General features: G+C 65.1%; 47 protein-coding genes and 1 riboswitch (1 of these 48 running past the window's edge). Of the genes, 23 read left to right on the forward strand and 24 right to left on the reverse strand.

Going from position 1 to position 57,671, the window contains the following annotated elements; translation table 11 throughout:
• Positions 1-69: 69 nt before the first annotated feature.
• Positions 70-1,545, reverse strand: a complete 1,476-nt coding sequence (locus BLIN9172_RS08740; RefSeq protein WP_101554721.1) for an NAD(P)/FAD-dependent oxidoreductase — start codon at positions 1,543-1,545, stop codon at positions 70-72.
• A 178-nt stretch (positions 1,546-1,723) separates the two neighbouring features.
• Here BLIN9172_RS08740 and BLIN9172_RS08745 point away from each other — a divergent pair, with 178 nt between their 5' ends.
• The 3 genes from BLIN9172_RS08745 to BLIN9172_RS08755 all read left to right on the forward strand — a co-directional run bounded on the left by BLIN9172_RS08745 (position 1,724) and on the right by BLIN9172_RS08755 (position 4,180).
• Positions 1,724-2,146 carry a cupin domain-containing protein gene (locus BLIN9172_RS08745; protein ID WP_101554722.1) on the forward strand — a complete coding sequence of 141 codons (423 nt, stop codon included), beginning with the start codon at positions 1,724-1,726 and terminating at the stop codon, positions 2,144-2,146.
• A 113-nt stretch (positions 2,147-2,259) separates the two neighbouring features.
• Complete coding sequence (locus BLIN9172_RS08750; RefSeq protein WP_101554723.1) at positions 2,260-2,817, forward strand: DUF1129 domain-containing protein; 558 nt, start codon at positions 2,260-2,262, stop codon at positions 2,815-2,817.
• A 169-nt stretch (positions 2,818-2,986) separates the two neighbouring features.
• Entirely contained in the window at positions 2,987-4,180 is a 1,194-nt protein-coding gene (locus tag BLIN9172_RS08755; protein ID WP_101554724.1) for a pyridoxal phosphate-dependent aminotransferase, read from the forward strand.
• 89 nt (positions 4,181-4,269) lie between these two features.
• Here the strand turns inward: BLIN9172_RS08755 and BLIN9172_RS08760 are convergent, their stop codons facing one another.
• The 3 genes from BLIN9172_RS08760 to BLIN9172_RS08770 all read right to left on the reverse strand — a co-directional run bounded on the left by BLIN9172_RS08760 (position 4,270) and on the right by BLIN9172_RS08770 (position 8,251).
• On the reverse strand, positions 4,270-4,812 hold the full coding sequence (locus tag BLIN9172_RS08760; RefSeq protein ID WP_101554725.1) for an acyl-CoA thioesterase: 543 nt from the start codon (positions 4,810-4,812) through the stop codon (positions 4,270-4,272).
• Positions 4,813-5,045: 233 nt separating this feature from the next.
• Positions 5,046-5,972: a prolipoprotein diacylglyceryl transferase gene (lgt, locus tag BLIN9172_RS08765; protein ID WP_101554726.1), complete on the reverse strand. Its 927-nt coding sequence runs from the start codon at positions 5,970-5,972 to the stop codon at positions 5,046-5,048.
• Between the two features lie 131 nt (positions 5,973-6,103).
• Positions 6,104-8,251: an HNH endonuclease signature motif containing protein gene (locus BLIN9172_RS08770; RefSeq protein ID WP_101554727.1), complete on the reverse strand. Its 2,148-nt coding sequence runs from the start codon at positions 8,249-8,251 to the stop codon at positions 6,104-6,106.
• 314 nt (positions 8,252-8,565) lie between these two features.
• Here BLIN9172_RS08770 and BLIN9172_RS08775 point away from each other — a divergent pair, with 314 nt between their 5' ends.
• The 7 genes from BLIN9172_RS08775 (at position 8,566) to BLIN9172_RS08800 (ending at position 16,760) form a co-directional block, all read left to right on the forward strand.
• Positions 8,566-9,498 (forward strand): LysR family transcriptional regulator, encoded by a 933-nt coding sequence (locus BLIN9172_RS08775; protein WP_101554728.1) that lies wholly within the window; start codon positions 8,566-8,568, stop codon positions 9,496-9,498.
• An 84-nt stretch (positions 9,499-9,582) separates the two neighbouring features.
• Positions 9,583-10,956, forward strand: a complete 1,374-nt coding sequence (locus BLIN9172_RS08780; protein WP_240812236.1) for an MFS transporter — start codon at positions 9,583-9,585, stop codon at positions 10,954-10,956.
• Between the two features lie 100 nt (positions 10,957-11,056).
• The gene (locus BLIN9172_RS08785) at positions 11,057-12,364 is read left to right on the forward strand and encodes a M20 family metallo-hydrolase (protein WP_101554729.1); all 1,308 of its coding nucleotides are present in this window, start codon (positions 11,057-11,059) and stop codon (positions 12,362-12,364) included.
• Positions 12,365-12,434: 70 nt separating this feature from the next.
• A complete protein-coding gene (locus BLIN9172_RS08790; RefSeq protein WP_101554730.1) occupies positions 12,435-14,015 on the forward strand; it encodes an amidase in 1,581 nt (526 codons plus the stop codon).
• A gap of 43 nt (positions 14,016-14,058) precedes the next feature.
• The gene (locus BLIN9172_RS18290) at positions 14,059-14,250 is read left to right on the forward strand and encodes a hypothetical protein (protein ID WP_205751034.1); all 192 of its coding nucleotides are present in this window, start codon (positions 14,059-14,061) and stop codon (positions 14,248-14,250) included.
• 9 nt (positions 14,251-14,259) lie between these two features.
• The gene (locus tag BLIN9172_RS08795) at positions 14,260-15,393 is read left to right on the forward strand and encodes an MFS transporter (protein ID WP_205751035.1); all 1,134 of its coding nucleotides are present in this window, start codon (positions 14,260-14,262) and stop codon (positions 15,391-15,393) included.
• A gap of 14 nt (positions 15,394-15,407) precedes the next feature.
• Positions 15,408-16,760, forward strand: a complete 1,353-nt coding sequence (locus tag BLIN9172_RS08800) for an amidase (protein WP_101554731.1) — start codon at positions 15,408-15,410, stop codon at positions 16,758-16,760.
• A gap of 157 nt (positions 16,761-16,917) precedes the next feature.
• Here BLIN9172_RS08800 and BLIN9172_RS08805 read toward each other — a convergent pair whose 3' ends face one another.
• From BLIN9172_RS08805 to BLIN9172_RS08835, 7 genes are all read right to left on the reverse strand, one after another.
• Positions 16,918-17,310: a lipase family protein gene (locus tag BLIN9172_RS08805; RefSeq protein WP_170286871.1), complete on the reverse strand. Its 393-nt coding sequence runs from the start codon at positions 17,308-17,310 to the stop codon at positions 16,918-16,920.
• The gene (locus BLIN9172_RS08810) at positions 17,235-18,377 is read right to left on the reverse strand and encodes a lipase family protein (protein ID WP_101554733.1); all 1,143 of its coding nucleotides are present in this window, start codon (positions 18,375-18,377) and stop codon (positions 17,235-17,237) included. Before BLIN9172_RS08810 ends, BLIN9172_RS08805 begins: the two co-directional genes overlap by 76 nt.
• 358 nt (positions 18,378-18,735) lie before the next feature.
• Positions 18,736-20,166 (reverse strand): purine-cytosine permease family protein, encoded by a 1,431-nt coding sequence (locus tag BLIN9172_RS08815; RefSeq protein WP_101554734.1) that lies wholly within the window; start codon positions 20,164-20,166, stop codon positions 18,736-18,738.
• A 225-nt stretch (positions 20,167-20,391) separates the two neighbouring features.
• Complete coding sequence (locus BLIN9172_RS08820; RefSeq protein WP_101554735.1) at positions 20,392-21,528, reverse strand: acyl-CoA dehydrogenase family protein; 1,137 nt, start codon at positions 21,526-21,528, stop codon at positions 20,392-20,394.
• A gap of 93 nt (positions 21,529-21,621) precedes the next feature.
• Positions 21,622-22,818, reverse strand: coding sequence for a CaiB/BaiF CoA transferase family protein (locus tag BLIN9172_RS08825; protein ID WP_180956958.1), 1,197 nt, complete (start codon positions 22,816-22,818; stop codon positions 21,622-21,624).
• Between the two features lie 213 nt (positions 22,819-23,031).
• Positions 23,032-24,255: an acetyl-CoA C-acetyltransferase gene (locus BLIN9172_RS08830; RefSeq protein ID WP_240812001.1), complete on the reverse strand. Its 1,224-nt coding sequence runs from the start codon at positions 24,253-24,255 to the stop codon at positions 23,032-23,034.
• Positions 24,256-24,522: 267 nt separating this feature from the next.
• Positions 24,523-25,416, reverse strand: coding sequence for a LysR family transcriptional regulator (locus BLIN9172_RS08835; protein ID WP_101554737.1), 894 nt, complete (start codon positions 25,414-25,416; stop codon positions 24,523-24,525).
• Positions 25,417-25,717: 301 nt separating this feature from the next.
• On the opposite strand from BLIN9172_RS08835, the gene hutU reads away from it, so the two are divergent.
• The 6 genes from hutU to BLIN9172_RS08865 all read left to right on the forward strand — a co-directional run bounded on the left by hutU (position 25,718) and on the right by BLIN9172_RS08865 (position 34,622).
• Positions 25,718-27,439, forward strand: a complete 1,722-nt coding sequence (gene hutU / locus BLIN9172_RS08840) for a urocanate hydratase (RefSeq protein ID WP_101554738.1) — start codon at positions 25,718-25,720, stop codon at positions 27,437-27,439.
• A gap of 497 nt (positions 27,440-27,936) precedes the next feature.
• Positions 27,937-29,208, forward strand: coding sequence for an imidazolonepropionase (gene hutI / locus BLIN9172_RS08845; RefSeq protein ID WP_101554739.1), 1,272 nt, complete (start codon positions 27,937-27,939; stop codon positions 29,206-29,208).
• Positions 29,209-29,243: 35 nt separating this feature from the next.
• Positions 29,244-30,920, forward strand: a complete 1,677-nt coding sequence (gene hutH / locus BLIN9172_RS08850) for a histidine ammonia-lyase (RefSeq protein ID WP_101554740.1) — start codon at positions 29,244-29,246, stop codon at positions 30,918-30,920.
• Between the two features lie 120 nt (positions 30,921-31,040).
• Positions 31,041-32,309, forward strand: a complete 1,269-nt coding sequence (locus tag BLIN9172_RS08855; RefSeq protein WP_101554741.1) for an allantoate amidohydrolase — start codon at positions 31,041-31,043, stop codon at positions 32,307-32,309.
• Positions 32,306-33,754 carry an amidohydrolase family protein gene (locus BLIN9172_RS08860; RefSeq protein ID WP_101554742.1) on the forward strand — a complete coding sequence of 483 codons (1,449 nt, stop codon included), beginning with the start codon at positions 32,306-32,308 and terminating at the stop codon, positions 33,752-33,754. The genes BLIN9172_RS08855 and BLIN9172_RS08860 overlap by 4 nt, the downstream gene beginning before the upstream one ends.
• A gap of 61 nt (positions 33,755-33,815) precedes the next feature.
• Entirely contained in the window at positions 33,816-34,622 is an 807-nt protein-coding gene (locus BLIN9172_RS08865) for an IclR family transcriptional regulator (protein WP_101554827.1), read from the forward strand.
• Between the two features lie 125 nt (positions 34,623-34,747).
• On the opposite strand, the gene BLIN9172_RS08870 is transcribed toward BLIN9172_RS08865, so the two are convergent.
• The 5 genes from BLIN9172_RS08870 to BLIN9172_RS08890 all read right to left on the reverse strand — a co-directional run bounded on the left by BLIN9172_RS08870 (position 34,748) and on the right by BLIN9172_RS08890 (position 38,730).
• Positions 34,748-35,980 (reverse strand): methyltransferase domain-containing protein, encoded by a 1,233-nt coding sequence (locus BLIN9172_RS08870; RefSeq protein ID WP_101554743.1) that lies wholly within the window; start codon positions 35,978-35,980, stop codon positions 34,748-34,750.
• 180 nt (positions 35,981-36,160) lie between these two features.
• Entirely contained in the window at positions 36,161-36,673 is a 513-nt protein-coding gene (locus BLIN9172_RS08875; RefSeq protein ID WP_101554744.1) for a hypothetical protein, read from the reverse strand.
• Positions 36,674-36,761: 88 nt separating this feature from the next.
• Entirely contained in the window at positions 36,762-37,577 is an 816-nt protein-coding gene (locus BLIN9172_RS08880) for a class I SAM-dependent methyltransferase (protein WP_101554745.1), read from the reverse strand.
• 168 nt (positions 37,578-37,745) lie between these two features.
• Entirely contained in the window at positions 37,746-38,102 is a 357-nt protein-coding gene (locus BLIN9172_RS08885) for a DoxX family protein (protein ID WP_101554746.1), read from the reverse strand.
• 10 nt (positions 38,103-38,112) lie between these two features.
• Positions 38,113-38,730 (reverse strand): TetR/AcrR family transcriptional regulator, encoded by a 618-nt coding sequence (locus tag BLIN9172_RS08890; RefSeq protein ID WP_101554747.1) that lies wholly within the window; start codon positions 38,728-38,730, stop codon positions 38,113-38,115.
• Between the two features lie 70 nt (positions 38,731-38,800).
• On the opposite strand from BLIN9172_RS08890, the gene BLIN9172_RS08895 reads away from it, so the two are divergent.
• Complete coding sequence (locus BLIN9172_RS08895; protein ID WP_101554748.1) at positions 38,801-40,087, forward strand: Nramp family divalent metal transporter; 1,287 nt, start codon at positions 38,801-38,803, stop codon at positions 40,085-40,087.
• 104 nt (positions 40,088-40,191) lie between these two features.
• On the opposite strand, the gene BLIN9172_RS08900 is transcribed toward BLIN9172_RS08895, so the two are convergent.
• The 5 genes from BLIN9172_RS08900 to BLIN9172_RS08920 form a co-directional block, all read right to left on the reverse strand.
• Positions 40,192-41,724: a lipase maturation factor family protein gene (locus tag BLIN9172_RS08900; RefSeq protein WP_101554749.1), complete on the reverse strand. Its 1,533-nt coding sequence runs from the start codon at positions 41,722-41,724 to the stop codon at positions 40,192-40,194.
• A 3-nt stretch (positions 41,725-41,727) separates the two neighbouring features.
• Positions 41,728-42,843 (reverse strand): hypothetical protein, encoded by a 1,116-nt coding sequence (locus BLIN9172_RS08905; protein WP_145997941.1) that lies wholly within the window; start codon positions 42,841-42,843, stop codon positions 41,728-41,730.
• A gap of 97 nt (positions 42,844-42,940) precedes the next feature.
• Positions 42,941-44,062 carry a hypothetical protein gene (locus BLIN9172_RS08910; RefSeq protein WP_101554751.1) on the reverse strand — a complete coding sequence of 374 codons (1,122 nt, stop codon included), beginning with the start codon at positions 44,060-44,062 and terminating at the stop codon, positions 42,941-42,943.
• A gap of 201 nt (positions 44,063-44,263) precedes the next feature.
• The gene (gene betT / locus BLIN9172_RS08915; protein WP_101554752.1) at positions 44,264-46,522 is read right to left on the reverse strand and encodes a choline BCCT transporter BetT; all 2,259 of its coding nucleotides are present in this window, start codon (positions 46,520-46,522) and stop codon (positions 44,264-44,266) included.
• A gap of 183 nt (positions 46,523-46,705) precedes the next feature.
• Positions 46,706-47,254: a hypothetical protein gene (locus BLIN9172_RS08920; protein WP_101554753.1), complete on the reverse strand. Its 549-nt coding sequence runs from the start codon at positions 47,252-47,254 to the stop codon at positions 46,706-46,708.
• A gap of 131 nt (positions 47,255-47,385) precedes the next feature.
• Between BLIN9172_RS08920 and BLIN9172_RS08925 the strand changes: the two genes are divergently transcribed.
• Entirely contained in the window at positions 47,386-48,054 is a 669-nt protein-coding gene (locus BLIN9172_RS08925; protein WP_101554754.1) for a metal-dependent transcriptional regulator, read from the forward strand.
• A 36-nt stretch (positions 48,055-48,090) separates the two neighbouring features.
• Here the strand turns inward: BLIN9172_RS08925 and BLIN9172_RS08930 are convergent, their stop codons facing one another.
• From BLIN9172_RS08930 to BLIN9172_RS08940, 3 genes are all read right to left on the reverse strand, one after another.
• The gene (locus tag BLIN9172_RS08930; RefSeq protein ID WP_101554755.1) at positions 48,091-48,603 is read right to left on the reverse strand and encodes a hypothetical protein; all 513 of its coding nucleotides are present in this window, start codon (positions 48,601-48,603) and stop codon (positions 48,091-48,093) included.
• Positions 48,604-48,646: 43 nt separating this feature from the next.
• Positions 48,647-48,757: riboswitch (SAM riboswitch) on the reverse strand.
• A 130-nt stretch (positions 48,758-48,887) separates the two neighbouring features.
• Complete coding sequence (locus tag BLIN9172_RS08935) at positions 48,888-49,961, reverse strand: TM2 domain-containing protein (protein WP_101554756.1); 1,074 nt, start codon at positions 49,959-49,961, stop codon at positions 48,888-48,890.
• A 158-nt stretch (positions 49,962-50,119) separates the two neighbouring features.
• Positions 50,120-50,647 (reverse strand): hypothetical protein, encoded by a 528-nt coding sequence (locus BLIN9172_RS08940; RefSeq protein ID WP_101554757.1) that lies wholly within the window; start codon positions 50,645-50,647, stop codon positions 50,120-50,122.
• A gap of 201 nt (positions 50,648-50,848) precedes the next feature.
• Here BLIN9172_RS08940 and BLIN9172_RS08945 point away from each other — a divergent pair, with 201 nt between their 5' ends.
• The 5 genes from BLIN9172_RS08945 to BLIN9172_RS08965 form a co-directional block, all read left to right on the forward strand.
• Positions 50,849-52,789 carry a helix-turn-helix domain-containing protein gene (locus tag BLIN9172_RS08945; RefSeq protein ID WP_145997942.1) on the forward strand — a complete coding sequence of 647 codons (1,941 nt, stop codon included), beginning with the start codon at positions 50,849-50,851 and terminating at the stop codon, positions 52,787-52,789.
• Between the two features lies 1 nt (position 52,790).
• A complete protein-coding gene (locus BLIN9172_RS08950) occupies positions 52,791-54,389 on the forward strand; it encodes a class I SAM-dependent DNA methyltransferase (RefSeq protein ID WP_101554759.1) in 1,599 nt (532 codons plus the stop codon).
• Entirely contained in the window at positions 54,386-55,513 is a 1,128-nt protein-coding gene (locus BLIN9172_RS08955) for a restriction endonuclease subunit S (RefSeq protein WP_101554760.1), read from the forward strand. Before BLIN9172_RS08950 ends, BLIN9172_RS08955 begins: the two co-directional genes overlap by 4 nt.
• 96 nt (positions 55,514-55,609) lie before the next feature.
• The gene (locus tag BLIN9172_RS08960; RefSeq protein ID WP_205751036.1) at positions 55,610-57,403 is read left to right on the forward strand and encodes an ATP-binding protein; all 1,794 of its coding nucleotides are present in this window, start codon (positions 55,610-55,612) and stop codon (positions 57,401-57,403) included.
• Positions 57,400-57,671, forward strand: the start of a protein-coding gene (locus BLIN9172_RS08965) for a type I restriction endonuclease subunit R (RefSeq protein ID WP_101554761.1). 2,950 nt of this gene lie beyond the right edge of the window; 272 of the gene's 3,222 nt are visible here — the first part of the coding sequence; the start codon lies at positions 57,400-57,402; its stop codon lies off the right edge, out of view. The genes BLIN9172_RS08960 and BLIN9172_RS08965 overlap by 4 nt, the downstream gene beginning before the upstream one ends.

The following is a 57,671-nucleotide window of genomic DNA, read 5'->3' on the forward strand; positions in this document are numbered from 1 at the left end:
GTCAGCCATCGTGGGATGCCTTTCGTGAGGTTCTTGGCGGAACTACTAGCGGGATCCCACGATGGTTCTTCACATTTTTGGGGGTGAAGTCCCTGGTGGGAATGCCACCACTCTATGGGACTCACCCGCGAGCAGGCTCGTCTTCTTCGCCCCGGTCACCGACTCCCACGAGTCGGCGAGGCCGAAGATCTTGTACATCGACCGGATGCCCAACCACCGAATCGGTTCGGGCTCCCACTGCCCGGAGAAGTGATCGTTCCACGGCAGCGCGGTCAAGGGCGTTGATGCTCCGGCAGCCCGATCGAGCAGTGTCTTCGCCGCCAGATGAGTCGCCGTCACCCCGTGTCCGGCATAGCCGCGGGCCACTCCGATGCGCTGTGTGGGATCGAAGAAGATGCCGGCGCACCAGTCTCTGGTCACTCCGAGCGCACCGCGCCAGGCATGAGCAACCTCGAACTCGAGGTCCGGGAAGAGCGAGGACAGGCGCCCGGCCAACAGGTCGACCACCTCGGCGGGGACCTCACCGTCACCGGGCAGACCCGACCGGAAAGCATAGGGCGCCCCACGGCCGCCGAGCGCGATCCGGCCATCGGCCGTGCGCTGGGCATAGATGAACGTGTGCGCCGTGTCGCCGAGGCATTCGCGCCCCTCCCAGCCGATCGACGCCCACGCCTCGTCCGCCAGCGGCTCGGTTGCGATCATCGACGAGAACACCGGGATGACCTGACGTCCGGCCAGGCCCGGCAGGTCGCCGCCGACCGTGTCCGAATACCCCTCGAGACACACGAAGATCGTGTCCGCGCGCACCGGCCCGCGGTCCGTGGCGACCGAATTCTTTCGGATATGCCTCGCCGAGGTGGCTTCGCAGATGGTCACGCCCGATTCCCTGAGGACGTGACTGAGTCCGCGGGTGAGCAGTGCAGGATCGATGGCGGCGGTACCGGGGAAGTAGAGGCTGCCGAGCGCTCCGTCGACGTTGATGCGGGCAAGAGTCGCCTCGGCGTCGAGGAACTGCATGTCCTCGGGCCCATATCCGAATTGCTCATTGCCGGCCTCAAGGTCGCGCAGCCGGGACAGGCCGGCCTCCGTTTGAGCAATGTCGATATGGCCGCCGCGGATTTGGTGGGCATCGATGCTTTCAGCTTTGCAGACGGCGAGGACCTCGTCGATGGAGTCGAAGAGCGCGGACTGGAAGGCGCTGACGCTGGCCACACCGTCGAGCCCTGCCGAGCCGACCGGTCCGGAGGGATTGTTCTTCCGGGCACGGTCGACCGCCTCGGCGAACTTGGCGCGGTTGCCCGGCATCAGGGTCGACAGCCACCCACCGTTGCGACCGGAAGCGCCGTAGCCGATGTGGCGGGCCTCGATGATGGTGATCGCCCAATCGGGGTGGGCCTGCCTGGCGTAATAAGCCGACCACAGGCCGGTCAGTCCGCCGCCGACGATGACGAGATCCTGCTTCTCGCGTGGCAGCGGTGCGGGGTCGACGTCGTCGGCGGGGGAGGCCGCCAGCCAGTGCGAGGCTTCACCATTGAAGTAGGACACGGATCAACTCCTGAACTCGAGGCAGAACAGACGGTCGCCTACGGAATCAGTTCTATCCCACGACCGACGGGAAGTAAATAGTTGCGTCGGTTCAGATCAGATGCTGAAACGAGCTCGGCACCCTACTGATTTCTTCGCCTTGCGGAGAGTGGGCGGGCTGTCTGCCTACACTGGTCGCATGAGCGCAATGGAGCCGATCAACACCCACGATTTCCCACTCAGCCACGAACCCGTCGAGGAATGGCAGAATGTTTCGGCCGCCTCGGCGGGAGAAGCCGACACGGTCGAGTCGCTCGAGTCGGAAGGATCGGCCGCCTCGGCGAAGGAGTCGGTGACGACGGGATTCGCCGAACTCGGCACCATCGGGGGAGCCGACTTCGGCCTGTGGGAGATGAGCGCGGGATCGATGCGCGATATCGAAGGTCACGAGGTCTTCCTCGTCATCTCCGGGACCGGACGCGTCGAATTCGACGAACCCCTTCGTGACCCCATCGAACTGGTGCCGGGGTCGCTGGTCCGCCTCGATGCCGGGATGAAGACCCGCTGGTACATCGATGGGGCGCCGCTGCGGAAGCTGTTCATCGCGCCCAGCGAAGGGTGAACTTCTGGTGAGCAGGGTGCGCAGGGCTGAGGTAGTCGGGAAAACGTCAGGGGCGCGGGTCATCCTCGTTGAGTATTGTCGAAGACAGCCCGATCGGACGAAAGGGATCGACGATGATCGACTTGGCCCACCCGCGCGACCTCGTCATGATCGGCGCGATCTTCGGACTTGCTGCGTTCATCTGGTCGGGCTGGGCACAGGAAGCGCCGCCCAAAGCACTGGTCTGGCGACTCGTGCTCGCCGGGCTTGGAGTCGCGGGACTCGCCCTCGCCGTACCGAGCATTCTCACCGCCATCGGCAATTGGGCGGAACCCAGTGCCTTCAGCGCCGGGACGTCCGCGTTCACGCTCTACCTCATCGTATTCTGGGCGGAGATCATCATCGGGGCGGTGGCGAGCTTCTACCTCATTCGCGTAGGTCAGGCCGAGAACGTCGCCCCGCTCATCCTCGCGATCGTCGGAGTCCACTTCTTCACGCTCGCCGTTGTGTTCGGGCAGCCCGTCCTCCATCTGGCGGGGCTGCTGCTGACGGTCATCGCAGTCGTGGCATTCGTCCTGCCGCGCGAGACTGCCGCGCCGAGCTTCTGGTGCGGCATCCTCGGTGCTCCGGTCTTCCTCGGCATCGGCCTGTGGTGTCTGCTGGCTGGTCGCAGCGCGCTCAGCGCCGGATGAAACTCGGACACCGCTGACAACCCCTGGTCAGGTGCTCTATCGTGAGTGAACCGGTGCACACCGTGCCCTGGGACGGTTCCGTCCTACGGCGCGCAGCACCCACGGACACCCCAGCACGGATACCTCAGTATTGCCCTCGAAGAGATGGACCACGAAGAAGGAGCCGACGATGAAGACTGCTCGCCGCTTGGACAACCTCGGCACCGAGACCGCGTTCCGCGTGGCCCAAGCCGCGGCCGACTGGAAGGCTCGCGGCAATGAGGTGTTCCCGTTCCACCTCGGCGATCTCAATTTCCCGCTGGCTGGCCACATCGTCGAAGCCCTCGACCAGGCGATCGCCGACGGCAGGACCGGCTACTGCCCTGGACCGGGAATCCCGGAACTGCGGGAGGCGCTCGCCGATGACATCGGCTCGCGGCGCGGAATGACGATCGACCCCGCCGAGGTGGTCGTGACCACCGGGGGCAAGCCCGTGATCACGAAATTCCTCCAAGCGGTGATGAACCCCGGCGAAGGTGTGCTCTACCCGAATCCCGGGTTCCCCATCTACGAGTCCCAGATCGAATACCTCGGCGGCACGGCGCTTCCCTACCGGTACGTCCCGACCTCCGACGGGTTCGCCATCGACCTCGACCACCTGCGGGCATCGATCGATGAGAACACCACGGCCATCATCTACAACGACCTGCAGAATCCGATCTCCGCGGAATCCACCCCGGGTGAGCGTGAGGCCATCGCCGCGATCGCGCAGGAATTCGACCTGTGGGTGCTCTCCGATGAGGCGTACTTCGAGATGCGCTATCGCGGGAAGTCGCAGTCGATCGCCGCGCTGCCGGGCATGCGCGAGCGCACCGTCATCCTCTACACGTTCTCGAAGAAGTACGCGATGACCGGGTCACGGCTCGGCTGTGCGGTGGCGCCGAAGGGAGTCGCCGAGGCGATCTCGCTGATGAACACCAACGACGAATCGTGCACGAACCAGTACGTGCAGTGGGCGGGCATCGCTGCCCTGCGCGGACCGCAGGGGCCGGTGGGGCAGATGTTGGAGGTGCTGCGCAAACGGCGCGATGCCACCTGTCGACTCATCAATGAGATCCCCGGCATGAGTGTGGCGACCCCGGGGTCGACGTTCTACGTCTTCCCCGATGTCACCGAGGCGATGGAGGCGAAGGGAATCGCGACTCTGGCCGACTTCTCCACCGAGGCGCTGCATGCCACGGGAGTGTCATTCTGCACTCGCGAGCATTTCGGCTCACCACAGCCCGGTGAGGACCGGTCGTATATCCGTCTGGCCTATTCGGGTATCGATGAAACCGCGATCACTCGCGGCCTGGGCCGCCTCAAGGAGTGGATCGAATCCTGAACCGGCCGGGGCCGGCCGTGCGGTGGGGCGGCCGGCAATGGCGATTCGGGTGCAGCCGAGAGTGCAAGCCACGCACGACGGCGGCTCGGCTAGTTCCAGCTGCTCCGGGCAGGCCGCCGAGTGCTCGGCAGTGCATTGTCGCGGCGCCACTCGTGGAGCCAGTCGGGCAGTTCAGGTGCATTCTCCGGCACCCCGAACGCCTCGATGAGGTCGTCCCTGGTGAGCGGGCCACTGTCTGAGATCACGCGTGTGGCGACATAGGCGCGGGTGTAGATCTCTCCGTCGACGACCAGACGGTGTTCGAAGAACACGGTGCGCTCATCGATGCCGCAGATCTTGGTCTCGAGGCTGTAGCGCTGCCAGAGTTTCAGCGACTTGCGGAAGCTGATGGTCTCGGCACTGACGACACCGGTCCAGCCGCGGTCACGCATCGCCTGCCATGCTCCGCTGCGCACCATCATGTCGAGTCGACCGAGGTCCATGATCGAGAAGTATTTGCCGTTGTTGAGATGCATGAAGATGTCGATCTCGCCCAGGTGAACGCGCATGGGCAGGGAGTACGTGTCCCAGATATCGCGCGCAGTGCGTCGATGGGACCTGAGCAGGTGCAGAATCATGCGGAAGAAGTGCATACGATCTATGTTACTTCAGGGTATCTTTCTGCGTGGGGCCCTCTGCTTCGTCAGATAGGCGGCACCGCATTCTGCTGGGTGGGCGTCACTGCGGAGGGGAACGTCACCACGGATCAGGCGTTACCAGGGGCGGGGGCGCGGCCCCGGGCTTGGAGATCCGCCTCGGGTGAGGCGTCACCACGGATGGGAAACGCTGCCATGGACCTGAGGACCCGCCTCGGCGAGGGTTTCCGTCAGTCCTTCGCAGGCTGGGGTTCGTGCCCGGGGATGAACGGTGATTCTTCGGGTTCGGGGTGGCGTTTCCACTGGACGAGCATGATGATGACGCCGAGTGCGACGGCGCCGATCGCGCCCCAGACATTCGTCCGCAGGCCGAGGATGACGAAGCTCGGGTCGAGGCGGATGGATTCCCAGACGATGCGGCCGGCGCCGTACCACATGAGGTAGACGGCGAAGAGGCGTCCCCACTGGAAGAAGATGTGGCGGGACAGGTAGAGCAGGACGAGCGCGCCGAGGCTGTTCCAGATGACCTCGTAGAGGAACGTCGGGTGGAAGAGCGTGCCGGGGGGAGTGCCCAGCGGAATGGCCGGGTTGCCGGGATCGATCTCGAGACCCCAGGGCAGGGTGGTCGGCAGGCCGAAGAGCTCCTGGTTGAACCAGTTGCCGAAGCGTCCGCAGGCTTGGGCGAGGATGAGGCCCGGGGCCAGGGCATCGAGCAGGGTGGTGAGTTTGAGGCCGAGCCTGCGGCACATGATCCACGCGCCCAAGGTGCCGCCGATGAGCGAGCCGAAGATGGCGATGCCGCCCTCCCAGATCGCCCAGACCGAGCCGGGTTCGAACGGATTCCAGGGATTGCGGCCGGGTCCGAAGTAGTCCGTGTAGTGCGTGATGACGTGGTAGATGCGGGCGAAGACGATGGCCATCGGGACGGCCAGAGTCGCGATGTCGAGGACCTGCCAGTCCTCGACGCCGCGCTTGGTCAGGCGACGGTTGGTCAGCACGATGGCGATGATGATGCCCACGAGGATGCACAGCGCATAGAAGTGGATCGTCAGCGGTCCGAGTTGGAAGCTCGAGATGGACGGGCTGGGGATCGCTGCCGAGATGTCGTGCGGAAGGGGGGTCTCGGCGAGGAGTGCGCTCGTGGGAACTGCAGGCATGAGCCCAGTCTATTTGTGGTGGCTGGGAATCGCGCATTCGCTGGAACTGAGCGTGCGGCAGGCAGTGGCCGGTGGTGCGGGCCGACGGGTGCGTGTTGGCACAGCGGTGCCCTTGAAGCAGTCCTGCGCAGCTACGTGCCGAAGAGGCCGTCGATGATGTCGTCGGTGATGAACCTCGAGTGGAGGATCGGCGTGCGAGCGGGGTCGATGCTTTCGGGCGGTCGCCATGCCGGTCGCCCGTCGGTGAGCATGAAGACTTCCCAGTCGGAGCGATCCATGAGGTGGTGGTGGAAGGAGCAAAGACAACACATGTTGTTGATGTCGGTCTTGCCGCCCCTGGCGTGCGGCACAACATGGTTCACATCGCACCATCCAGGGGGCGCGTCACATCCAGGGAACACGCATCCGCGGTCTCGAGCGGTGATGATCGCGGTCTGCTTCTTGTTGGCGAAGCGCTGATCTGTGCAGACTTCCACCGTGCGAGCCTTTTCGTCCATCAGATGGAAGAAGACAGTGCCGTTGAGACCACGTCGAGTGATGTCGTCCATAGGGAAACGGTCGCCGGAGCCTGTGGTGGCTTCGCCGGTGCCGTTGGCGATGTCGGACGCTTTTGCTGTGACGACCAGAGCGTAGGGCGAGCCCTTGGCGGCTTCTTTCATGCTGATGCGCGAGATGAGAGTGGCGAAACGCTCGTAGATCCAGGCCTTCGCATTAGGCTGCTCGCTCATGAGATCGACGGACGCTCCATCGGGGCGGACACCGTGGCCGGCAGGAACGGACCGATTGGCAGAGGAGTCTTCGGATTCGCCGGCGGCCTCGATGACGGCCCACGGTGGAGCATCGAAGCGATCTCCGGTGAGGACGGCGTCGAGAGGCTCGAACTTTTCCTCGGCGCTCGAGGATCCAGCTGTGCTTGTTGTGTTGTCTGTCGCTGTGGCGTCTTTCGCGGATTGGATTCTTGAGGTCAGCAGTCCGTGCAGTTCGGATCCCGCTACAGGGTCGAGGACGCCCTCCAGCCTCCAGTCTCCGTTGCGCTTGGGCCGGGCAGTGATGAAATAGGCGGAACGGTCGCTGGGGTCGAGCGGCTCGGCGCCGTCGGGGTCGATGACAGCGAGCATCTGACGGAAGATGTCGCGGAGCTCGCTGACAGTCACCGACTTCCCGTACTTGACGAGGTCGGTTTCCACGCGGGACCTCGTCTCGTGGTCCACCCAGGCGGGCAGCGCCTTGAGGCAGTCTTCGATGACAGTGAGATGTTCCGTGGGCAGGGTGCCGAGGTGGAGCTGTTCGGCGACGAGCGGGTGTTCGGGCTCAAGCGGTTGGCCGTCGAGAGCGACTCGTCCGCCGAGATTCTCCGCGAGCTTTGCCCGACGGTTCGCTTCTCGACCCGAGAGGTTGAGGCGTTCCTGGATGAGCGCCTTGGTCGACTTGGCGCCGCTGTCTTTGGGGGTGCCGACGCGTTCGTAGACGGCAAGTGCCAGTGTGGACAGGGATTCACTCAGCCGACGCAGCGCCTCAGCCCCATCGATGACCTGCAGGGCTTCGCCGGGCCCCATCGGCCGGTCGAATGCCCGAAGCCCTGCGACCAGTCCGGTCAGGGAGGCGATCGAGTCGGTGATCTCGGGAGTGCTCGCGGCAAGATCGTTCCAAGCGGAGTCGGTGAGGACTGGGTGAAGCGAGGTCGGTCGCTGAGTATCGTCTCCAGTCTCGAGCTGAGCGGCGGCGGGGGTGCTTGTGGTGGCCGGGGCGGCGGAATCAGTGGATGCAGGCTGCGTGGTTGAGCGGTTTTGCTCACTTGTTTCGAACAGTGCGGTCGGGTTCGGCTGTGAAAGCGAGTCCGTCGGAGCGTTCGGCTCGACCTCGGTGGATGATGCTGAAGCGTCGGCTGCATTCGGGTGTTCGGTGTCGGCAGTCGACGCAGCTTCGTTCTGCTCTTCGCCGTCGTTCGAGACGGGGCCAGTCGCTACGGGGTCGGTCGCTACGGGGTCGGTCGCCACGGGGTCAAGGGCCTCGAAGACCTCGGCGAAGTGGTGGCCGCTGAGGTCGAGCCCGGCTGCCTTGAGCTGCTCAGCCAGAGATTCAGGGCGTGGTGACTCGCTTTCGGGGTGCGCGGGGGCGTTGTCCGCGGCGTCACGAGCGGCACGAGAGGGGACGTTGGTGGGATCTGTGGGGACCGAGGCGTTCGGTGGCCGTCGACTCGCCCCGCCGCGTGAGTCAGCGGCAGCGCGGCGGTCGCGCTTTCCTGACTTGCGTCGCTTGCGGTCGGGGGTGAATGTCATCGCTGTCGAGTTCCGTTCGCCGTTGAAGGTCTCTTACTGAAATTATAGGCAGTCGTGATGGAGAAAACAATAGAAACTTCGAAAAACATTCGATTAGAATTGTCGTTACACTTGAGAATGACTATTGAGATGATGGTCACCGCGTCATTGACGTGTTTGAGGATGATTCTATCTGTCGGCACCGACACGAGATCGACGTGAAACTGACCCGAGATCGACGCGGATTGCCGCGGCGGTCAAAGGCTCCGCGGCGAACCGCCTCGGCGGGGCTGTGTCTGCATGCATGGCCGCTGCGGGTGGGATGATGAGGGATTATGGCACTCGATTTCACGCTCGTGCAGCTGCGGTACTTCCAGGAGGTCGCCCGGCGGGAGCATATGACCGAGGCGGCGAAGCAGCTCAACGTCACCCAATCGGCGATCTCGACGGCGATGGCGCAGCTCGAGCGGACCCTCGGCCTCGACCTCTTCATCCGACAGAAGAACCGGTCGGTCGTACTCTCCCCGGCGGGAAAGCGCTTCCTCACGGAGGTCACACCGTTCCTCGAGTCCTCCGACAACCTCGGTGAGACCGCGCTCGGGCTCTCTCGGTCGCTGAGCGGTCAGCTGACCGTCGGCGTGTTCTCGCCGATTGCGCCGACGAGGCTGCCGCTCATCCACGATGAGTTCGAGAAGCGCTATCCGGACGTGCGGGTCAACTACCTCGAAGCGGACCTGGAAGAGCTGCAGCGTGCGGTCACAGCCGGTGACTGCGACATCGCCCTGACGTACACGCTGGGACTGAGCGACCGCTTCGACACGTATCTCATCGATGTCGTCAGGCCGCACGTCCTCGTGTCACTCGAGCACCGCCTCGGGGCCGGAGGGTGTCCCCGCCCCGTGCATCTGCGCGAGCTGGCGGACGAGAACTACATCCAGCTCGATCTTCCCTACTCTCGCCAGTACTACGACGAGCTGTTCCGGATCGCCGGGGTCGTCCCGCGTATTCGCCACTCGTTCTCCGGGTACGAGACAGTGCGCTCGTTCGTGGCGATGGGGCTCGGCTATTCCCTGCTCAGCCAGAGTGTCTCCTCGGGGACCTACATCGGTTCGAAGACCGTCGACATCCCGCTCCTCGACGACTTCCCGAGCATCGACCTCGCATTCATCTGGCCCAACGACGTCCGTCTCAATCGGCGCGGCCGGGCCTACTGCGAGCTGACGAAGGAGATCCTCGGCCCGGCGTCCGGTCATCAATCGGATCTATGAGCTACCCAAAAAGTAACTGTTGGACTGATGTGATCTGTGCCGCAAAGATGGTGCCAACCATCACGCGACTCCAGGAGCACCTCGATGTTCACCCCAACAGTTGAGCAGGGACGCACGTCCACGAGCATGCAGCGGAAAGTGCTGCTCGGCGGCAGCATCGGCCAGTTCGTCGAGTTCTACGACTTCACGTTGTACGGACTCTCGGCAGTCATTCTGTCCGAATACTTCTTTCCCGACGGCGACCGGATCACCGGCCTGCTGGTCATCTTCGCGACCTTCGGCGTCGCCTTCGTCATGCGTCCCCTCGGCGGGCTGTTCTTCGGAGCCCTCGGGGACAAGGTGGGCCGGCGGAAGACGCTGACCATCACGATCTTCCTCGTCGGAGCCTGCACGGCGCTCATCGGCATCCTGCCCGGATTCGACACGATCGGATGGTTCGCCCCGATCCTGCTCATCCTCGCCCGACTCGGCCAGGGCTTCTCTGCCGGCGGCGAATCCGTGGGCGGACCCTCCTTCGTCTACGAACACGCCCCGGTGGCCAAGCGCGGCCTGTGGATCAACATCACTCTGGCCGCGACCGCTCTGCCCTCGGTGTTCGCCGGCGGTCTGATCCTGGTGCTGTCGACGGTGATGAGCGATGCCTCCTTCGATTCCTGGGGTTGGCGAGTGCCGTTCCTGCTGGCCCTGCCGCTGTCGGCCGTCGGTCTGTGGATCCGGTCGAAGACCGACGAATCCGAGCTGTTCAAGCAGACTGCTGCGGAACGCCCCAAGGAGTTCAGCCCGATCCGCGAATCCTTCCGCGAGAACTGGGTCGGCATGCTCCAGGTCTTCTTCGTCCTCGGCGTCACCGCACTCGGCTTCTACATGCTCTCGGCCTACTTCGTCACCTACATCCAGACCACGGGTGACCTCAGCCGTGAGCAGTCGCTGCTCATCAATGCGATCGCCATGGCCAGCTACACGATCTTCCTGCCCATCGCAGGTCACCTCGGTGATCGGTTCGGTCGGCTCCCCATGCTCATCGCGGGCACGATTCTGCTGGCGGTCACCTCGGTGCCGGCGTTCGGCCTTGTGACCAGCGGACACATGGGGCTGGCCTTCCTCGGGCAGACGATCTTCGTCCTCGCCCTCTGCTGCTACGGTGGCGGCTGCTACACCTTCTTCTGTGAGCGCTTCTCGATTCACCTCGGCGGCCATCAGCTACAACATCTCGTACGCAGTGCTCGGCGGCACCGCACCGTTCGTCGGCACCTGGCTCGTCGACATCACCGGGGTCAACACCGCTCCCGGCTACTACATGGCCGCAGTCGCTGCCCTGTGCCTCGTCCTCATCTTCGTCACGCGTCTGCCCGAGACCCGTGGACGTCTGGGGTGAGCACGGGTGAGCCTGCATTGACATCGAGTTTCGTCCACGTTCACATCACATTTTGTACAGATCATCGGGATGAAAAGCGATGAACTGAACGAAAAGCGATGTGCGAGCCCCACCCGCGCCTGCCACCCGCGCCCCCAGCCCCTTGCAAACCACATCCCACCCTCATGAGAGAAGCGATCAGCAATGAACCATCAGGCAGCCCCGTCCTCCGACGCAGCCTTCCTCGCCGACTTCCACTTCGTCGCCACCATCGGTGCCACCGACAACAACGGCGTCGACCGGCAGGCGCTGACGGCCGAAGACAAGCAGACGCGTGACTGGATGCGCGGCTGGGCGACGGACAAAGGCTTCGACGTGCGCGTCGACGCGATCGGAAACATGTTCGCGTGCCTCGAATTCGTTCCCGGCGCCCCGTACGTCCTCATCGGCTCCCACCTCGACTCACAGCCGCTCGGGGGGCGCTTCGACGGAGCCTACGGAGTCATCGCCGCCCTCTTCGCGGCCGTGCGCGTCAAAGAGGAGCTCGCCGAATCTGGTCTGAAACCCGCGTACAACCTCGCCGTCGTCAACTGGTTCAACGAGGAGGGCGGTCGCTTCGCCCCGTCGATCATGGGCAGCTCCGTCTACGCCGGGCTCTTCGACCTCGACGAGATGCTCGCCGTCACCGACCTCGACGGCACCACCGTCGCCGAGGCGCTGGGCGCCATCGGCTACGCCGGCACCGACACCCCGCCCGAGGCGATCTCCTACGCCGAGATCCACATCGAACAGGGCCGCATTCTTGAACGCGAAGCCACGGACATCGGGGTCGTCGAGGCCAGTTGGTACACACAGAAACTCGACATCGACGTCCTCGGCGAACAGTCGCACACAGGAGCAACTGCGATGGCCGACCGGCACGATGCGCTCGTCGCCGCCGCGAAGGTCGTCCTCGCGGTCGCCGAGGTGGTCGATGAGTTCGAGGAAGAAGCCCTCGTCTCCTCGGTCGGCCAGCACGTCGTCGAACCGAACTCGCCGATCGTCGTGCCCCGCCGCGTCCATATGGTCGCCGACCTCCGGTCCTCCGATCCGGCCCTCGTCCAAGCCGCCCGCAACTCGCTGAAGACGCAGATCGCCGAGATCGCGCGCGCCCACGACATCACGATCAACGTCCGCGACTTCGACATCCGCGACAAACGCCGCTTCCCGACCGAGGGCGTCGAACTCGCCGAGAAGGCTGTCGCCAACGAAGGCCTGAGCATCCGCCGGTTGGAGACGATGGCCGGCCACGATTCCGTGGCGATGAATCACCGCGTGCCCGCCGTGATGATGTTCGTGCCCAGCGTCGACGGCGTCTCCCACTGCGAACGCGAATTCACCACCGACGACGACATGCTCCGCGGAGTCCGCGTCCTCACCTCGGTGGCCGGCGAACTCGTCCGCGGTGAACTCGCCGACGTCCGTGACGGTGCCGTGTGGGTCGGTTCCTCCGTCGCCGAGGCGCGCGCATGAGCACCGATATTCAGCGCATCCGCTACGGTGACAGCAGCGACCTCCTGCGAACTCACATCGAGGTGACCCCATGACCGCCAATGCAACCGGTCCAGCCACAGCGCCCGACCCCACTCAACCCTGGACCCTGTCCGCCACCGAGGCGCTCGCTGCCTTCCGGACCAAGGAGCTGTCCCCGGTCGACTACCTGAGCTCGCTCATCGGCCGGATCACCTCCGACGATGAGCGCATCAATGCGGTCACCGAAGTCGTCGAGGAGGCGGTCACCTCGGCGCGGGAAGCCGAGACGTTCTATGCGAACGCCACCGATGATGACCTCGCCGAGGCGGCCGCCGCCCGTCCGCTGCTCGGACTTCCCGTGATCGCCAAGGAGAAACACGCCCTCGCCGGCCGCGGCCTCACCCAAGGGCTGCTCCACGAACGCGACACCATCGCCGACAACGATGCCGCGATCATCGCCCGCATCCGCGCCGCCGGGGGATTCGTCCACGCCCGAGCCACCTCGCCGGAGTTCAGCTGCGCGACGATCACGCACTCGCCGATGTGGGGCGTGACCCGCAACCCGTGGAACCTCGACCTCTCACCCGGCGGGTCCTCCGGTGGGTCCGGTGCTGCGCTCGCCGCCGGGTTTGCGCCCCTGGCCACGGCCTCGGACATCGCCGGATCCACGAGGCTGCCCGCCGCGTTCACCGGCACAGTCGGGTACAAAGCCCCCTATGGTCGGATACCCGGAGCGCAGCCCCTGGCCGCGGACTGGTACCGCGGGGATGGGCCGATGGCGCGCACCGTGGCCGACGCCGCCCTCCTCGCCCGCGTCATGGTCGGCGTCGATCCGAGAGATCACGCGACGATCGCCTCGCCCGGGTTCCTCGATGACTTCGACCCCGCCGAGGCGGCTGATCGACTCCGCGGACGCAGGGTCGCGCTTTGCGTGCGTTTGGGGGACTTCCCCGTCGGGAAGGACATCGAAGCGAATACCCGCGCGGTCGCCTCGGCGCTGGAATCGGCCGGGGCACACGTCGAGGAGATCGCACTGCCGTGGACGTCCGAGCGGATCTTCGAGACCGCGTTCACGCACTTCGGAAACCTGCTCGCGCCCGCCATGCGAAAGGCCACTCGCGGCCATGAACACACCCTGGCTGAGTACACGGTGCGGTTCATGGCCGATGCGGAAGCCGTCGCCGCACGCCGCTCCTTCTATGACGGACTCGCCATGGAATCACAGATCCAGGCCGAGCTGGCGTCCGCGATGGACGGCTTCGATGTGCTCGTGGCGCCCACCTCGGCGGTGGCGGGATTGGAAGCTGGAGCCAGCTACCTCGACGGGATCACGGTCGGTGCCGACGGCGTCGGTCGCGAAGGCGCGGCCGGTCGCGAAGGCGGAGTCGGACAGGCGGTTGGAACAGGCAGTGCGGGAGTCGGGGGAGGCGCCGACGGCGTGCGTCTCGACCACTACTGGCAGGCGCATATGACGATGCCGTTCAACATCTGCAACCGAGTGCCGATCGTCAACGTCCCCTCCGGCATGGCCGACTGCGGCATCCCCACCGGCGTCCAGGTCATCGCTCACCCGTACGATGACACCCGCGCCTTCGACATCGCCGCGGCGATCGAAGCGCTGCGCCCGTGGACCGGACTGGCGCCACAGTGAGAACCCGACTTCGGAACCCCTGAAACAGCAAGAAGGACCCACAATGACGTCTGATCCGCAATCAGTTCGCCCCGACGACCCCGTCGGAACCACCACGCATTCAGCCGATCCGAGCAGCACCAACCCGGGCAAGGTCGCCTTCGCGAGCTTCATCGGCACGACCGTCGAATGGTACGACTACTTCCTCTTCGGCACCGCGGCTGTGCTCGTGCTCAACGACCAGTTCTTCCCCTAGCTCGACCCCTTGGCCGGACAGCTGGCGTCGCTGTCGACCTTCGCCGTCGCCTTCGTCGCGCGGCCCTTGGGCGGAGTGATCTTCGGGCACTTCGGTGACAAGCTCAGCCGCAAGTCGATGCTCGTGCTGTCCCTGCTCATGATGGGCTTCGCGACTTTCGCGATCGGGCTGCTGCCCGGCTACAGCACAATCGGCGTGGCCGCTCCGATCCTCCTCGTCCTCCTCCGCGTGGTCCAAGGCTTCGGCGTCGGCGGCGAATGGGGCGGGGCCGTGCTCATGGCTGTCGAACACGCTCCACCTCATAAGAAGGCGTTCTACGGAGCCTGGCCGCAGGCCGGTGTGCCCGCCGGTTCCGTGCTCTCCAGCCTCGTGTTCTTCCTCGTCCAGCTCATGCCCAATGAGCAGTTCATGTCCTGGGGCTGGCGGATCCCGTTCCTCATCTCCGCCGTCCTCGTCCTCATCGGCCTCTTCATCCGCCTGCGCCTGACCGAGTCGCCCGAACTCAACGAGGTCAAGGAAGAGAAGAAGGTCGCGAGCCTGCCCTTCCTCGAACTGTTCAAGACCTCGAAGAAGTCGCTGCTCATCGGCATCTTCTGCCTCGTCGGATCGAACACGCTCTTCTACATCGCCAGCGTCTACCTGCTCTCCTACGCGCCCGACTCCACCGGACTCAACCGCGGCGAGGTGCTCCTGGCCATAGCGATCGGTGCGTCCTTCGACGTCATCGCCATCCCCCTCGTCGCGATCTTCGCCGACCGCCACGGCAAACGCACGATGATGCTCGTCGGCAGCCTCGTCACTGCCGTCGCCGCCATCCCGATCTTCTGGGCGATGAACACCGGAACCTTCCTCGGTGCGGTGCTGGCGATGATCATCGCATTCCCGATCGCGCACTCGATCGTCTACGCCACCTCCTCGGGCTTCATCTCGGGACTCTTCGACCCCGAGGTCCGCTACACCGGAGCCTCGATCTCCTACCAGATCGGCGGGCTCATCTCCTCAGCCCCGGCGCCGATGATCTCCGTGCTGCTGTTCACGACCTTCGAATCGTGGGTGCCGGTCGCGCTCTACCTCGTCGCGGCTAACCTGTTGGCAGGGATATTCGTCCTCTTCGACACGAGGAACAGGGCGATGAGCGAGTGACCAGGAGCAGACAGATGACCGACGGACAGGAGCAGCCGACGAACGGACCGACTCATCCAGAACAGGCTCATCCGATGGATGAGCACACCATCGCCGAGGTGGAGCGTGCCGGAACGCAGTTCAACGCCGTCACAGCGATGACCGTCGACCGCGCGGATGCCCTCACCGCGGAATCGATCGACCGCCGCGATTCCGGGCAGCCGCCTCGGCGATTGGAGGGGGTTCCCTTCGCCATCAAGGACGTCATCGACCTGGTCGGCTACCCGACGACGATGGGATCGGCGGTGCGCAGCGATGCCCCGGCGACCGCCTCGGCGCCGGTCGTGGACCGACTCGAAGCAGCGGGGGCGATCCCGGTGGCGAAGACGAACTGCCAGGAGTACTCCTATGGAATCCTCGGCGAGGAATCCGCCTTCGGCCGTGTCATCAACCCCGTCGATCCAGCGCTGTGCACCGCCGGATCGAGCTCCGGATCGGCTGCGCTCGTCGCCGCCAACGCGGTGCCTTTGGCCTTGGGCACGGACACGGCCGGGTCCGTGCGCGTGCCCGCGGCCTGCCAGGGCGTGTTCGGGTTCAAACCGACCTTCGGCGTCGTGCCCGTCGACGGAGTCTTCCCGCTGTCGCCTGCCTTCGACACCGTCGGCCTGTTCGCCTCGGACCTCGGCGTGCTGACCACGGCCTTCGATGTGATCGCTGGCGACGAGTCCGGCGAGGTACCTGACCTGAATGCAGCGATCGGCCTCATCGGCAGCGGCGAACGGACGATCGATGTCAGCCTCTTCGGCGACGACGATAGCCGGGCGAGAGACCTGCTCATGACGGTCCCGGAGCTCACGATCACCTCGGCGAATGGCCCGACCCTGGGCGAACTCCTCGACGACCTTGCGCCGATCTACGACTTCATCCGCCTCTATGAGGCTTACGAGGTCCACAAGGACCTCTTCGCCGAGCGCGCCGCGGACTACCAACCGGGCGTGGCCAAGAAGATCGAGGCCGGCCGGGACCTCGGCGAGGCCGAATACCGGAAGCAGTTGGACGCGCTCGCCGAACTGCGGGAGCGGTCGCTGTCGGTCTTCGGCGCTACCGATTTCCTGCTCACTCCAGCCCTCGACGGGCCGGTGGTCCGCTGGGATGAGATCGACTCCGGACCGGCGGCGAAGTTCATGCGCTATTCGATGCCGTTCAACGTGCTCGGCTGGCCGGCGTTGACGATCCCGCTGCCCGGGGCCGGCGTCGGAAACGGAGCTGGCGTCGGAAACGGAAACGGCGTTGGAACTGGAGCCAGCTCAGGACCGCGGGCGGTGCAGCTGGTCGGTCGCCCGGGTGGTGACCGCGACCTGCTCGCCTTCGCCTCGCGGCTGGGGTGAACGCAATTCAGATACCGCCGAGGCGGCCCTCCCATTTCGGGAGGGCCGCCTCGTGTGCATGGGCTTCCCAACGGTGCGGGCCGCCGCGGCGAGGATGGGCCACGTCGTTCGGATGCGTGATCCGATCAGGGAGGGCCGCCTCGGTGAGGGTGGGAGGTCACAGCCTCCAGCAGCTGTCGAGCGGAGCCTTGCCCGCGAAGGTGCGACTGGTGAAGGTCTCGATGCGGGGCAGGGCTGCGACGTAGCCGCCTAAGTGAGTGGGCCCGAGATTGTCCTCGAAGGCCACCTTGTGACCGGCTCTGCACCAGGTCGACGCGAGCTCCTTGCCCTGATCGAACGAGATGACGTCGTCGAGGCGGCTGTGGTTGACCAGCAGCGGAATATCAGGCACTTCGGCCTTACCCAACCGCTGCCGGTCAACGATGTCCGTGAAGTTCTCGTCGATGACCTCAGGGAACGACTCGCCGTTCTTCGTCAGCGACTTCCCATCCGTGAAGGCAGTCGAGAGCAGGGCTTGGACGGTGCACTTGTCCGCTGTTTCGGCGACCACCTTCTGCCCCTTCTCGTTGAGGAATTCTGACAGATCGATGTCAGCCTGATCGGCGAACCCGACGACGCCGTAGAGTGCGAATGCCGTATAGACGCTCGAGAGACCGGAGACGGTCTTTTGTACAGGTCGGTCGGCACCGCGCCGGCCGAAGCGGAGGCGATGTTGAGCTCGGGCGCCCACTCCTTCTGGAGCTCCAGGGCCGCCGTCGTAGCATGACCGCCCTGCGAGTAGCCGCGCAGCTGGAGCTGGGTGTCCTCATCGATCTCGCTGCCATCGACCTGCTGGACGGCACGTGCCGCGTCGAGGACGGAGCGCCCCTCTTCGACACGGTTGACGTAGTGGTGGGTGCCTTCGGTGCCGAGGCCCATGTAGTCGACGACGACAACCGGATGCTTTGCGGCGAGGGCCGATGCGACGGAGATGCCTTCGTATTCGGTGCCCATGCCCATCTGGCGGCTCGGAGCGCACTTGTCGGCGATGCCCTGGGTGCCCGGCGCGATGACGACGGCATCCTCAGCGTGGCCGCTCGCGCCGTTCGGGGTGAGCAGAGTGGCGGTGGCGGCTCGGGCCTTGCCCTTCTCATCGGTGGTCTTGTACATGAAGACCGTCGACTTCGCGTCATGCTTGATGAGCTTCACCGGGTCGAGGTAGAAATCGGAGTCGGCCTGCTTGAGCACCGTGCCGTCCGCGCTCGGCAGCGAGTCCGGGGTCCGATAGAAGTTCCCGGGAACCCCCGATGCCGGAAGCTCCTCCTGCGCGGCGGCGTATTCGACATCGGCCGTGGTGATCTCATCGGACTCTTCGACGGCCTTCTGTGCCTCTTCGACGCTGATGCCCTCGGGGACGCTGTGGCGATCGAGCGTGCTCGGATCCTCCGCCGCACGGTCGTCGAGGAACTCTTCGGCTTCGTCCTCGGTCTGCGGAACGAGTTCGGCGGCCTGGGCCGGAGCGGTCGTCGTGCGCAGGGTGAGTGCGAGGCCGACGACGGCTGCGGCGCTCAGGGCCTGGAGGCGACGACGAGGCCCGTGTGAGGAGGTGGTAGGCAGTGCTGTGGTTGGCGTGCTCATAGGCGGTGGTCCTGTTCTTCCTTGTCTCTCGGCATTGAGAAGGTGCGGGACAGCGGTGTCGGTGCAGACCGCAGCGGTGTACACCGTGACGGTGAGATCAGAGTCGCGACGGGGTGCAGTCGACCAGAGTGTTCACCGTTGGACGTTCTGGTTGTGACGGGCACCACACACATTACTTGATAGTAGAACTGAGTGGTAGTTAAGTGCAGATTCGGTCTGTTGCCTGGTGGAGAGACACGTCGACGGCCGCCGGTCGACAGCGAAGCACGCTGCCGGCCGACGGCCGTTGGAGGAGCCGAACCACCCCGCCGAGGTCAGCTGCCCGGAGTGGGCAGGGCCGCCTCGGCGGGGGTGGGTCTCACTTGCGCTCGAGTTCCTCGAGGCTGGGGTAGATCGTCTCCGTCGGAGCGACTCCGCGGTTGCGGATGAGCACGTAGTAGAGGATGAAGGTGACGATGATGCCCACGAGCCACGAGATGTCCGCGCCGCCGAGCTTCGCGACCAGCGGGCCGGTGTAGAAGGACTGGGCGAGGAAGGGGATCTGCACGACGACGCCGATCCCGTAGGCGGCCAGCGCACGCCAGTTCCAGTTGCCGTAGCGACCGTGCCGGTCGTAGAAGGCGGGGATGTCGAAGCGGTCCTTCGAGATCAGGTAGTAGTCGGTGAGGTTGATGACGCTCCAGGGGGTGAACACCATCAACAGCGCGAGCACGAAGTTCTTGAAGTTCGCGAGGAAGTCCGCCGAGGCCAGCAGCGCCACGAGCACGGTCAGGGTGACGATGCCGATGACGAAGACCGCGCGGGTCCATCGACGGATGGTCGCCCTGTTGCCAAAGGAGGTGAGGATCGTCAGCGTGCACATGAACGCGCCATAGGCGTTGAGGGTGTTGACCGTGAGCTTGCCCAGCAGGATGACGATGAAGATGAGCAGGGCGAACACACCCCCGCCGACGATGTCGCCGACATAGGCGACCTGATTCTCGACGAATTCGTTGCCGGACTCGGTCATGGCGGCCGCACCGATGAGCGCGCCCAGGGTCATCGACCACTGCGAACCGATGACCGATCCGCCGAAGGTGAACCAGAAGGTCTTCGAGGATGGGGTCGAGCGCGGCAGGTAGCGCGAGTAGTCAGCCACATACGGTCCATAGGTCAGCTGCCAGCCCACGGACAGGGCGATGGCCGAGAGGAAGGCGGGGAAGGCGAACGACGAACCCGAGATCAGTCCGGGGACGTCGACCTGGGTGAGTACGCAGTAGGTGATGAAGAGGAAGCCGAGCAGGCCCGTCACCGAGGAGATCCGACCGAGCACGTGGATGTACTTGTATCCCAGCAGGGCCACCAACGCCGTGAGCGCACCGAAGATGACGATGCCGACCCATGGGGTCTGAACGCCGATGATGAGGTTGACGGCCTGGCCGGACAGCACCGCGCCGGTCGAGGCGAAGCCGATGTACATGAGCACGACGAGCACGAGCGGGATGATCGCGCCGATGATGCCGAACTGGGCGCGCGAGGAGATCATCTGCGGCAGACCCAGCTGCGGACCCTGCGCCGAGTGGAGTGCCATGACGATTCCGCCGATGATGTTGCCGATGAGCAGGCCGATGATCGCCCAGAGTGCGTCGGCGCCGAAGACGACGGCCAAGGCCCCGTCGACGATCGCGGTGATCTGAGTGTTGGCGCCGAACCACAGGGTGAACTGGGAACGTGGCGTTCCGTGACGCTCGGCGTCAGGCACCATCTCGATGGATCGCTTCTCGATCCCCGAATTGGTCGTACTAGCCAAGATTGCCTCCTTTGAGTGATGAATCAGACTCAGTCAACACCCAAAGACGATGAGAGACGAGACCTGAATCACACATTCTGTCCGATATTTCGGATCATCTGCGGGGTGAAATGAATAGCGGGACTCAACGGCGAACGAATCGCCCCTCAGCCCCGCTTCGATCGTATTCTCGGGCGGATTTCTGTGCTGTTTCGATCGATTCTCCGGCTTGTTTCAGCCGACTCGTCAGGACAGAGATCGGGCGATGATCGTGCGTTGGATCTCCGAGGAGCCTTCGTAGATGCGGTAGATCCGAGCGTCGCGAACGTATCGCTCGAGCGGGAAGTCGCGAGTGAAGCCGTACCCGCCATGGATCTGCAGGGCTTCGTCGGCGATGAAGGCGGCCGCCTCGGAGGCGGCGAGCTTCGCCGTTGCCGAGGATCGAGTGAAGTCCACCTCGGCGTCGCGCTGTTCGGCGGCGTCCATCGTCAGCAGCCACGCCGAACGGTACTTCGTGTACATGTCCGCGAGCTTGAACGCGATGCCTTGGAGCCTGTTCAGCGGCTTGCCGTTGATCTTGCGCTCGCCGGCCCACGCCACGGCGGCGTCGAGGGCAGCCTTGCCGATTCCCAGGCTCATCGCAGCCACCTCGATGCGGCCGCGGTCAAGCACGCGCATGGCCGTCGTGAAGCCTTCGCCTGCCTTCCCGAGGAGGGCGTCCTCGGGAACCACGGTGTCGATGACGAACTCGTAGACCGGACTTCCGCGAAGACCCATCGTCTTCTCCGGGGGATTGAAGTCCAGCCCCGCCGAGGCGACCGCGGTGTCGACGATGAATGCGCTGATTCCCTTGTGGCCGGCGTCGACGTCGGTCTTCGCGTAGACGATGATGAAGTCCGCGAAGCCGGCGTTGGTGATGAAGCACTTCGTGCCCTTGATATGCCATCCGCCGTCGACGCGAGTGGCCTTCGTCGACATCTCCGCCGGGTTGGACCCGGCCCCCGGCTCGGTGAGTCCGAAGGAGCCGATGACTTCGCCGGCGGCGGCCCGCGGCAGCCACGCCTCGCGCTGGGCGTCGGTGCCGCCGAGCAGGATCGAGTCGGTGGCGAGGAACTGCGCGGTGACGATCGACGCGGTCGATGCGCACGCCTCGGTGATGGCGGCGACCATCTGGCTCATCGCCACCGAACCGACGCCGGGCCCGCCGAATTCCTCGGGCAGGTTGAGCCCCATGACCCCCACCTCGGCGAGGGTCTTCAACGTCTCATCCGAGACGCGTTCGTTCGCGTCTGCGGAGGCCGCCTGCGGGGCGAGGACGTCCTTGCTGATCTGGGCGACGGCGTCGACGAGTTCCTGTTCGTCGGCGGTGATGTCGAAGGCCATGAGTGCTCCTTGGAGGTGGGTTGATCGTGAGGTGCAGAGGATGTGCGTGGAGGGAGGCGTCGGCGGGAGGAGCCGAATCCTTCGTCCCGCGGCTCAGTTCGCCGACTCGGTCGGTTCGGCCGAGTCCGTCGAATCCGTTGGGTCCGACGGCTTCATCCGCCCCGCCTCGGCGAAGTCGGCATTGTGTTCGCCGAGGTGCGGTGCCGGAAGCGTCGACGCTGGGCGGGCGCCGTCGACGAGGAGCGGATGGCCGAGATAGGTGTGACCGGTGCGCGGATCGGCGGCAGTGAGTCCGCGACCTTTGCCGATGGGCCCGGTGACCGCCTCGGCGAAATCGAGGACGGGGGAGTTGGGGACTCCGGCGGCATCGAAGATCTCGCACAGCTCGGTCACGGTGCGCCCGCTGGTGAACTCTTCGATCTCGATGCGCAGTGCCTCGGCGTGCTCCGACCGCTGCCCGTCGGTGGCGAAGCGCGGGTCGGCGGCGAGCTCCGGCTTGCCGAGCGTGGCGGCGAGAGTGCCGAAGAGGCGGTCGTTGGCCACGGCGATGACGACGAGTCCGTCGGCGGCGCGGTAGGTGTCGAAGGGGGCGGAGACGGGGTGGCGGTTGCCGACCCGCGACGGAGAGGAGCCGGCCGCGTGGAGGGAGGCATTCGTCGGCTGCATGGCGAGCATGACATCGAGCATCGGAATGTCGATATGGGCTCCCTCGCCGGTGGTCTGACGGTGGAAGAGCGCCGAGGAGATGCCGAAGGCCGCGAACACTCCAGCGGAGACATCGGCGATCGATTCTCCGACTCGGGTGGGAGAGCCGTCGGCGAAGCCGGTCGAGGCCATGAGTCCGCTCAGTGCCTGGATGACCGTGTCATAGGCAGGTCGTCCCGCCTGACTGCCGGCCTGGCCGAAGCCGGAGATCGAGGCATAGACGAGATCGGGTCTGACGGCCGTGAGGTCCTCGTAGGACAGGCCGAGCTTCGCGGCGACGCCGGGGCGGAAGTTCTCGACGACGACGTCGCATTCGGCGATGAGTTCGAGCAGTCGTGCGTGGTCGTCGGGGTCCTTGAGGTCGGCTTCGATCGAGCGCTTTCCGCGGTTGAGTCCGGTGAAGTACGTCGACCCGGAATCGGTGAAGGGTCCGAGATGTCGGGAATCGTCACCGTGGCCGGGCATCTCGATCTTGACCACCTCGGCGCCCTGATCGGCGAGCATGGCGGTGGCGTAGGGGCCGGCGAGAACTCGGGAGAAATCGGCGACCCGAACCCCGGTCAGGAGCTGCTTCGTTGCGTTCATGATCTTCATCCTCGGCAGTGACCAGGGCGAAGACAACGGGGTGTGACGGGATTTCGTCCGAAGTGTCGGACGGAGGTGTCGGACGTTCCGAAGTACTGATGGGCGGTCTGCCCCCGGGACGGAATTCCGGCGCTCAATGCACGTTGCCCTGGCCGGAAGAGCTTCCGGCCAGGGCAGTGCACTGAGTTCTTCTCGTCGTGAGACGAGCGGGCCTCAGGCGACGCGTTCGAAGACCGCGGCCATTCCCTGACCGCCGCCGATGCACATCGTCTCAACGCCGTAGCGCGAACCGCGGCGATCCATCTCCCGCAGCAGGGTGGCGAGGATGCGCCCACCGGTTGCGCCGACCGGGTGGCCCAGTGAGATGCCCGAACCGTTGACATTGAGGCGTTCGGCGAAGTCGGATTCGGTGAGCTTCCATTCGCTCGTGCAGGCGAGCACCTGCGCCGCGAAAGCCTCGTTGAGTTCGATGAGGTCGATGTCTCCGAGTTCGAGACCTGCACGCTGCAGCGCCTTCGCGGTCGCCGGGACCGGCCCGATGCCCATCGTCTTCGGCGGCACTCCGGCCACGGCCCAGCTGCGCATGCGGGCGAAGACCCGCAGGCCCAGCTCGGCGGCCTTGGACGCGGTGGTCACGATGCACAGCGCGGCGCCGTCGTTCTGTCCCGAGGCATTTCCGGCGGTCACCGTGGCCTCATCGTCGGACTTCCCGAGCATCGGCTTGAGCTTCGCGAGCTTCTCGACCGTCGACCCGGGACGGATGTGCTCATCGGTCGTGATGACCTGTTCGGGGGTCTTCCGGGTGGCCGGCAGGGTGATCGGCACGATCTCGTCGGCGAACTTCCCTTCTTCCATCGCCGAGGCGGCACGACGGTGCGATTCCACGGCGTAGGCGTCCTGGTCCTCCCGTGAGATCGTGTACTCACGGCGCAGGTTCTCCGCGGTTTCGATCATTCCGCCGGGCACCGGGTAGTCGTTGCCGCCTGCGGTGAGGCGGCCGCGGACGAGACCGTCCTTGAGCTCGATGTTGCCGCCCTTGACGCCCCAGCGGATCTCCTCATTAAAGAACGGTGCGCGGCTCATCGACTCGACGCCGCCGGCAACGACGAGGTCGGCGAAGCCGGCCGAGATCATCGCGTGAGCGTCGGCGATCGCCTGCAGGCCGGAGCCGCAGCGACGGTCGACCTGGCGGCCGGGAACGGTGATCGGCAGTCCCGCATTGAGGGCGACGACGCGGCCGATCGCCGGAGTCTCCATGTGCGGATAGCAGTTGCCGAGGACGACATCCTCAATGGCCTCGCCCGGCAGGTTGGTCTTCTCCAGCAGAGCTGTGAGGACCTGTCGGCCGAGCTCCTCATGCGGCACGTCCTTGAACTGTCCGCCGAATCCGCCCACGGGGGAGCGGAGAGGTTCGCAGATGACGATGTCTTCGGACACAGGGTCTCCCTTGGGTTGTGATCGAGCCGTCCTGCCGCGGCGGTGGGGCATCGATCCTTTCGGCATCACTGCCGATGCTGATATCAATACATTCTGATTGATGAACATATCCGAATAGATCGCCGGAGACAAGAGGTCGTCTCAATAAATGGGTATCCCGAGGCGCCTCAGATGGTCGGCGGACGCGTGCGCGGCGAACGATGGTGGGCTCGGTCGCGTGGGCGACGGACATGAAGATCCTCCGAACGGCGGTGAGACCAGCCGAGCTCAGCGGACTGTCGGCAGGACCGCCTCGGCGACATCGAGGACCGTGCTCAGGGCTGCATCCTGCTGGTCGAGGCGGTACGCGAGGTGCAGCTGAGTGGCTTCGTTCGGCAGGTCGAGCGGAACCGCGGAGACCCGCGAGTCGTAGCCGGCGGCGACGGAATCGAACGTAATCGTCACACCCATTCCGGCGGCCACGAGAGCAGAGATCGACTGCGAGTCGGGGGCCTCCTGGACCGTGCGTGGGCTGAATCCGGCATCGAGACACAGGCGCATGGCGGTTTCGCGCAGGTTCGAATTCGGCCGCGCGGGCAGGAGCACGAAGGGCTCATCGGCGAGCTCGGTGACGCCGATCTTCTTTCGCTTCGCCAGTCGGTGCGAACTCGGCATGGCGACGCATGGGCGCTCGATGGCCACGGGGCGGCCGGCGATGAGCGGGGGCCTCCGTCGCCAGCGAACCAGGGCGAGGTCGAGAGTGCCGTCCATGATCCTCTCGAGGCCTTCGTCGGCATAGACCGTCGACTCGAGGTGGAAGGTGATGCCCGGATTGCGTTCGTGTGAGGCCGCCACGAGGGTGGCGGCGAGGTCGCGGGAAGACGGGTGTGAGTAGCCGAAGCGGACGCGGCCGACCTCACCGCTGGAGGAGCGGTGGACGGATTCGACGGCGGCCTGCTGGGTGGCGAGCATGTGCTTGGCCGGCTCGAGCAGGGCTTCGCCGGCGGGGGAGAGGCTGACTGAGCGGGTCGTGCGTTGGAACAGAGAAGCGCCGAGGTCGGTCTCCAGGGAGCGGATGGTGCGGCTCAGCGGGGGTTGGGCCATGCCGAGGCGTTCGGCGGCGCGGCCGAAGTGGAGTTCTTCGGCGACGGCGACGAAGGCGCGGATCTGCTGCAGCTCCATGGACGTTCTCCCTCGTCAGGCGTTCAGGCGGTCGGACATGCGGGTGGCCATCATTATTGCACGCTGGGTAATCAATGCCTGAGCTGTTTTATAGCGGTCGGCAATTGGGTGTGCGGCGCATATCTCGAGCGCGTCCGAAATATCGGACAGAACCTGATCCGGACCACTTCCACGATCCTCTCCAGCCGCCAGAATGGGATGTGTAGTCAGAGCAGACAGCGCAGGACGGGCCGATAGTCGGTTTCCTGCCGAACCCGCAGACCAGTATCCGCGTTGTCGGACACAGCGACAAGGAGAACCCATGACCACCAAGCCGTCGTTCACCCAGCACGACCCTTCCCGGGTCATCCGCGCCGACCGCGGAACCGAGATCACCGCGAAGTCGTGGCAGACCGAAGCCCCCAAGCGCATGCTCATGAACAACCTCGACCCCGAGGTCGCCGAGCGTCCCGAAGACCTCGTCGTCTACGGCGGCACCGGCCGCGCGGCCCGCTCCTGGGAAGCATATGACGCAATCGTGCGTACCCTCGACGACCTCGAGGACGACGAGACCCTGCTCATCCAGTCCGGCAAGCCGGTCGGCGTCATGCGCACCCACGAATGGGCCCCACGCGTGCTCATCGCGAACTCCAACCTCGTCGGCGACTGGGCCAACTGGGAGCACTTCCGCGAGCTCGAGGCCGAGGGCCTGATGATGTACGGCCAGATGACCGCCGGCTCCTGGATCTACATCGCCACCCAGGGTATCCTCCAGGGCACCTACGAGACCTTCGGTGCTATCGCCCGCAAGCGCTTCGACGGCACCCTCGCCGGAACCCTGACCATCACCGCCGGCTGCGGCGGAATGGGCGGAGCCCAGCCGCTGTCCGTGACGCTCAACGACGGCGCCTGCCTCATCATCGACGTCGACAAGACCCGCCTCGACCGCCGCAAGGGCAAGCGCTACCTCGACGAGGTCGAAACCGACCTCGACACCGCACTGGCCAAGGTCATCGAAGCGAAGAAGAACAAGCAGGCCCTGTCCGTCGGGCTCGTCGGCAACGCCGCCGAGATCCTTCCGCTCATCCTCGACCGCCCCGAGGCAGCCGAAGTCGACATCGTCACCGACCAGACCTCGGCCCACGACCCGCTGTCCTACCTGCCGGTGGGCGTGAGCGTCGACGACTGGCACGAAGAGGCCGAGCAGGATGCCGAGAAGTTCACCATCCGCGCCGAGGAGTCCATGGCCAAGCACGTGAAGGCCATGGTCGAATTCCAGGACCGCGGCGCCGAGGTCTTCGACTACGGCAACTCGATCCGCGACGAAGCTCGCAAAGCCGGCTACGACCGCGCCTTCGAGTTCCCCGGCTTCGTCCCCGCCTATATCCGCCCCCTCTTCTGCGAAGGCCTCGGACCCTTCCGCTGGGTCGCGCTGTCCGGCGACCCGAAGGACATCGAGGTCACCGACCAGGCTCTCAAGGAGCTCTTCCCCGAGAACGAACACCTCCGCACATGGCTCGACGCCGCCAACGAATACGTCGAGTTCGAAGGCCTGCCGGCACGCATCTGCTGGCTCGGCTACAAGGAACGCCACCAGGCCGGTCTGCTGTTCAACCAGCTCGTCGCCGAAGGCAAGATCTCGGCCCCGATCGTCATCGGCCGTGACCACCTCGACTCCGGTTCCGTCGCCAGCCCCTACCGCGAGACCGAATCGATGCTCGACGGCACGGACGCCGTGGCCGACTGGCCGCTGCTCAACGCCCTGGTCAACACCTCCTCGGGTGCTACCTGGGTGTCGATCCACCATGGCGGCGGCGTCGGCATCGGCCGTTCCATCCACGCCGGCCAAGTGTCCGTGGCCGACGGCACCGAGCTGGCCGCTCAGAAACTGGCACGCTTGCTCACGAACGACCCGGGCATGGGCGTCATCCGCCACGTCGACGCCGGCTACGATCGCGCCTCCGAGGTGGCCGAGGAGCGCGGTCAGCGCGTGCCGATGATCCCCGAGCTCGACAAGCGCGACGAGGATTCCGCCGCACAGTAAGCAGTCTGCGGCGCAGGTGCGTACACGTGCGCTGCGTCGACGGGCGCGGTCGCGGCTCAAGCGGGCACTTTGGTACAGGCTGTTCTGAATTGCTCACGGCGGAATCTATCGGTGGTAGCAACACTCGGTGGGCATTTCAGAATAGGGTGTACCAAACGTGGATTCCGCCCTGCAGTAAGGGCGCCGAACAGCTCGAGAAAAGTCGAGCAGCACTGATTTGAAACAGTGCTGCTCGACTTTTTGTGTGCCGCGGGCGGTTGCCGACGGCGAGTCGCGAGGTGCGCCGCCGCTCTGCTTGTCGGCAGATCGCGTGCACCGCTGGTCTGTTGCGCCGGACGGCAGGTCGCGTGCGGTGGCGTTGAACCTCTTCGTGCCAGGCAGCTGCCCTCGCCCACTGTCCGAAATGTCGGACGAATCTCGTTTCGGGTCGTTCTCTGTTGTCTCCGCGCGGTCCATACTGGTTGTGGACCACACTCGATCGGAAAGGGCCGACCGTCATGCAGCTATTCACCGGGATCAGCGAATTGGTCGTCAACGACCTCGACAGCCTCGGCGAACTCGATGTCGTCACAGATGCCGCTCTGCTCGTCGAAGACGGCCGGATCATCTGGTCGGGGTCGTCCGCACAGGCGGACACGGCGGTGCAGAACTACCTCGGCGAGGCGATCGCACACGACGTCAACGACGATGACATCGTCAATGGGGAAGTCACCTCGGCGAACGATTTAGGCGGACTCGAGACCATCGACCTCGGCGGGAAGGCCGTCATCCCGGGCTTCGTCGACAGCCACAATCACCTCATCTTCGCCGGTGATCGGTCCGAGGAATTCGCGGCGCGGATGGCCGGGCAGAAGTACTCGGCCGGGGGCATCGCCACCACCGTGGCCGCCACCCGCGCAGCGACGGAATCCGAACTCGAGGCGAACCTCGTCCACCTGCTCGATCAGGCCAGGCGGCAGGGAACGACGACGTTCGAGATCAAGTCCGGCTACGGGCTGACCGTGCCCGACGAGATCCAGGCCCTCGACATCATCAACCGGCACACCGAGGAATCGACCCTCATCGCCGCGCACGTCGTCCCGCCTGAATTCAAAGAGAATCCGGAAGGCTACGTCGACCTCGTCATCGACGAGATCATCCCTGCGGCCGGGGGCAAGGCGAAGTGGATCGATGTGTTCTGCGAAACCGGTGCCTTCACCGAGGATCAGACCCGGCGGATCATCGAAGCCGGCAAGGCCGTCGGAATGAAACCGCGGCTGCACGCCAACCAGCTCACCGAGGGAGGGGCGCTCAAGCTCGGCGCCGAACTCGGCTGCGCTTCCGTCGACCACGCGACCTTCGCCTCCGATGAGGACCTTGCCGTCCTCGCCGAGGCGGGCACCGTCGTCACCCTGCTGCCGAGCATCGAATTCTCCACCCGACAGCCCTACCCGGACGCGCGCCGCTACGTCGACGCGGGAGTCTCGTTGGCGATCGCCAGCGACTGCAATCCCGGCTCCGGGTTCTCCAACAGCATGCCCTTCGTCATCGCCATCGGCGTTCGCGACATGCACTTCACCGTCGAACAGGCAGTGTGGGCGGCGACAGCCGGCGGAGCCAACGCCCTGCAGCGCACCGATGTCGGCCACCTCGGAGCGGGAGCCCGCGCCGACCTGGCCATCCTCGACGCACCCAGCTACCGCCACCTGGCCTACCGGCCGGGTGTCCAGCTGGTCGAGAGGGTCTACTCCGGCGGTGAGCTCATCGTCGACAACCGATCCCGCGACTGAACTTCATCCACGACGAACACAAGGAAAGGCTCTTCATGACCACATTCATCGATCTCGACCCCGACACACTGACCTTCGCCGAGGTGGTCGACGTCGCCCGCCGCGACGCAAAAGTCTCCCTGTCCGAAGCCACCCTGGCCCGGGTGAACAAGTACCGCGAGGCCATCGACGCCCTCGCCCAGGCCGAGAAGCCCGTCTATGGGGTCTCCACCGGATTCGGCGCGCTCGCGCAGCGCCACATCCCCGCCGAACTGCGCACCCAGCTGCAGAAATCCCTCATCCGTTCCCACGCCGCCGGCGTCGGCGAGCCCGTTGAACGCGAAGTCGTGCGCGCCCTCATGCTGCTGCGCGCCCGGACACTCGCCACCGGTCGGGCCGGCGTCCGCGCCGAAGTCCTCCAGACCTACGTCGACCTGCTCAACGCCGGAATCACCCCGGTCGTCCACGAATACGGATCACTCGGCTGCTCCGGCGACCTCGCGCCCCTGTCGGCGTGTGCCCTCGTCGTCATGGGCGAAGGCGTGGCCGAAGGGCCCGACGGAGTGGCGGGACCGGCCGACGAGATCCTCGCAAAGGCCGGAATCACCCCGGTCACCCTGGCCGAGAAGGAGGGCCTCGCGCTCGTCAACGGCACCGACGGCATGCTGGGCATGCTCATCATGGCCCTGACCGACCTGGAGAACCTGCTCACCGCCGTCGACGTGTCCGCGGCCATGAGCATCGAAGGACTCTTCGGCACCGACGCCGTCTTCGCCCCCGAACTCCACTACGCGCTGCGCCCGCACGACGGTCAGGCCGCCTCGGCCGCGAACATGCTCGCCTCGCTCAAGGACTCGGGCATCACCGCCAGCCACCGCGACTCAACCCACCTCGTCCAGGACGCGTATTCGATGCGCTGCGCCCCGCAGGTCAACGGCGCCGCCCGCGACGCCGTCGCCTTCGCCGCCCAGGTCGCCGAACGCGAACTGCGGGCCGCCATCGACAACCCCGTCGTGCTCACCAATGGAATGGTGTCTTCGAACGGCAACTTCCACGGTGCACCGCTGGCCCATGCCTTGGACTTCCTCGCGATCGTCGCCGCCGACGTCGCCTCGATGTCCGAACGCCGCACCGACCGGATGATGGATGTCGCCCGCAACCAGAACCTCACTCCATTCCTCGCCGATGACGCCGGCGTCGATTCGGGACTGATGATCGCCCACTACACGCAGGCGGCCATGGTGTCCGAGGCCAAACGCGGCGCTACCCCGGCCTCGGTCGACTCGATCCCGTCCTCGGCCATGCAGGAAGACCACGTGTCCATGGGGTGGTCGGCCGCACGCAAGCTGCGCAAGGTCATCGACAACCTCGCCTCCGTCGTCGGCATCGAACTCTATGCCGCCTCCCGTGCCTGCGATATGCGCGACGCCGCACCGGCACCGGTGACCGGAGCCGTGATCGCGGCGATCCGTGAGACCGTGCCCGGACCCGGACCCGACCGGTTCCTCTCGCCCGAACTCGCCGAGACCATTGCGAAGGTCAAGGACGGTTCGCTTATCGCCGCCGCCGAGGCGGTTGCACCGCTGACCCACACCGTCACCGCTGCTGCCGGAACCTGGCAGCCGGAAGACGGCGGACCGGCCGTCAACGATCCAGAGTTCACTGCGCTGGGTAACCTCGAAGCCGCCGCCGAAGCTTCGGGCACCTCTGCAGCCACCACCCACCAGGACTGACACGGGGCAGGGGCTTGTCGCCGACCGGACCCGACCGTCGGGCGTATGACGCCAGGGCCGGCCGACTGCAGGACCGACACATCACCGGGCCCGACCGATTTCGAACGGAGTGAACTGTTAATGAGCGATGTCGTCTCGCTGCTGAGCCAGATCGAGGACACCGGCCGCGACACCCGCGGGCCGGGCTACCAGCGGCCCGGATTCTCGGCCACCGAACGGAAGCTGCGTGAGTGGTTCCTAGCCGAGGCGGACCGCCGTGGCCTCGACACGGAGATCGACGCCAACGGAATCACGTGGGCCTGGGCCACCCCGCCTGGTGACAATGCCGTGGTCACCGGTTCCCACCTTGACTCGGTGCCCGGCGGCGGCGAGTTCGACGGTCCTCTCGGTGTCGCCTCGGCGCTGGCGGCCTTCGATGTGCTCAAGGCCTCCGGCGCGCTCGACCAGGCCACCCGGCCCTTCGCTCTGGCAGTGTTCCCCGAAGAAGAAGGCTCACGCTTCGGCGTCGCCTGTCTCGGCTCGCGGCTGCTCACCGGCGCCATCGACGCTGACCGCGCGCTCGGCCTCAAGGACGCCGCCGGTGACACCTTCGCCGACGTCGCCCGTGGCTATGGCCTCGACCCGGATCGGATCGGGCGTGACCAGTCTCGGCTGGCCGGAATCGGTTCCTTCATCGAACTCCATGTCGAACAGGGCGTCGGTCTGATCAACACCGATCAGGCCGTCGCCATCGGCTCCTCGATCATCGGCCACGGGCGCTGGCACTTCGCCTTCTCCGGTCAGGGCAACCACGCCGGCACGACTCCGATGAGCCATCGCGCCGACCCTGTGGTCGCGGCCTCCCGCGTGATCGGGGACATCCCGACCCTAGCGGCCGCCACTGACGCGAGCGCCGTGGCGACCGTGGGCCGCACCCTCATCCACCCCGGCGGGACGAACGTCATCGCTTCGACCATGAGCTTCTGGCTCGACATCCGCCACCCTGACGATGCCGTCGTCAAGCAGGTGCTCGAGGCGATCAGCCGTCGTGCCCAGGACCATGGCGCTGATTCCGGTGTCGAGGTGACCATCTCGCAGGAGTCCTACTCTCCGACGACTCACTTCACCGCCGGCCTCAACTCGCGCCTGACTTCGGTGCTGCCGGACGCTCCGCTCCTGCCTTCGGGAGCCGGACACGATGCCGGAATCCTCGCACCTCACGTGCCGTCGGCGATGCTCTACGTCCGCAACCCGACCGGCGTCTCTCACGCTCCCGAAGAGGCCTGCGAGGTCGACGACCAGAGGGCCGGGGTCGACGCGCTCGTCAACGTGCTCGCCCGCGAACTCGGCATCGAACACGCCGTTGTCGACGGCAGTGTCGGAGGCCCGACGAACGGAGGTGCACGATGAGCACCCGTTACTGGTGCGAATCCGCCTGGGTCGACGGAGCCGTCGCCCGCGGAGTCCTGCTGAGCGCCGACGACACCGGAACGCTCACCGCCGTCGAAACCGGGATCGACACCGCCCCGTCCGACGCCGAGGCGGTGCACGGGTTCGTCCTCCCCGGCGGTGTCAACGCGCACTCGCATGCCTTCCACCGGATGCTGCGCGGCCGCACCCACGGCGACGGCGGCACCTTCTGGACCTGGCGCGAAGTCATGTACTCCGTCGCCGCGAAACTCGACCCCCAGTCCTACGGGACCGTGGCCCGTGCCGTGTTCGCCGAGATGCTCGCCGGCGGCTACACCTCGGTGGGGGAGTTCCACTACGTCCACCATGCACAGGACGGAACCCCTTACGGCACGGAACGTCCCCGCGGGGACGCGGCGGATCCGGTCGCCGAGGCGGACGACCACACCGCACGTCCCCGCGGGGACGCGAACGACGATGCCGAACCTCGCGCCCACGCGATGGAACGAGCGCTGGCACGGGCGGCCGCCTCGGCGGGGATCCGCATCCGACTCCTCGACACCTGCTACCTCACCGGCGCCATTGACGCGGAACTCTCGCCCGAACAGGCTCGTTTCGGTGACGGCACCATCGACGGGTACATGGACCGTCATGCCGGACTCACCGAAGCTTTCGCCGAGGAGTTCCCTGTCAACGCTCCAGGTGAGAGCTTCGTCCACGTCGGCGCGGCCATCCACTCGATCCGCGCAGTCCCGGCCGCGAACCTGCCGAGGTTCGCCGAACTCACCGGGCCCGTGCACGTGCACCTGTCCGAACAGCCCGCGGAGAACGAGGCCTGCCAGAGTGCGTACGGAGCCAGTCCCACCGAGGTGCTCGGACGTTCCGGAGTCGTCACCGACCGGCTCTCGGCCGTCCACGCTACCCACCTGAGCGAGGAGGACATCGCGATCCTCGGCGGCTCCCGGTCGACGATCGTCATGTGCCCGTGCACCGAGGCGGACCTCGCTGACGGCATCGGACCGGCCCGGGAACTCGCCGACGCCGGAGCTGTGATCTCGCTCGGCTCCGACCAGCACGTCGTCCTCGACGCCCTGCGCGAGACCCAAGGGCTCGAAGCCGGCGAACGCCTGCGCTCCGGTCAGCGCGGCCGATTCTCACCGACCGAACTCATCACGGCACTCACCGAAGGAGGGGCACGCAGCCTCGACCTGCCCGTCGGCGCGCTCGAGGTCGGGAAGGCGTGCGATTTCGTCGCCCTGCGCACCGACAGCATGCGCACCATGGGATCACTGGACGAACAGATCATCCTCACGGCCACCTCGACGGACGTGTCCTTGACCGTCAGCGGCGGTCGAGTGCGCGTGCGCGACGGCGTGCACGCCGAACTCGGGGACATCTCCGAGCTCTACGCGCAGGCGTTCGCGGCGCTGGAGATGGAAGGCTGAATCGTGGCTGAGGTCGTTGCGGGTAGGCATGCCGGCGTTGCCGGGATCGGAGGTGGTCGCCGTGGCTGAGGTTCCCGCGCTGCGCAGGGCGATCGCGATCCTGCGGCACATGGCGGTGTCGAACCGGGCGATCACGGCCGGCGCGCTGGTCCGGTCCCTCGACATTCCGCGATCGAGCGCCTACGACATCCTCAACGTCCTCGAGGAGCTCGGGCTCGTGGCGCGCACTGATTCCGGGTACGTGCTCGGGGCCGGCGTGCACGAGCTCGGGGCGTCCTACCTGCGGACGAACCCGCTGCAGCGGTTGGCGCAGCCGATCGTGCGACAGCTGGCCGAAGACACAGCCGCCACGGCACAGCTCGCGATCATCCGCGGTTGGGAGACCGAGTATGTGCTCAAGGAGCAGTCGCTGAAGTCGGTTGCCGTCATCACCGCCACCGGGGTGCGCATGCCCAGCTACCTCACCGCGACGGGGCGGGCGATCCTCGCGCAGCTGCCGAAGTCCGAGGTGCTCGCGATGTTGCAGTCCGAGACCGGATTCGTCACCCGCACCGGTAAGGGCCCGACCTCGGTCAAGGCCCTCAACGCCGTGCTCGCCCAGGAGAGGCGAGTCGGCTGGGCGATCGAACATGGAGAGGTGACGCCGGGCATCTCGACGATCGCGGCACCGGTGTTCGATGTGCTGGGACGCCCGATCGCCGCCGTCGGACTGTCAGTGTCCGACAGCGTGAAGGCCGCGGGAACGGGGGCGGATAAGGGCGCGGGGAAGGACCTGGATCAGGGGTCTGGGGTGGACTCCGATCCATTGGCGTCGCTGGCCGAGAAGGTCATCGCCACCGCCGCCGAGGTGACCGCGAAGCTGCGGTGAGGCGCGTCCTGTCCGCCGGCAACGAGCGGGCCAATGCCGTCGCCGAGGCGACGCTTGCCGAGGTGCGCATGGCCGAGGGTATGGATTACACGGTGTGAGTTTCCAACGCTGTGAGTCCTCCGTTCTCACTGCCGGCGCAGCAGGGCCGCGACCTCGAGGTGCTTCGTGTGCGGAAACATGTCGAAGATCCGCGCCCGCTCGACGGTATAGCTCGGCATCCGGGCGAGGTCCTTGGCCAGGGAGACGGGATTGCAGCTCGAATACACGATGTGCTCGACACCCGAATCCTCGAGCACAGACGACAGCTTGGCCCCGATCCCGCGCCGAGGGGGGTTGACGACCACGCAGTCCGGCCGTTCATCCGTGGCTAGGTGTTCCTCAGCGCACGAGGCGGGAACGTCGACCAGGGGCGAGGAACCAGCACCACCCAGGTGCTCCTCGGCGAACTCTGTGGCATCGCCGGCGAGGAATCGTGCGTCGATGCCGAGCTCGCTGGCGCTGATCTTCGCGGATTCGATCGCCTGCTCGCTGATCTCGACACCGGTGACGTGGCGGGAGCTGTCTGCACAGTAGAGCGCGAATCCACCGACGCCGCAGTAGAGATCCCACAGGTTCTTGGCCTCCACTGAGTCCACCCATTCGGCGACCTGGTTGTACAGTCCGATGGCCACGGCGGTGTTCGTCTGAAAGAAACTCTGCGGCCGCAGATGCAGATTCACCCGGTCGAGGTTCATCCGCAGCGATTCCCCGCGGAACATCTCCTCGCGGCTGCCTTCGAGCACGGCCTTGTGCTCCGGCAGCAGATTCACCGACACCACGGACGCAGCTGGGACGAGTTCGAAGAGCGGACCCTTCCGCGACCGCAGCACATCGAGTCCATGCTGAGTGCGGACGACGAACCGGATCATCAGCTCACCCGACGGCGCCGCGGTGACATGGACGAACTTCAATTCCCCGCGGCGCGCTACGACATCATAGGGCTCGAGTCCCGTGCCATCGAGGAATTCCGCGAGTACCGGAATCACTGCACGGATCGCGGGGGCCTGAATCCCGCAGTCACGCAGATCGACACCGTGGAACTCCTGATCGAGGATGCCCAAGGTGGCGTGCCCGGCTGACCCTCCGACGGCGAGCTTCGCCCGGTTCCTGAAGTCCCGCACCCCGCCGGCGAAGGTTGGCAGCCATTCACGTGGAGCCGCCTCGGCGAGGGTCTCCCGACACCACGATTCCTTGTCCGTGATCTGCTGCTCGTAGGGCGTTTCGATGAGGGCGCAGGAACGGCATTTCCCGCGCTCGAAATACCCGCAATGCAGGCGCCCATGATCCGCCGAGGCGAGGGAGAGCGGCAAGGTCGTCATCCCGCAATTCTAGTCGGTGATCGGCCCCCGGAATCGTTGACCCGGATCGTCCGGCAGCCGTAGATAATTTCGGACAGTTCGTCGAAAAACGGGGTGAGTGTCGAGAAACGCATGCGCACACGCGTTCTTCGGCGCTCAGCCCGTTTTTCGGCGAAGTCGGGAGAGGCGCGCGCCAGGAAATCAGGCGGCGATGAAGGCGAGGGCGACGAAGGTGCCGAATGAAACGAACGGGGCGATCGCAGCGACGGCGATGGCGATGATGCCGGGCGTACGGCCCCGCCCGGTGACCGCGGCCGTGATGCCGAGGAGGATTCCCGTGAGACCCAAGCAGGTGCACAGGCCCTGGACTCCGACGAGCATGGTCGCCAGGGTCTGATACCAATGCGGTGTGTCCGTGAAGTAGTAGCCGGACGCGGCCTCGGACGGCCCGACGGTCACGCCCAAGATCACCGAGGCGGCCAGGCTCAGGGCCATGGCGACGATCGAGAGCGCCACGGCCACCTTGCCCAGCGCCGGCGACTTCACCGAGGCGGCGCCATCCATTCGTGTGTTGACGCCGTTGTGCGCATCAGCCAGATCGTCGGGCCGCGGCGAGGCATAGACGGGATGGACGGGAGGGGCGGGGACTCGGGGCTGCTGTGCCGCGAGCTCATCGTCGGTGGGCTGGGGGTACGAGAAGTCCGTCGAAGTCATGCTTCGACGCTATCGACGCGGAAAGGCGGCGCCCCACCCTGCTATCCCAAGAGTGGGGTCGGGAAAACCACCCTGCAGGCAGCGCGAGTCAGGGTTTGCGGGCGACGATGAGGAACCTCTTCTGCGTGACTGTGATCGGCTCACTCGACTCGGCCAGGCGTCTGAGGACATGGAGGTTGGACCTGACGGAGAACCCGGGGACATCCCACGGGATGTAGGCGAGGTACTCGATGACCGCCTCGACGTCGGTGAAGCGCATCGTTCCCTGCCACTTGCGGGCCGCCTCGATTGCCAGTCCCTGACTCTCGACGTCGCTGATGCACGGCTCGAGCTGCTGGCGCAGATCGCCCACCCCGCCCCCGAAGAGGTCACGGAACTCCTGCGCCTCTGTGCCGTCGACCTGTTGTGTGAGGAACAGTCCGCCCGGGGAGAGCACGCGGGCCACCTCGGCGAGGTCATAGCTTTCGTGGCGGTTCATCACAAGGTCGAACTCGTCGTCATCCCAGGGCATCTCCGGGTGGTGATCGCTGTCGTACCGGGTGACCTCGACGCCGTAGTCCTCCAGCATCGAGGCGGCCAGGGGCACGTTGGGTTCCCACCCCTCGGTCGCGGAGATCGTCGGCGAGGGTTCGCCGGGAGGTCGGGCATCCTCGAGGCGATCGATGAGTTCGGCGAGGCGCTCGCCGCCTCCCGTGCCCATGTCGAGGCATCTGCTCGACTCGGCCATCGCATCGAGGCAGATCTGATCGAAGTCCCACGGCGGATCATCGGCGACGAGGCGGCCGGCCAGTGGGGAGAAATCCCACCCGGTCATCGCCGCCGTCTCATGGATCCAGGCCCATCGCTCGTGGCGTTCGTGGGGAGTCTCGTCGCGCGTGCGACTGCTGTCGGCATATTCGGGCATGTCCACACTCCTCTGCCGGGTGGCTCGGCACCATCACCGAGCAGTTCTGCAACTCTGCCGGACGGCTGGGCGCCGCAGGGGCGCGGGTGCCGTACTTCGACTCTAGGCCAAAACAGGATCGAGGAGCGGGATATGGCGAAGAATTCTCCGGACTGAGGCATGGGCTATTCAGAGGAAGCAGAACACGAGCACCGCGATGCAGACGACGAGCATTCCCAGGCAATTGAGCCAGAAATCCCGACCGACATACCTCGCTCGCAGGTGAGCGGCAGCGGCGCAGAGGAAGTAGACGACGAGGCCCGCCGCGGCTGCTGCGCCGAGCCCGGGAATCCAGATCCCCGTCACCAGTCCGGCCGCGGCGAGGAACTTCACGACGGCGAGTACCCACCACCACTCCCGCGGGAAGCCGACCCCGTCGAGGCAGGCGGCGATCGCCCGCGGGGGACGGAAGGTGAGCAGGGCGTCGCCGAAGACGATGACCGCGAGGACGACGACCGGCCTGACCGGATCGGGCAGCAGGATCACGGTGAACCCTTCACAGCGAACCCCTGACTCTCGTATGGAAGACGATGCTGGCCAGCATCGCCTCGACGGCGTCGTCGAGACTCATCGTCGTCGCCGCCCACCGGAAGAGGATGCCCAGGTACGAGTCGTAGAGAGCTGCGGCGCTCGCGCGTGCGTGGCCCTCATTGATCCCGATCGAGACCAGTGACTCGCTCAGGCGGCTCTGCAGGTCCACGGCGAGGGTGTTGAATACCTCCGGCTCGCCCCTGACCCGCATCATCGCCGCCGCATAGTCGCGGGACAGATCCTCGTGTTCGGCGAAGAACTCGAGGAACGGCAGGAAGAGTTCGAGCAGATGACGCTGCACCGACGAGCTCCCGCGCTGCGAGAGACTGCCTCGCCGAGGCGATGCCGTGTACGTCCCGTTCTGCAGCTGCCCGATCCACCGATCGAAGCATCGGACGAGGATGACGTCCTTGTCACCGACCGACATCACTCGGCCCACCGACACCTCGGCGGCCCTGGCGATCGCCCGGATGGTCGTGGCCTTGAAGCCATGCTTGAGGAACAGTTCGGCGGCGGCACCGATGATCCGATCCTCGGTCTTCTGGCGCTTTCCCGACCTCGATTGAACGTGTTCACTGACCATGCTCGAACCCTAAGCCCTTCCGTGTTCACTTTCCAGACCAAGTGTCGTGTTGTCTTCGGCAGGAAAGTTAATGTACCTTAACTTCATGAACGTCGATCCCTCAGCATCGGTGCGCACCCGCGAGCGTGGACTGAAGAAGCATGGCCGGAAGAAGATCTCCACTGCAGTCCTCCTCGGCCCTGCTTTCGTTGCGGCCATCGCGTATGTCGATCCGGGCAACGTCGCGGCCAACCTCACCGCCGGTGCGGAGTACGGGTACCTGCTCGTGTGGGTGCTCGTGGCAGCGAACCTCGTCGCCGTTCTCGTCCAATACCTGTCCTCGAAGCTCGGACTCGTCTCCGGGCAGTCGCTGCCGAGCCTCCTCGGTGATCGCCTCCGCAAGAGAAGCCGACTCGCGTACTGGGGGCAGGCCGAGGTCGTCGCCATCGCCACCGATCTCGCCGAAGTCATCGGCGGGGCGATCGCACTGAAGATCCTCTTCGATCTGCCGCTCCTGCTCGGCGGGGTCATCGTCGGGGTGGTGTCGCTGTTCCTGCTGTCGATCCAATCCACCCGCGGTCAGCGTCCCTTCGAGTTCGTCATCATCGCCTTCCTGGTCATCATCGCCATCGGCTTTCTAGCAGGCCTGTTCGTCGGGGGTGTGAATTGGGGGCAAGCCGCAGGTGGAATCGTGCCACGGCTCGAGGGCACGAACTCCGTGGTCCTGGCCGCGAGCATGCTCGGCGCCACCGTCATGCCCCATGCGATCTACCTCCACTCGGCGCTCTCGGTCGACCGTCACCGGGACAATGCGACCACCTCGATCGGGCAGCTGCTGCGCGCCAGCCGCTGGGACGTCGTGCTCTCCCTCGTCATCGCCGGGTCCGTGAATATCGCCATGCTGCTGCTGGCCGCCGCGGCGCTGCGCGGGCAGACCGGCACCGACACCATCGAAGGAGCGCACGCGGTCGTCACGGCCAACCTCGGCGAGGTCGTCGGCCTCTTCTTCGGCATCGGACTGCTGGCCTCGGGGCTGGCTTCGAGCGCCGTCGGATCCTATGCGGGTGCGTCGATCATGCAGGGCCTGCTGCGCGTGAACTTTCCGATCGTGTGGCAGCGCGCGTTCACGATGATCCCGGCACTCGTCGTCCTCGCCATCGGAGTCGACCCCACCTGGGCGCTCGTGCTCAGCCAGGTCGTGCTCAGCCTCGGCATCCCGTTCGCGATGATTCCCCTGGTCAGGCTCACGAACAGTCGCCGGGTGATGGGCGAATTCGCGAACGCGCGATGGATCACGATCATCGCGGCGGCCGCCTCGGCGCTCATCATCGCACTCAACGTCGTCCTCATCGTTCTGTTGGCTCTCGGGGTGGAGTGACCCTCGCCGAGGCGGGTCGTCGGTCGGGGAAGAATCCCTGCGGTGATTCCCCGGGAAGCGGACATCCTCAGTCGGGGGTGACGGTCACGCGTTCCCGGGCGGACTCAGCCCTGACGCAGGTCAATCGGCCGGACGAGGACGCGCGGGTCCGAGCGCACCCACCACGGCTTCGGTTCTCCGGCAGCGACGGCGGCCTGCCGTTCGGCGCGGGTGGCATAGCGGTAGGTGAAGACGCGGACGCGGATGAGGTCTGGGGCGGCACCGTCGAAGGGGTCGGGGCCCATGAGGCGGCGGATCTGCGGATCACCGGAGCCGATCGCGCGCAGCAGCTCGGTGAACCACGTCTGCCGGTAGTCGCCGAGCGCGGCGAACCACATGAGCCAGTCGAGGCGCAGATGATAGGGCGCGACGACGGGCCCGCGACGAAGAACGTCACCGGGTTTGCCCTTGAACCGATACTCGCGCCAGCGCTCGTCGTCCCACCCTTCGATGATGATCTCGTTGCGGGTCTCGGTCATCGACCCGAAGGCGCCGTAGGCGTTGCCGAGTCCGAGCCGATTGAAGCTCGCGTTCATCAGCTGGTTCGGTGAGAAGAGGTTGCGCAGCGCTGGCACGTTCAGCCAGGCCTGCCACGCGACGAATACGAGGACGATGATCAGCCACCACACGGGCATCGGCTGAGAGGGACCGGCACCCGCGGACGAACCGGCCGCCTCGGTGACGGTGGGATCGGTGACGATCGCGGCCACGGAATTCCACCCCCATCCGGGGAACGGGCCGCCCACGATCCACCGGAAGAACGTATCGCTGATTCCGGAGCAGGCGAGCAGGATCGTCGCCCAGTTCAGCCACGCATAGTTGCCGCTGATGACGAGAGCGAGCTGGGTGATGATGATGGCGACAGCCGCGAACGAGGCGATCGGCTGGGGCAGGAACAGCAGCCACGGCGCGGCGAGTTGGACGATATGGCTGCCCAGCGTCTCACTCCTGTGCCACCAGCCGGGCATGAGGTGGGCGAGTCGGCTGGCAGGGTTCGGCATCGGCTGGGTCTGATGGTGATAGTCCATCGCGGTGAGGTCGCGCCAGGATGAGTCCCCGCGCATCTTGATCATTCCGGCTCCGAATTCGACGCGGATGACGAACCAGCGCAGCAGCAGGATCATCGCCCACGTCGGGGCCACCTCGTGGGAGCCGAGGAAGCCGATGAGGAATCCGGCCTCGAGCAGCAGCGATTCCCAACCGAATCCGTAGAAGCGCTGCCCGATCGACACGATCGAGAAGTACAGCGCCCACATGCCTAAGAACACCGGGATCGGCACCCATGCGGGACCGGCCTGGGGCAGCCCGATGATCGCCGAGGCGGCCAGAACCATTCCGGCCACGCAGACGAGGCGGAGTCGCCGGTCCGAATACGCAAACCGCTTCCAGCGGAAGATCGTCGGAGCCTGTCGGGTCGAGGTCAGAGCGATGAATCGTGGAGCAGGGGTGAGTCCCCGTTCGCCCAGCAGTGCCGGGAACTGGTTGAACGCGGAAGCGAAGGCGATGAGGAAGAGCAGCGCGATACCGCGTTGGATGATCTCGCGGGAGATCGTGTAGTCGCCAGCGGTGAGCAGAGCGACCACCTGGCTGAGTTCCATGGCTTAAGTATCCTCCTCCTGCGGAAGACGGCCGGTCCTGGCCAGTGAGGTCAGTGCCTCGGCGAACGTGTCTGCCTCGCTCGGGTCCCCTCCGATGAGTTCCATGTCCGGGCGGTCTCGGAAGTGCACCGAGGTGGTGTGCCCGGCTGGGAGGAACTTGGTGCTGGCTCCGTGCAGCTGTCCTGGATGGGCCTGGTCGAGGATGCGGACCTGTCCCGGTCGGGTCGGTCCGGTTCCCGTGCTGGTGGGTGCAGCCAGGAGGAGCCGCTGGTTCGTGGCGGCGAGGATCTGTCCGGCAGGGTTCTCCCTGTCGGCGAAGTGGAGCATGAGGTCCTCACCTGGGGCGAGGGCTGTCAGCAGCGACTGCAGTCGAGTTTCGTGGGCGGCATCGATCCGGTTGGTGACGCGTGCGCGGGCAACGGCGAACAGACGGGCAGGGATCAGGGCGACCGTGGTGATGAGGAGGCAGACGGCGGTCACTGCCAGAGCCGCGACCGGCGACATCGTGAGGATGTTCGAGGCCACGACGCCGATGGTGATGGCCAGAATCGCGATGAGGATTGAGACGATGAGGAAGATCGCCCAGAGCGTGCGGTGGAAGGCATCGGCGATCGCTCCGAGAGTGAGGCTGAGGTTGACGGTGGCCCACAGTCCGAACAGCAGGGCGAAGGCCGGCAGCGGGGACAATGTCAGGTCGCCCCAGACGGTGCCGGGAATGCCCGAGTCCTTCGCGAAGGCGTGCCAGACGAAAGCGGCGATGACTCCGCAGACGGCCCACACCGGTCCGACGGCGAACACTCGAGGCCAGGACCCCCGGACGAAGGCGGTTGGCGGCTGCTTGCGTTTCACCCCATGGAGATCCGCTGCCTGCTGTGTACGGGCGGCGCTGCTGCCGGCAGGCGATTTGTCCTCATAGAAGGCGAAGGCGGCGATGGCGGAGAAGAAGAACAGGACTAGAATCCCGATGCTCGGCGCCTGGTCCGGATTGATCCCTCTGAGCACGTGGGTGCGGAGCGGGTTGATACCGGCATTGGCAAGGAAGAACGGAATCGAGGCGAAGACGGCGAATCCGATCCCGAACACGAGCGTCGTGCTCCTGGAGCGTCTGTCCCTATTCATGCCTCCATCCTCGCAGGAACTCTGCGAGTCCGCGGCGCTGCGATGTTGCGGATCCGTTGCGTCGGGGTCAGCGTTATGTCTGAATGTGCCCCTCTGGTCAGCGGGGAAGACGACCCGTCCGAGCAAGGACGGTGATCGCCTCGGCGAAGCGACCGGATGCCTCCGCAGTTCCGCCTGGAACGCTCATCGGCTGCCGGTCGTTGAACAGCACCGTAGTGATCACACGGTTGCTGTGCAGCTCCGATGAGCCGCCGCTCAGTTGGCCGGGCTCGGCCTGTTCGAGGACGAACGTGCGCCCCGGCGTAATGATCGAGGCACGGAAGATCCGCCGGTCGGTCAACACGAGCATCTGCGGGTCGGTGGTGTTGCCGTTCGAATGGGCGTCCAATGCCTTTCCGAGGTAGCTGGTCAGAACCCGCTCGCCGGGCTGGAGGGCGTCTGCGGGCGGTTGGGTGGACCGGCCGGGACCTCGCCGACTGCCAGCAGATGGCCGTTCGCCGGAGTCGAACCGGTCGACTCGTCTGATCGCCCACCATCTGAGCGGGATGAGCAGAGCAGTCGAGACGATCAGACAGACCACACCCAGCGGAAACGCAATGATCGTCGGAAGTGTGGCGAGTCCGAAGTAGCCGAAGAGACCGGCCGTCAGACACCCCAGACCGAGCCCGCAGATGAGAACCGTGAGCGGGGCCGAGCGGCGATCCCGGTTGAACGCTTCGGCCAGAGAGGACCAGGCGAAGGACATGTTCGCCGTCGCCCAGCAGAGGAACACGATCGACAGGGCGGAGAGCGGGTTGCCGGTGAGGTCTCCCCAGACAGTTCCCGACAAGCCGGGGTCCGCGGCATACGAATGGCCGATGAACAGTGCCACCAAAGAGCAGAGCGCCCAGATAGGTCCGACGAGGAGAACCCGCGACAGCGGAGCACGGACGAACTGGGTGACCGACTTCGGCTGCCGTGGAGTGTGCGGATTCGCCTCGGCGCTGTCGGAATGATCGTCCCCGCTGAGGATGGCCATCGCCGCGATTGCGACAGAATGTACGGCGAGGAGGATTCCGAAGATCACGGACGGCGCCAAGTACGGGTCGCCGCCGAATTCGTCGGGACTGTGCTTCGATGCGACTCCCGCATTCGTCGAGGTGAAGGCGGCAAGTGAGATTCCGGCGATGAGCAGTCCGAAGAGGACGATCATGCCGATGGTCGGGCCCCTGAACTTCATGATTCGATTGTGTCACCACCGCGGTCGGCACCGATGGTGTGCTGGTAGCGGTCCTGACACATTCGAGCGGTCCCCGCTCAGATTCCCCGTCACGACGCAGAAGGAGCGGTGACCGTATCGGTCACCGCTCCTTCTGCGCCCACCCCGTCACCGAGGCGGTTGTGCACGGGTGGGCACGGCCGCCTCGGCGAGGGGGCTGAGTCAGTGCTTCGATTCTTCGAGCTCCTCGACCTCACCCGCCGAGGTGGGCACCGCCGGAATCGAATCCGTGGTCGGCGGCGTGGGAGGGGTGACGACCGACTGGTAGGAGTGCTCGTGCGAATAGGCGAGGAACGACAGGTGGTTCTCGTACCGGTCGAGCACGTCGTCGATGATCTGCTGCGAACTCAGACCCATGAGGTCGTAGCCTTCCGAACCGGTCTGGGTGAAGACCTCGATGCGGAGGTACTTGTCGTCTCCGCGGGGAGCGTTGCGGGCACCGAACGACGGCACATTCGCTTCGACGGCCGCGGCCTCGTAGTGGAAGTCGCGTTGCTCGCCCATGTCGACATTGAGCGTGTTCGTCGTGATGCCGGTGTCCTCGTCCATGGTCTGGAGGTGCTCGACGGTGTAGCCGAGTTCGCGGAACTCCGTGGCCACGGCGTCCAGGGACGGCCCGACCACCTCGGCGACGAAGCGTTCGACGGATTTCTTCGTCGGGTAGGACCGCAGGGTCGCCAGACGCTGACGCCAGGTCTTTTCCGGGGCGCGTCCACCATGAGCGGCAGTGGTGCGGCGACGACGGATCCGACCCTCACGCTCGGCGCGCTCCATGCGCAGCACTTTCGAGAACGAAGCCATGACGAGGTAGGCGATGATCGTCACCGGCAGGGCGAAGATCAGGGTCGCGTACTCCATCGTCGTCACGCCGCCGGCGACGAGCATGGCGATCGTGAGCACTGCGGTCACCAGCGCCCAGAAGATGCGCAGCCACTTCTTGCCGTCCTCTTCCGGATTCGGAATGGAGGAGGAGAAGTTCGACATCACCATGGCGCCGGAGTTCGCGCTCGTGAGGTAGAAGAGCAGGCCGGACAGCGTGGCCAGGCCGATGAGGAAAGTCGCTCCCGGGAACATCTCGAGCAGGTCGTACCAGCCCTGTTCCGGAGAGGCGATGGCCGTCTTCGCGAACTCATCGTTGCCGTTGAACACCTCGGACAGAGCCGAGTTGCCGAAGATCGTGACGATGATGAAGTCACAGAGCACGGGAGCAGTGATCGCTGCGATGACGAACTCACGCAGGGTGCGGCCGCGGGAGATGCGGGCGAGGAACAGTCCGACGAAGGGACCCCAAGCGAGCCAGAAGGCCCAGAAGAAGAGGGTCCAGCCGCCCATCCATTCGGAGCCGCCGTCGACATAGGCGAAGGTCTGCAGGGTGCGTTCGGGCAGGGCGAAGATGAAGCGGCCGATGTTCTCGACCATGGCGTTGAGCAGGAACGCGGTCTTGCCGGTGACGAGGATGTAGAGCATCATCGCCGCGCACGACCAGAGGTTGAGCTCGGAGACGAGACGGATGCCCTTGTCCACGCCCGACGTGCAGGCGGCGACGGTCATGACGACTGCCACGATGACGAGCGCGATCTGCAGAGCCAGTCCGGTTTCGAGACCGAAGAGAGTGGCGAACCCGACGTTGAGCAGGACGACGCCGATGCCCATCGAGGTGGCCACGCCGAAGACGGTGCCGACGAGGGCGAAGATGTCGATGACATCACCGGTGGCACCGCGCACGCGCTTGCCCAGCAGCGGGTAAAGGACCGCGCGGATCGACAGGGGCATACCCCAGCGATAGGCGAAGTAGCCCATGGCCATGCCCAGCAGCGAGTACATCGACCAGCCGGCGATGCCGTAGTGGAACATCGTCCACACGACGGCGTCCTGAGCGGCCGCCGCCGATTCGGGGGAGGCATTGACCGGGTGGAGATACTGGGTGATCGGTCCGGTCACCGAGTAGAAGAGCATGTCGATGCCGACGCCTGCGGCGAAGAGCATCGCGACCCAAGTGAAGAGGTTGTACTGCGGACGGGAGTGGTCCGGGCCGAGCCTGACGCCGCCTTCCTTGGACAGCGCCACCCAGAGGACGAAGCCGATGACGACGGTGACGGTGACGACATAGAACCAACCGAGGTTCTCTGCGATCCAGTCCACAGCCGTCTTCATGGTCGACTGAGCCGAGTCGGGCATCATTATCGCCCACACGGAGAATGCGAGGATGATGAGAGAGGCGACGATGAAGACTCGCCAGTTGACCCGGGAGCCGCGTTGGTCGGAGAGCTCCTCAGGGCCTTTGCTCATCTCCGTGCTGTCGATCGGAGCGCGCTTCTCGGGGTCGATGTCCCTGCTGATTCGCGTCGCACGGTCGGTGCCGCCGAATCGCTCACGTTCGACGACTGGGCGCTTCAACTTCTCTTCGTTCGGATCCTGCACGCATCGACCTCCGGTAGACAAAAAGGGACAGGGCCCGAAATGGGCCCGATCCGTTCTACGAGTGGAGGTTTCTCACAAATTCGTCACCCCCTCTTCTGAGGTAGCAGACTAAGGGGCAGGGCCGACCAAATTAAGCCTCCGATCAGGCGGGGAACGGGGCTGTTCAGGTTCGGGAGACGGCGCTCAAGTCCGTGAGCGGGAAACCACCTCGGTGAAGGTGTCGACGAAGCGCTGCGCCTCGGCGGGGGTGGTCTCCTCCAGCCGCATCGACGATCCGACGTGCAGCTCGACGGTCACGGTCGCCCGTCCACGGGATTCCTCGGCGCGGACGTCGGCTGCCTGCCGAGGCGTCGCTTCCGAGAGTTGGGCGATGGAACCCTGAGCGTCGGTGCGCACCCGCATGATCCGCACGTTGGTGAGGATGAGCAGATCGGTGTCGAACGGCGGCAGGCTCCGCAGCCGCGCGTATTCGATCTCGCCGGGGCGGAACAGGCCGCGTGCATTGAACCGCTCTGATCGTGGTCGCGGGCTGTCCGGGGCGGTGGACCCCCGCTGGGCTGCTGGGCGAGAGTCCGTTCTGCGGGTCCTCGCCCAGCGGCGGAACGCACGGAACGGGAACCAGCCGCCCTCTGCGAGTGAGGGGCCGTCGGGGACGGCGGGCCGCACTGAGTCCGGTCGGTCGGGGTCGTCGGCTGGGTGAACCGAGTCGGAGGGGAGGGAATGGGAGGTCATGAATGTGATTCTGGCAGGGCCGCCTCGGCGATGGGGTGGGTCGGTCGTAATCGTTTGGGAACATCTGTGCCCGATCGCTCACTTCGGGTGAAGTTCCGGGTGGGGCGATGCGTCCATGGGATACTGAGGGCATGCGTGTAGGTGAAGTCTCCGAGGTCAGTCAGGACTACCTCAAGGCCATCTGGTCGGCCCAGGAATGGGGCGGGGATCCGATGACGGCCACCGAGCTTGCGCACCGGTTCGGAACGACGAAGGCCAATGTCACCGAGGTGCTCAAACGACTCGACGAACTCGGTCTCATCACACGCGTGCCCTACCGTCCGCCCGTGCTCACCGAGCAGGGCAAGGCGATCGCCCTGTCGATGGTGCGCAGGCACAGGCTCATCGAGACGTTCCTCGTCGAGTCGCTCGGCTACGGCTGGGACGAGGTCCATGATGAGGCCGAGATCCTCGAACACGCCGCCTCCGATCGGCTCATCGACCGCATCGATGCGTTCCTCGGCCACCCGGCGTCCGACCCGCACGGCGATCCCATCCCGGGTGCCGATGGTGCCGTCGATTCCCATACTCCGACCCTCCTCGCCGAGGCGGCCGTCGGGTCCTATGCGGTGCTGAGGGTTTCCGACGCCGATCCTGTTGTTCTGGGCAAGCTCGCCGAGGCGGGTGTGCTTCCCGATGTCGCGCTCGACGTCGTCGATCGCACTGATGACGCGGTGACCGTGGACATCGGCGGGAGGCGGGAGACGATCGCTGCCGCGCTCGCCGCGGCCGTGTATCTGGAGGCGGCCGCGGCGAGGTGACGGGCGGGACCGGAGTCTCGCCTTCGTCGCGCGGGGTCAGGCACTCTCGCCTTCGCCGCGTGTGCGCGGGCGGGGGAACTTCGGTTCGGCACGCAGCAGGGTCAGTGCTGTGGCCGCGTGAGCGTCGAAGCCTTCGGCGAGGAAGAGCTTCGGCCAGTCGCCCCAGAGTTCTGATTCATAGGGGGTGCCGGGCAGGTAGGTTCCGTGCGTGTTCCGTCGATGCCACGGGTGGGACCGGAACGCCGTCTTGGGAATGGTTCGCAGCGTTTCGAACAGGGTCTGATAGAGCACCGGTGTGAAGCCATCACTGCGCGCGGCATCGGCCGTGCTCACCCAACCCGGTCCGGTAATCGGGATGCCCCGTTTGATCGCCGAGCTCATCTGGGCTTTGATGCCGGCACGCTGCGGGTCGGGGGAGTGGTGGAGGAGCACTTTCGACCAGTGCAGGGCCTCGTCGGGGTCGAATCCCGGCCACTGTTCAGCGGCCCTGCGACGGTTCTCGGCGTCGTTGTGGGAATCGGCGGAGTCGTTGTCGAAGTCTGCGGACATGGCACACCGTCCTTCTCGGGCGCGCTTCGGCAACGCTGACCCGGATCGAAGCTTGCCCGAGCGGTTGACACGGGCCCGTTCTTCCCCTGGGGCACCCGGTCGATGACGGGTTGCCGTGTGGCCGGCCAGGTACCGATGGCCACAACTCGCGAACGTGTTCTCAGTGTAGACGGAGGGGGTGACAAGGGCAGCGGAGGCGCGTCTCGACTCAGCTGCCGAACGTGTCTGAACAGTGCGAACACGGCCGCCGTCTGTTTTCGGCGGCCCTGTTCGCCGGCTGCGGATCAGTCGGTCGTCAGACTCCACTCGCCATCGGCGTTGACGGTGATGAACGATGGACCTGCCGACAGGGGGACAGTGCCTTCGTACGTGCCGATCTCGTTGATGAGCAGCCCCATGGAGAACTCGTCGGTATCTTCGTAGACGACGAAGTTCGAGTCGCCCTTATGGGTGGCTGTCAGCTGAGTCGGCGCCCCGGTGTAGAGGTACGCAGCGTCTCCTGTGCCGGTCGGTTCGAGTTCCGGTGCTGCGGAGATCGGTTCGATCGTGATGTCCCAATTGCCGTCGGACGTGATCTGGAGAGAAGAAGCCTCTCCGAAGGAGTTGATTCCATAGGCCGTTGTGCCTTCGTAGGAACCGATTTCATTGACCAGGAGGTCTCCGGTCGACTGGTTGGAGTCGTCGAGGACGTCAAGGACGAAGTTGCCGCCGCCCGTATTGGTCGCAGTGACGAGCCCCGCGGTCGCGTCGGAAGGAAGCGTGATGATCGAGTCGCCGGTTCCGTTTTCGCTGACAGTGCTGAATGCTCCGTACTTATCGACTGCCCAGGATGCGGCGTCGACTTCGTCTGGCGCAGGCTCTGCCGTGGGCTCCTCGACCGCAGGCTCGGCGGTTTCAGGCGCCTCTTCCGCAGGTGCCTCCTGCGCCGGCGTGTCCTTATCGGGCGACGTCTCCTCGGACTGCTGGTCGTCCGCGACGGCCGGTCCGGAGACGTCTTCGGCACCGCTGTTTCCGGCAATGCTGCTCCCGATGATGCCGACTGCAACGAAGCCGGCAGTGACCGCGAACGCCACAGTGCGATGCTGCCGGTATCCCGACAGTGGTCTCCTGGACTTGTCAGTCGCCTTGCCGGCCAGGACGACGATGACGTCGACCAGCCACCAGATGCCGAATCCGGCGAGCGTCAACAGTTTGAGAATGCCGGTGCCGACCTTGCCGAGGTAGAAGCGGTCGACTCCGAAGAAGCCGAGGAACCAAGCAAAGAGCCAGGTCAGAACGAAGCTTTTGGCTGATTCCTGTGGCAGATTGTTGTTCGAAGTGGCGAATCGGGTGGGCTGTTCGTGCGGGTTGTGGGACATGATTCTCCTTGGGTGTGTATAGCGGTGTGATGTGAATGACGGTGACGGGCGTTTGGGGCACCTCGGCTGGCTGTGCGCGATGCGCCGATCGGTGAGCGGCGTGCAGGCCACCGACCGGCGGTGGGCAGCGAGCAGTCAGGTGGACTGTTCGCGAAGGGTCACGAATCCGGGACGTACTCGAAGATCGCACCGAGTCCGTCATCGGGGTGGTAGTTCCACGACACTGAGAACGAGTCCCAATCCGCGGTCTGTGTTCCGTCGAGCGCCCGTGTCTGCCCCATCCGGGAGCTCACAGAGTCGGGCATGCCCAAGGCGTCGCCGAGGCAGTACACGTCGGCAAGATCCGGGCCGAAGTACATCCCGGCACCGTCGAAGTCGACGCTCAGCCTGTCTGCGCTGAGTGTCGCTCCGTCAACCGAGTCGAGCGAGCATGTCTCGTAGCCGTCGGCCATGAGCTCTGCCTGAGCTGCCTGCGCGTCGGCCTCGGCAAGCGAACTGATCCCGACGATTCCCCCGACCGTTCCGACTCCGAGGAGCAGCCCGATCACCAGACCGCCGAGCCCGAACCAGATGTGCTTGGTGGACCGCTGCGGTGTCAGGGGCACCGGGGAGGATGGGGCGCTGTAGGGCTGTTGGTGTTGATGTCCGCCGTCATGGTGCGGAGGCGGATGTGGGAACGAGTTCATTCGGGGCCGTCCTATCGCTGGTCGGGGTGCATCGACCAGCATGGTTCGGCCGGTCGTTGAGAACTCAGTCCACGACATACGCATAGAATTGAGCAACAAATACACCGTTAAGAGGGCTTAACAGTGAATGCGTGTAAGAACTTGTGCAGGCTCGCCTAGGATCGGGGCACAACGGAAAACGCGAGTGCAATGGGAGGCGCAGTGAGCGACGCAATGATGTCGATGCAGGACATTGCCGACTTGGCAGGTGTCTCCCGGCCGGCAGTGTCCCAATGGCGCAGACGCACCACGGTCAGAGGTCGCGAAATCCCCTTCCCGGAGGGGACCGAAGGCCCGGACGGGCGTGAACTCTTCCATGCCGAGGCTGTCGTCGAATGGCTGCGGCGCACGGGCCGCGGCAACAATGCGGAGTTCGTCGAAGATGCTCCGGCCGCCGGCATTCCCACTGGGGTGTCGATCGACCACGCGCTGGTTCTTCTGTGTCTGAGGGACAATGCCGAGGACGATCTCAGCAACCTCGGTGAGTCGATGCTCGTCGAGATCGCCGCCTCCCTCGATCCTGCTGATCGATTTCTCCTCAGCGAGGTCATCGACACCGAGTTCGCCGCTGCCACGCTGGACTACGTCGACGACCTCTATGCCGCGTCGTTCGGTGCCGCCGATGCCCTGGACCGGTTGGAAACGGGGCGATTGAGCCGGAGCCAGGAACGACGAGGTTTCGATCCCGGACTCGTGGATGTCATCGCCTCCGTCGTCGAGGGAGTCGTCGCTGACGGCGAGTCTGCCTCCGATGAGCTGGGATCCTCGGCGACGGGGGAGCTCGTCCTCGAGTGCGAGGACGTTGACCTCCTCGCCGTGGCGGAGACGGTGGAGGGTTTGGCCTCGCATGTGACCACCGACTCTCCCCACATCCGTGACCTGCGAAGGAGGGCGCTTCTGCGCGGGTGGCTGGCCCTCGACGCCGAACGACCGACGGTGTCAGTCGTCGCCGTCTACGGTCTGGAGAGCGCAGAGGTGCTCGAAAGACTCGATCGGGTGATTCTCGATCTCAATCCCAATGAGTACGCGATCGTCGCCGGTCCTGCCGACCTGCTCTGCGGGCGACTCGACGGCACTGCGGAGCAGCGGCGTTCGGAATCACTGCGAAGCAGTCGTTCTGCGAACCACGGACCTCTCGTCTGTGCGCTGCGACTGCCTCGCGGTCTGTGGAAACACGCTCCGCGACAGAGCAGCGGACTGTGGCTGCTCAAAGGAGGTGCCACTCTCGACCACCCATGGGTGGCCGATCTCAGCGAGGTCCCGGTCGACCGGTCTGATCTGTCGACCGATGTGGCCGGAGTGCTGGCTGCCGGAACCGTGCCGAACGAGCTGCCCGCTCGCGCGGTCCGGTATGTCAGGTCGCGTGATCTTCGGTCGATCCTCGGCGGCGAGGCCGTTGTTCCGCCCGGCACCCGAGCGGTGAGCTTCGCGACCGGGCGGCAGGACTTCATCGACGACGTGCGCGCCGCTTCGATCGAAACCGCCGAGGCGACCGAGGTCTTCGACATCTATGTCACCGACCGCCCCGCCTCGCTGGTGGTGGGATCGACTTCGCTCGGAACGATGATCGAGGGCGGGACGGTCACCCGTCACAGCGGCAGTCGGATCGACGAATCGCTGGCGGAGGACACTGGTGCGGTGCCGGTCGTCGATGCCAGGGGAGGTGGCGAAGTGTTCCGAGTTGATGCCTTCGTCGCCGAAAGCTCGCTGCGTCGCAGCATGAGAACCCGACCGGGAGACGTCGTCTTCTGCTCGAATCCGCCGACAGCGTGGGTTGATGACCGGGGCGGGGCGCTGGTGGTCTCGCCGAACAAGATCCTGCGGAGGGCCGGTGGCGCCCCGATCGGTCCGCACACCTTGGCCGCGGTCATCAACGATGCGCAGTCGAAGGAGTACGCGAACTGGCAGATTCCCCGCATTCCTGCCGACCAGGTCGACGCGGTCGAAGATGCGATGCGGAGATTGGCCGGATATCGACAACAATTGCAGGTGAAGGAACGTGCCGCGAAGACGCTGGGGCATTCGCTCTTGAGCGGTGTCGCGGCCGGGACGATGGAACTGATGGGCAGCAGCCTCGAGCCGCAGCCATCACAAGGAAGGTGACATGGCCACGAAGAAGAACGCCGTCGAACAGCCGACGACGATGAGCGAACTCAAAGCGACTCTGTGGAAGGCGGCCGACCGCCTGCGGGGCTCGCTGAGCGCGAGTCAGTACAAGGACGTGATTCTCGGTCTCGTCTTCCTCAAATACGTCTCGGACGCATTCGAGGAGGAACAGTCGGTGCTGCGGTCCGACTATGAAGAGCAAGGCATCGACGAGGAAGACATCGCCGAGCTGCTCCAGGACCCGGATACCTATGTCGGCGAGGGCATCTTCCTCGTTCCCTCTGCCGCGCGGTGGGATTTCCTGGCTGAGAATGCCAAAGGCCAGGCGCCCTCAGGGGCCGAAGCCGGCAGGACCATCGGTGCTCTCATCGATGAGGCGATGGATCAGCTGATGAAGGCCAACCCGTCCCTGCGGGGAACCTTGCCGCGCCTGTACAACAAGGACAATCTCGATCAGCGTCGTCTGGGTGAGCTCGTCGATCTCTTCAGCAGCACGCGCTTCTCCCGGCAGGGAGAGTTCCGGGCACGTGACCTCATGGGGGAGGTCTATGAGTATTTCCTCGGCGAGTTCGCCCGTGCGGAGGGCAAGCGGGGCGGCGAGTTCTTCACCCCGCGACCGGTGGTGCGCACGATGGTCGAGATCCTCGAACCGTTCAAGGGGCGGGTCTACGATCCGTGCTGCGGTTCCGGCGGCATGTTCGTCCAGTCGGAGAAGTTCATCGAAGACCATAACGGCGATCCACGAGACATCGCGGTCTACGGTCAGGAATCCATCGAGGAGACCTGGCGGATGGCGAAGATGAACCTCGCGATCAACGGGATCGAGGTCCAAGGTCTCGGTGAGAAGTGGGGAGACACCTTCGCCCGCGACATCCACGCGGATACCCCAATGGACTATGTCCTGGCCAACCCGCCGTTCAACCTCAAAGTGTGGGCACGCAGCGAGGAGGACCCGCGGTGGACTTTCGGTGTCCCGCCGGAGAAGAACGCGAACTACGGTTGGATCCAACACATCCTGTCCAAGCTCACCGACAAGGGCAAGGCCGGCGTGGTCATGGCAAACGGGTCGATGTCGTCGAACACCGGTGGTGAGGGCGATATCCGTGCTCGGATCGTCGAGGCCGACCTGGTCTCGTGCATGCTCGCGCTGCCGACTCAGCTGTTCCGCTCGACCGGTATTCCTGTGTGCGTGTGGTTCTTCGCGAAGAAGAAGGGAGCCCGGGCCGGCGAAGTCCTCTTCATCGATGCGCGCGAAATGGGGCACATGATCTCCCGTGCCGAGCGTTCGCTGTCCGATGAAGACATCGCCGAGATCGCGGGTACGTTCCATGCGTGGATCGGATCTGAATCCGCCGAGGCGGCCGGACGAGAGTACGAAGACGTGCCGGGATTCTGTCGTACAGTGCCGCTGGCCGAGATCAAGGAGGCCGGCTACGCGCTGACCCCGGGCCGTTATGTCGGGTCGGCGCCCGAGCCAGAGGATTTGGAGCCGATCGACGAGAAGATCGCGAGGCTCAAGGGGGAGCTGATCGAGGCCTTCGATGAGTCGGCCAGGTTGGAAACGGTCGTCCGCGAGCAGCTGGAGCGTCTGGGATGAGTTGGCTAACTCGAAACTTATCGGAGCTTGTGACCCTTCAGCGTGGACACGATTTGCCGGAAAGCCATCGTGCGGCCGATGGGCAAATTCCCGTAGTTGGTTCGTCCGGGATTACAGGCGTTCATGATGTTGCTCGATACCCAGGGCCTGGCGTGGCTATTGGCCGAAGTGGAGCATCAATCGGCGTAGCCACCTACGTTAAAGAACCGTATTGGCCGCTGAACACCTGCCTGTTCGTCACCGATTTCAAGGGCAACGACCCACGGTGGGTGTACTGGATGTTGAAGGGAATCGATTTCGTCGGTTTCAACTCCGGAAGTGCCCAGCCGTCATTGAACCGCAACTACTTGGCCGGGATACCTGTCTACGTTCCACCACGTGACGTGCAGGCGGCGATCGCTGAGGTCCTCGGCGCCCTCGACGACAAAATCGCCGCCAATGAGCGACTGTCCGGTGCGGTGCAAGATCTGTTGCAAGAACGCTTCGCATTACTGAGGCTGGATGGCTTCACGGGGGACGGCTCGTTCTTGACCGTCAGCGACCTATTCGACGTGAATCCTCGAACCTCTCAAAAACTGGCTGGTCAGGCTCCATATCTTGGCATGAAGGACCTTCCTGACTCTTCCATGACTGTGGGCTCGTGGTCCACTCGCGAAGCAAAGAGCGGTGCACGGTTCATTAACGGCGATGTGCTGCTTGCGCGCATTACTCCTTGCTTGGAGAACGGCAAAGCTGGCTACGTAGATTTCCTCGAGAATACGGAAGTCGGTGTTGGTTCGACTGAGTTCATCGTCTTCCGTGCTAGGTCGCCATTGCTTTCAGCTGTCCCGTTCTTTTTGACGAAGAGTGAGCGCTTTCGCGATTTTGCGATCAAGCACATGCAGGGGACCAGTGGTCGGCAGAGGCTTGCGGCTGCAGACGTTGCGGATTACCGGCTGGCCAAGGTGGACGACGAGAGTCTAAATCGCTTCGGAGAGCTGTCATTGAGCTTGCTTAAGCGTGTAAAGACGGCTGTGTCTGAGTCTCGGGCTCTCGCTCGCACTCGCGACGAACTTCTCCCGCTGCTGATGAACGGAAAGATCACGGTCAAGGATGCGGAGGCGGTAGTGAGCGACGCGGTCTGAGCCAGTCGAACCTGCATTCGTCTGAACAGCCGGCTTCGGAGCCGGGAGCGCCCACTTGGACAGCTACTTCGACAACTCTTTCACTGAATTGAAAAGGTGGTAAGGTTTCTGAAAAGGAGGGAGGTCGGTGAAAAGGTGCAAGACGCTGAACTGACTGCAGCCGTGCATCGCCTCCGGACGCTTGGGGTGGAGCCAGCCGATGTCGAGGTCAAGGCCTCGGTCGGAAAGCTTCCGAAGACGGTTCCGGAGACCTTGAGCGCTTTTGCCAACGGTCAGGGCGGAACTGTCTTACTCGGCATCGACGAATCGGCCGACTTCACCGCAGCTGACGGCTTCGACGCCGCTGCGATACGTGATGCTCTCGCCGGTGCGTGCGCTGACAAACTGACACCTCCGATTCGAGATGAAGTCGAAGTCCTCGAATTCGAGGGCTCCGCCATTGTCCGCATTGTTGTTTCCGAAGCACTGCCCAAGGACAAACCCTGCCACCTCACAGACCGTGGCGCGCACCAGGGCTCTTTCATCCGCAGCGGGGACGGTGATCGGAAGCTGACCGGCTATGAGGTCACCCAGCTGCTCACGAATACGATTCAGCAGACTCACGACCGCGAACAAGTCGCGGAGGCAAGCAGAGAGCACCTTGATGACGAGCTCTGCACCGAACTCGTCAAGAGGGCCACAGAGCGCACTCCGCGCGCGTTCAAAGGCCAGAACGAGGACGAAGTGCTGACAGGACTGGGGGTTCTCACGACCGCCGGCGGAGAGACTCGCCCCACCTTGGCAGGACTGCTGACCGTCGGAAAATACCCTCAGCAGTTCTTCCCTCAGTTGTTCATCTCGTTCGTAGTCTTTCCTGGACGTGATCGAGCGAGCCTGGGGCCGTCCGGGGAACGCTTCTACGACAACCTCAGCCTGGACGGTCCGATTCCCGATCAGCTTGACGCGGCTATAGACGCAATGCGCAAACACATGAGCCGAGCCGCGATCATTCACGGAATCGGACGCGAAGACCGCTATGACTACCCGATCGAAGCTCTGCGTGAGGTCTTCGCCAATGCCCTGCTTCATCGCGACTACAGTCCGGAATCCCGGGGGACCCAGATTCAGATCGAACTGTTCCCGGATCGACTGGAAGTGCGGAGTCCCGGAGGACTGTACGGGGAAGTGGCGGCAGAATCGCTGGGCACTGACGAAGGTGGCTCGACCTCCCGAAATGCCACTTTGGCGAAGCTCCTCTCCGATATGCCTGTGATCGGGGAGAAGGAGACCATCGTTGAAAACCGCGGAACCGGTCTGGTCAGAGTGGCAGCGGCACTCAGAGCGGTCGGAATGTCTCCGCCCGAGTTCGACGTTTCACCAGGACACCTCACAGTGACGATGCAGAGGACGGCACTGTTGTCGACACAGACAATGGACCGGATCAACCGACTGGGTCTTGCCGGGCTGTCGGACACTCATCATCTGGCGATCGCGATGATGATCAATGCCGGACGAACAAACGTCGCCATGCTCAAAGGCTGGAGCGTGCCCGGTGACGAAGCCCGAGCCGTCCTCAAAGACCTTGTTGATCGACGAATAGCCGAAATCAAGGGCGGCAGACGATACGCCAGCTACCACCTTGTGCCCGGCGAACCGACGATGGCTGCTGCGATACCTTCACAAATGCAGTCTCGTCAGCCCGGGATCGATGGGCAACTCGATGCCGTGGTTCAGGCTCTTGGTGCAGGCCATGCGCTGACAAGTGAGATCGCATCGCAATTGGGCTTGAGTCACACCACTGTGTGGCGTCGGCTGAGAACCCTGATGGAACGAGGGATCGTCGAACGGGTCGGCACGCAGTCGAGTTCCAAACAGAGTTATCGCCTCATCGCCAGAAACGAGGAAGTATGATCCCCGAATCCGAATGGGAGACCTTTCACATCGACCGCCTCGTCGAGAACGGGTGGGAGCACGTACCGGGCCCGGAGGTCATACCCGGGCAGACCGATGGGCGGACGGAATGGGACGGCCTCGTCCTCAAGACTCGGGCAGCTCAGGCCCTGCGCACGCTCAACCCGGGCGTTCCTCCGCGGTACCTCGACGAAGCGCTGGGAGAGATCCTCGCGGCCGCCTCGGCGGATCCGATTGCGGAGAACTTCAGGTTCCACGGATACCTGAC

It is taken from the genome of Brevibacterium linens ATCC 9172, from assembly GCF_900169165.1.
Taxonomy (GTDB): domain Bacteria; phylum Actinomycetota; class Actinomycetes; order Actinomycetales; family Brevibacteriaceae; genus Brevibacterium; species Brevibacterium linens.

Bases quoted from the DNA above. Each gene is read 5' to 3' on its own strand.
- BLIN9172_RS08745 (WP_101554722.1), top strand. From the start codon at position 1,724: ATGAGCGCAATGGAGCCGATCAACACCCACGATTTCCCACTCAGCCAC.
- BLIN9172_RS08750 (WP_101554723.1), top strand. From the start codon at position 2,260: ATGATCGACTTGGCCCACCCGCGCGACCTCGTCATGATCGGCGCGATC.
- BLIN9172_RS08755 (WP_101554724.1), top strand. From the start codon at position 2,987: ATGAAGACTGCTCGCCGCTTGGACAACCTCGGCACCGAGACCGCGTTC.
- BLIN9172_RS08760 (WP_101554725.1), bottom strand. From the start codon at position 4,812: ATGCACTTCTTCCGCATGATTCTGCACCTGCTCAGGTCCCATCGACGC.
- lgt (WP_101554726.1), bottom strand. From the start codon at position 5,972: ATGCCTGCAGTTCCCACGAGCGCACTCCTCGCCGAGACCCCCCTTCCG.
- BLIN9172_RS08770 (WP_101554727.1), bottom strand. From the start codon at position 8,251: ATGACATTCACCCCCGACCGCAAGCGACGCAAGTCAGGAAAGCGCGAC.
- BLIN9172_RS08775 (WP_101554728.1), top strand. From the start codon at position 8,566: ATGGCACTCGATTTCACGCTCGTGCAGCTGCGGTACTTCCAGGAGGTC.
- BLIN9172_RS08780 (WP_240812236.1), top strand. From the start codon at position 9,583: ATGTTCACCCCAACAGTTGAGCAGGGACGCACGTCCACGAGCATGCAG.
- BLIN9172_RS08785 (WP_101554729.1), top strand. From the start codon at position 11,057: ATGAACCATCAGGCAGCCCCGTCCTCCGACGCAGCCTTCCTCGCCGAC.
- BLIN9172_RS08790 (WP_101554730.1), top strand. From the start codon at position 12,435: ATGACCGCCAATGCAACCGGTCCAGCCACAGCGCCCGACCCCACTCAA.
- BLIN9172_RS18290 (WP_205751034.1), top strand. From the start codon at position 14,059: ATGACGTCTGATCCGCAATCAGTTCGCCCCGACGACCCCGTCGGAACC.
- BLIN9172_RS08800 (WP_101554731.1), top strand. From the start codon at position 15,408: ATGACCGACGGACAGGAGCAGCCGACGAACGGACCGACTCATCCAGAA.
- BLIN9172_RS08810 (WP_101554733.1), bottom strand. From the start codon at position 18,377: ATGAGCACGCCAACCACAGCACTGCCTACCACCTCCTCACACGGGCCT.
- BLIN9172_RS08820 (WP_101554735.1), bottom strand. From the start codon at position 21,528: ATGGCCTTCGACATCACCGCCGACGAACAGGAACTCGTCGACGCCGTC.
- BLIN9172_RS08825 (WP_180956958.1), bottom strand. From the start codon at position 22,818: ATGAACGCAACGAAGCAGCTCCTGACCGGGGTTCGGGTCGCCGATTTC.
- BLIN9172_RS08835 (WP_101554737.1), bottom strand. From the start codon at position 25,416: ATGGAGCTGCAGCAGATCCGCGCCTTCGTCGCCGTCGCCGAAGAACTC.
- hutU (WP_101554738.1), top strand. From the start codon at position 25,718: ATGACCACCAAGCCGTCGTTCACCCAGCACGACCCTTCCCGGGTCATC.
- hutI (WP_101554739.1), top strand. From the start codon at position 27,937: ATGCAGCTATTCACCGGGATCAGCGAATTGGTCGTCAACGACCTCGAC.
- hutH (WP_101554740.1), top strand. From the start codon at position 29,244: ATGACCACATTCATCGATCTCGACCCCGACACACTGACCTTCGCCGAG.
- BLIN9172_RS08855 (WP_101554741.1), top strand. From the start codon at position 31,041: ATGAGCGATGTCGTCTCGCTGCTGAGCCAGATCGAGGACACCGGCCGC.
- BLIN9172_RS08860 (WP_101554742.1), top strand. From the start codon at position 32,306: ATGAGCACCCGTTACTGGTGCGAATCCGCCTGGGTCGACGGAGCCGTC.
- BLIN9172_RS08870 (WP_101554743.1), bottom strand. From the start codon at position 35,980: ATGACGACCTTGCCGCTCTCCCTCGCCTCGGCGGATCATGGGCGCCTG.
- BLIN9172_RS08875 (WP_101554744.1), bottom strand. From the start codon at position 36,673: ATGACTTCGACGGACTTCTCGTACCCCCAGCCCACCGACGATGAGCTC.
- BLIN9172_RS08880 (WP_101554745.1), bottom strand. From the start codon at position 37,577: ATGCCCGAATATGCCGACAGCAGTCGCACGCGCGACGAGACTCCCCAC.
- BLIN9172_RS08890 (WP_101554747.1), bottom strand. From the start codon at position 38,730: ATGGTCAGTGAACACGTTCAATCGAGGTCGGGAAAGCGCCAGAAGACC.
- BLIN9172_RS08895 (WP_101554748.1), top strand. From the start codon at position 38,801: ATGTACCTTAACTTCATGAACGTCGATCCCTCAGCATCGGTGCGCACC.
- BLIN9172_RS08900 (WP_101554749.1), bottom strand. From the start codon at position 41,724: ATGGAACTCAGCCAGGTGGTCGCTCTGCTCACCGCTGGCGACTACACG.
- BLIN9172_RS08905 (WP_145997941.1), bottom strand. From the start codon at position 42,843: ATGAATAGGGACAGACGCTCCAGGAGCACGACGCTCGTGTTCGGGATC.
- BLIN9172_RS08910 (WP_101554751.1), bottom strand. From the start codon at position 44,062: ATGAAGTTCAGGGGCCCGACCATCGGCATGATCGTCCTCTTCGGACTG.
- BLIN9172_RS08920 (WP_101554753.1), bottom strand. From the start codon at position 47,254: ATGACCTCCCATTCCCTCCCCTCCGACTCGGTTCACCCAGCCGACGAC.
- BLIN9172_RS08925 (WP_101554754.1), top strand. From the start codon at position 47,386: ATGCGTGTAGGTGAAGTCTCCGAGGTCAGTCAGGACTACCTCAAGGCC.
- BLIN9172_RS08930 (WP_101554755.1), bottom strand. From the start codon at position 48,603: ATGTCCGCAGACTTCGACAACGACTCCGCCGATTCCCACAACGACGCC.
- BLIN9172_RS08935 (WP_101554756.1), bottom strand. From the start codon at position 49,961: ATGTCCCACAACCCGCACGAACAGCCCACCCGATTCGCCACTTCGAAC.
- BLIN9172_RS08940 (WP_101554757.1), bottom strand. From the start codon at position 50,647: ATGAACTCGTTCCCACATCCGCCTCCGCACCATGACGGCGGACATCAA.
- BLIN9172_RS08950 (WP_101554759.1), top strand. From the start codon at position 52,791: ATGGCCACGAAGAAGAACGCCGTCGAACAGCCGACGACGATGAGCGAA.
- BLIN9172_RS08955 (WP_101554760.1), top strand. From the start codon at position 54,386: ATGAGTTGGCTAACTCGAAACTTATCGGAGCTTGTGACCCTTCAGCGT.